Source organism: Aurantimonas marianensis, assembly GCF_024195285.1.
Taxonomy (GTDB): domain Bacteria; phylum Pseudomonadota; class Alphaproteobacteria; order Rhizobiales; family Rhizobiaceae; genus Aurantimonas; species Aurantimonas marianensis.
On record NZ_JALHBS010000029.1, the window covers coordinates 1 to 57,671 of the forward strand.

Genomic DNA, 57,671 nt, shown 5'->3' on the forward strand with positions numbered 1-57,671 from the left:
CCTCGCCGAGATGCTCCACGAAGCCGAGGATGGCGTTGAGTTCGCCCTCCATGGCGGCGACGTCGTCGTCGGTAACGGCGATTCGGGCCAGCCGGGCGACGCGGCGGACGGTATTGGCATCGACGGACATTGCGGCCCTATGGTTATGACAAGATTTTCGCGAGCTATAGCGGCGCAACCGGCACGAGGCAACGGCGCGCCCCGTCCCTCACCCTCTTGCCGGTTGGTGCAAGGTCTGGCGGCAAAACCGGTCAGACCGCGAAGGCTTCTCCGATCGTGGGATTGCGGATCTTGCCCGCGTCCCCTTCCATCGCTTCAGCGAATTTGTCGGGCGTCGCGTCGAGGATGGGAAAGGTGCCCCAGTGGATCGGGACGATCATGTCGAAGTTGAAATAACGTCGGCAGGCCAGCGCCGCCACCGCCGCCCCCATGGTGAAGCGGTCACCGACCGGCACCATTGCGATCTTCGGCGCATGCAGTTCCTCAATCAGCGCCATGTCGGCGAAAATATCGGTGTCGCCCATGTGATAGACCGTTGGCCCCTCGTCGAAATGGAAGACCAGGCCGTTAGGCATGCCGAGATAAGTCACCGTCCCGTCTTCCTCGACATGGCCGGACGAATGAAAGGCTTGGGTGAAGGTCACTGTAAAATCGTCGAAAGCGATCGTGCCGCCGGTGTTTCCCCCCTCGCCGTTTCCCGCGCCCTGCTTGCCGAGCCAGTTCACCAGCTCGAAATTGCCGACGATCTTGCAGCCGAATCGCTTGGCGATCTCCACCGTATCGCCGACGTGGTCGGCATGGCCGTGGCTGAGCACGATATGCGTCACGCCTTCGGCCGCCGCTGCCACATCGCCCTTGAAATGCGGATTTCCCGTCAGGAACGGATCGATCAGGATGACCGAAGCGGCCGTCTCGATTCGAAATGCGGAATGGCCGAAATAGGTGATCTTCATGAAGCTGCTCCTTGCCGTGGAGAGAAAACCGGGCGGTTTGCCATTGCCTCGGCCCGCCGTGCTAACTGCGCGTGAAGGCGGAACGGTCAAGGATATGGAATGCCCATCCTCGCAATCGATGAGTTTGCCGCACATGTGCCGAAAGGCGCAACGATAGCCGGGATCGACCTCGGCACCAAGACGATCGGGCTTGCCGTCTCTGATCTCGGACAGAGCTTCGCTACGCCGCGCAAGGTGATCCGGCGGGTCAAGTTCACGATCGACGCCAAGGCCCTCTTAGCCGCTCTCGACGGCGAACGCGTCGCCGGGATCGTGGTCGGCCTCCCCCTCAACATGGATGGCTCCGAGGGGCCTCGTGTCCAGTCGACCCGTGCTTTCGTGCGCAACTACGCGCAGTTTGACGCGCGTCCAGTGCTTTTATGGGACGAGCGGCTGTCGACGGTGGCGGCGGAACGCGGCTTGCTGGAAGCGGACGTCTCGCGCCGCAAGCGCGCCGAGCGGATCGATTCCGCGGCCGCGGCCTTCATTCTTCAGGGCGCGCTCGACAGGCTTTCCTCGCTGCGGCCATAAGTACCGTAGGCCGGCGCCGCGACTGCATCCTGCTCGCATGCGCGGCGGCTCTCCCACCAAGCGGCGATCCTGCGACGCCTGCGAAACGCGATGATCGCGAACAGGATCAGGCTGTCGACGGCGAGTGCCTCGGCGATCATGCCGGGTATGGCGGTCGGCTCGATACCGAGCAGCGTGCCGTACATGTTGAAGACGTGATCATGCAGCGCACGGGAGAAGAAGACCCCGCCCATATCATTGAGCGACAGAAAATACCATCCCCAAAAAAAGACCAACGGTCCGAGCCAGAGGGCGAGAAGGGTACGCATCAACGAGTCTCGCCTTCTTCGAAATTCGACTGCTGGTTTTCCAGCAGCGCCCGGCGCTCCGCAGCCTTGATGGCGGCGAGAACCGCTTTGAAGGTCGCCTCATCGGCGGGGTCCTCGTCAGCCTCCATCAGATGATCGAACAGCAGCGCTCCGAACGTGAACGCGACCGAGACAAGGAAGCCTGGCCCCTCTCCGAAGACGCCGGCGAGCTGCGAACCGGTCAGAGCCGATGACGCGTAAAGCGCGACAAGCGCGACAAGCGCGAAAAGCACGGCGCCGGCGACCGGCTCGGCCTTGCGCGCGACGGCGGTCGACGACGCGTTCAGTCCGGCGATCCCCATGCCGAAGCCGATCGCAAGCGCGGCAAACGTTGCCGCGAAGGCAAGCGCCTGGTTCGGCAGCAGGCCGAGCTCAAGCGGAACCGGCATTAAAGTCAGCAGACCATTCCACCCGCCGTCCAAGAGGCGGTCGAGCATGCCCGCCTCTTGAGCGAGACGCAGACCCGAGAGAGCGGTGAACCCCATCCAGGCACTGAGTGCCAGCGTCGTCGCCATACGGCGCATAGGCGCCTCCCTACGTCATGGTTACCGGTCTATTAACGCCCAGTCTCGCGATCCGCTCCCTTCGCCGCAACCGATACCGGAGGTTAACCTTAATAGCTGCGGACCACCTCGCCGGATTTCGCTCCCCGTGTAGAAAAACGGGAAACGCCGCCATAGGGTTTCCGACAACTCGACACATTCCTTCGTCAGCGGATCGGCGGATAAAGCTCTTCGACGATGGCACGGGAGTCGTGACGCAGGTCGAGCATGCCGTAAGTGTGACGGAATACGCCGCCCAGTCGTGTATCGGCAAAGGCATCGGCGGCGCGCGCGGCGTTCAGACGGCGCAAAGCGGCGGCCGCGCCGGCGAGCGCCAGTTGCTCGGCAAGCAGCCTGCACGCGCCTTCGTCGGAAAGGGCCATCGACAGCGCCGCGCGCAGAACGCCGGGCGTACCGCCCGCCGTCGCGGCCATATCCGATTCGATCACTCCGATCACCGTCTCGAAGGCGTCCGGATCCTGCCGCAACACCCGCGCGAGGTCGAGCGCCATGACATTGCCCGAGCCTTCCCAGATGGCGTTCACCGGCGCCTCGCGATAGGCTCTGGCGAGCCTGCCGTCCTCGACATAGCCATTGCCGCCGAGACACTCCATCGCTTCGTAAGTCAGCGACGGCGCGAGCTTGCAGACCCAATATTTCGTCACCGGTGTCATGACCCGCGCCCAGGCCGCCTCGGCGGCGCCGTCGCCATCCTCCGAGCGGCGGTCGAAGGCTTCGGCCAGGCGAAACGACAGTGCGGTCGCACCGGCGACGTCCAGGGCCATGTCGGCGAGCACCCGGATCATCTGTGGTTGATCCACCAGGCCTTTCCCGAACACCTGCCGTTCCCGGCAATGATGCACCGCTTCAGCGAGCGCGCCCCGCATCAGGCCGGCGGAAGCAAGCGCACAATCGAGCCGGGTCAGCGTGACCATCTCGATGATCGTGCGGACGCCCCTGCCCAAATCGCCGATCCGGACCGCCTCGGCATCGACAATCTCGACCTCGGCGGAAGCGTTGGAGCGGTTGCCGAGCTTGTCCTTGAGCCGCTGGATGAAAAGTCCATTGAGCGCACCGTCACCCCGTCGCCGCGGCATCAGGAAACAGGTCAGGCCGTCGCTTGTCTGCGCGAGGACAAGAAACGCGTCCGACATCGGCGCGGACATGAACCATTTGTGGCCCGTGATGCGGTAGCGGCCGTCACCGACATCGACTGCCCGCGACGTATTGGCGCGAACGTCCGTCCCGCCCTGTTTCTCGGTCATGCCCATGCCGAGCGTGACGCCAGCCTTCGTCAACGGCGGCTTGACGCCAGGGTCGTACTGCCGGGGCGCAATCGCCGGCAGCCAGGCATCCCGTACGTCCGGCGCAGCGGCGAGCGGTGCGACGGCCGCGCTGGTCATCGTTATCGGGCACAAATGGCCACATTCGACACCGGCCGTCATGTAGAAGCGCGCCGCTCGCGCACGGTGGCGAACGCCCTCCTCCTCGGCCGGACCGCTCCACAGCGACGCATGCAAGCCATCCGCGATCGAGCGACGCATCAGCGCATGATAGGCAGGATGATAATCGACGAGTTCCAGCCGGCGGCCCTTCTCGTCGAAACGACGCAACTTCGGCGGTTCGGTATTGGCGAGGCGGGCAAGGTCGTGCGCCTCGGGCGACCCGCAAAACCGCCCGTGCTGCTCAAGCGACAGGAGCGCCGCATTGCCGAGATCAGCCGCGAGAAGCCGCAGCAGCGGGTCGCTTCGAAAGGCATTGAATCCGGCGTAATCGGAAGACTGGTTGACCACCTCATGGGTCTGAAATGTCGTCTCGGCCATATCGGTCTCCTCGTTCGGTTCGCTCGCCATGACGATCCTTGCCGCAAAACCCGCGATTGCCTATAGGCGTGGATTTTATGAGCGCGCTCTCTTCCTTCCCCGCATTCGCCCAGCGACATCTGCTCGGCATTGCCCACCTGCAGCCGCACGAGATCGAGCAGCTGATCGATCTCGCCGAAGCGGAGGTCGCGGTCAGCCGGCGTCGTGACAAGAAGAAGTCGACCCTCAAGGGGCGGACCCAGATCAATCTCTTCTTCGAAGCTTCGACCCGCACCCAGTCATCCTTCGAACTAGCCGGAAAGCGGCTGGGCGCCGACGTCATGAACATGTCCGTCGCGAACTCCTCCGTCAAAAAAGGCGAGACGCTGATCGACACGGCGATGACGCTGAACGCGATGCGGCCGGATATTCTCGTCGTGCGGCACCATTCCGCGGGCGCCGTCGCGCTGCTTGCCCAGAAGGTCGCCTGCTCGGTCGTCAATGCCGGCGACGGTGCCCATGAACACCCGACGCAAGCACTGCTCGACGCACTGACCGTCCGGCGGCGCAAGGGGCGGATCGCGGGGCTCATCGTGGCGATCTGCGGCGACGTCCTGCACAGCCGCGTCGCCCGCTCGAACATTCTGCTGCTGAACGCGCTTGGCGCTCAGGTCCGCGTCGTCGCGCCCTCGACCCTTTTGCCACGCGGCATCGAGCAGATGGGCGTCGAGGTCCATCGGCGGATGGCGGACGGCCTGAAGAATGCCGATGTGGTGATGATGCTGCGACTCCAGCGCGAGCGCATGGCCGGCTCTTTCGTGCCGTCGGTGCGGGAGTATTTCCGCTATTTCGGCCTCGATTCCGACAAGCTGAAGATCGCCAAGCCGGATGCGCTGGTCATGCATCCGGGGCCGATGAACCGGGGAGTCGAGATCGCCTCGGAGATCGCCGACGGACCGCAAAGCGTTATCGAGGAACAGGTCGAGATGGGCGTCGCCGTCCGGATGGCCGTCATGCAGGCCCTCATCGGCGGATCGGAGGTCACGGCATGAGCGACCAGCATCGCCCCCTCATCATCGAACAGGTTCGAATCCTCGACCCGGCGCGATCGCTCGACGTCGTCGGATCGGTCGTCGTGGCGGACGGCGTGATCATCGCCTCTGGCTCCGATGGGCTGAACCAGGGACGGCCGGACGGAGCCAGGGTGATCGACGGGCGTGGACTGGCACTTGTGCCGGGCCTCGTCGACGCCCGGGTGTTCATCGGCGAACCCGGCGGCGAGCACCGCGAGACGATCGCCTCGGCCTCCGCGGCCGCAGCGGCAGGCGGCGTCACGTCAATCCTGACCATGCCCGACACCAATCCGGTGGTCGACGACGTCGCCATCGCCGAATTCGTCATGCGGACCGCGCGCGATACCGCCTCGATCAATGTCTTTCCGGCAGCGGCGCTCACCCGAGGTCTGCGAGGCGAGGAAATGACCGAAATCGGACTCCTGTCGGACGCGGGCGTTCGCGCCTTTACCGACGGCCGTCGGACCATCGCTAACCCGGCGCTGCTGCGGCGGATCATGACCTACGCGCGCGATTTTGACGCGCTGGTCATGCACGAAACCCAGGACGCCGAGCTCGGCGGCGACGGCGTCATGAACGAAGGGCTCCTGGCGTCCTGGCTGGGGCTGGCGGGCGCGCCGGCCGAGGCCGAAATCATTCCGCTGGAGCGCGATCTTCGGCTCGCTGCCCTCACGACCTGCCGCTATCATGCCGCCAAGATTTCGCTGGGCGAATCGGCGAAGGTCGTGCGGCGCGCCAAACAGCGCGGCGTCAGGGCGAGTGCAGGCGTTTCGATCAACCATTTGTCGCTGAACGAGAACGATATCGGCGAGTACCGGACCTTTTTTCGCCTGGCGCCGCCGTTGCGGAGCGAGGATGACCGCTGTGCCATGGTCGCCGCGCTCGCGGACGGAACGATCGACATCATCGTCTCCTCCCACGATCCGCAGGACGCCGACGGCAAGCGCCGTCCCTTCGCCGAAGCCGAGAGCGGCGCCATTGGTTTGGAAACGCTCCTGCCCGCGGCCTTGCGGTTGCACCACTCCGGCGATGTCGCGCTGCTTCGGATCGTCGAGTCGATGACGTCGGCCCCAGCCGGGTTGCTCGGTCTCGACCGGGGCACGCTTGTTCCCGGCCGGCCCGCGGATATGGTCCTTGTCGACCTGGATGCACCCTTCCTCTTCAGCGAGGATGCGATCCATTCGCGCTCGAAGAACACGGCGTTCGAAAACGCCCGCTTCCAGGGCCGGGTCTTGCGCACCTTCGTCGCCGGCCGCACAGTCTATTCGACGACCGTAACCAGCGGGGGTTGAGTCTATTGGGCAGCGAAGAGGGGATGGGCCTGATCATCGCGACGGCGCTTGCCGGTGGTTACCTCTGCGGCACGATTCCGTTCGGCCTGATCTTTGCGCGGCTGTTCGGCCTCGGCGACATCCGCAAGATCGGCTCGGGCAACATCGGCGCGACCAACGCGCTGCGCACCGGTAACAAGCCGATGGCGGCACTTACGCTCGCTGGCGATATCCTCAAGGGGACCGTCCCTGTTCTCATTGCCGGAGCCTTATGGGGAAACCTCCCGGCGGCTGTTGCCGGCCTTGGCGCATTCCTTGGCCATCTTTTTCCGGTCTGGCTGGGCTTCAAGGGCGGCAAGGGCGTCGCCACCTATCTCGGCATCGTACTGGGCATCGCTCCGATCGGAGTATTGATCTTCGCGGCCGTCTGGCTGTCGGTCGCTTATCTCTCCCGCTATTCCTCACTTGCCGCCCTCGCCGCGACACTTGTTCTGCCGCCTGCCTATTTCGTGCTCGGTCTGGAGATGGCGGGGATGTTGACCACCGTGCTGACCCTGTTGGTCTACATAAAGCATCATGCGAACATTCGCCGGCTGCTCTCGGGTGAGGAAGGCAAGATCGGAGCCAAGGGGTGAGTCCCGCGGACGTTCAAAAGTCCGGCGTCCAACTCCCTCTAACCACGCGTCTCGCATGGCTGCGTCTGATCCGCAGCGAGAATGTCGGCCCCGCCACGTTTCGCGCGCTCATCAATCGCTATGGCGGCGCCGAGGCGGCGCTGGAGGCACTGCCGGATCTGGCCGCGCGCGGCGGTCGCAAGATCCGGGTGGCCAGCCAGGCGGCCGTCGAGGACGAAATGTTAAGGGCCGAGCGGCTCGGCGCGCGCTTCGTCTGCGTTGGCGAATCCGACTATCCCGTCCTGCTTCGCCGCACCGAGCAGGCACCGCCAGTTCTAGCAGTAATGGGCGGCTCCGAGGTCCTGGGCCGTCCGGCGGTCGCCATCGTGGGCGCCCGCAACGCCTCACTCTCCGGTATCAAGTTGACCGGACGGTTCGCCGCCGGAATCGGGAGGGCCGGCTACGTTGTCGTTTCCGGTTTGGCGCGCGGTATAGACGCCGCGGCGCATGAGGCATCGCTTCCGACGGGCACTGTGGGCGTCTTCGCCGGTGGTCTTGACCGGCCCTATCCGAGCGAAAACCGACCACTGATGCGACAGATTATCGATGCCGACGGTTGCCTCGTCTCCGAAATGCCGTTCGGCTGGGAGCCGCGTGCGAGGGACTTTCCCCGTCGCAACCGCCTCGTCGCCGGGCTCGGACTGGGCCTCCTGGTGGTGGAAGCCGCGATACGGTCCGGCTCTCTCATCAGTGCCCGCCTCGCGGCAGAAATGGGCCGGCTCGTCTTCGCCGTTCCCGGATCGCCGCTCGATCCTCGCGCGGCGGGCGCCAACGGCCTTCTCAAGGAGGGGGCCATCCTAGTGACCGATGCCGACGATGTGATAGCGGCGTTGCGTCCGCTCGACGCGCGAATGACCTCGCCGGGCAACGACATCGCGTTGGAAGAGCCCGCCGGTGGCGGACCCGCCGATGAACCGGCCGAAGGGGAGCGCGAGCGCATCGTCGAAACGCTCGGAGCCACCCCCATCGATATCGACGACATCATCGCTCACACCGGATCGACGCCCGGCGCGGTGCAATTGGTCTTGCTCGAACTCGATCTTGCCGGTCGACTCGAACGGCACGCGAATGGCCAGGTGTCACTGCTTCTTTGATGTCTCGGCGGAGGAACCGATCTGTTGCTCTGCCTCGAGTCGGGCCAGGTCCATCAGATATCCGAGGATCGACCCCTCCTTGGCGCCGGATACAACCTTTAATTGCTCTAGCATATCCCGGACATATTGAAGATTTTCCCGTCGACTGGTTGGATTGGCTGACATGGAAGGAGAAACTCCCGGGCTAGAAGTGACTCGACTGGCCAGGCGCTGGCGTCACCTAGCTTCATCGAGGTATGCAACCATAGAGAATTACCCCCTATGGTTGCAAGCCTGCCTTCCGTGCTCCCGGTTGGGGTTGACCGTCCGCGCCGGACTGTCCATGTGACGGGACGGTCGACAGGCGGAATGTCGCCATCGTCGAGCGTGCATTCCTTAGCCGTCACGCGTTTTCTCCTGCCAGGACAGAATATCCATGGATGTCGTCATCGTTGAATCGCCTGCCAAAGCGAAGACGATCAACAAATATCTCGGCGGAAACTACAAGGTTATCGCCTCATACGGTCATGTCCGCGACCTTCCGCCGAAAGACGGTTCCGTGCGACCGGATGAAGATTTCGAAATGAGCTGGGAAGTCGCCAAGCCGTCCCAGAAGCGGCTGACCGAGATCGCCCAGGCGGTTCGCGCCGCCGACGGCCTCGTCCTCGCCACCGATCCCGATCGCGAAGGCGAGGCGATTTCCTGGCATGTTCTGGAAGTGCTGCGCCAGAAGAAGGCGATCGGTAAGAAACCGGTCAGCCGCGTCGTCTTCAATGCCATCACCAAAAAAGCCGTCCTCGACGCGATGGCCAATCCGCGGGAAATCGACGAGCCGCTGGTCGATGCCTATCTCGCCCGCCGGGCACTCGACTATCTGGTCGGCTTCACCCTGTCTCCGGTACTCTGGCGCAAGCTGCCGGGCGCCCGCTCCGCCGGCCGGGTGCAGTCGGTGGCGCTGCGGCTCATCTGCGACCGTGAAGCCGAGATCGAGCGTTTCAAGACGGACGAGTATTGGCAGATCGCCGCCCAACTCGCGACACCGCGTGGCGATGACTTCAAGGCCCGCCTAACGGTTTTCGATGGGGAGAAGCTGCAGAAGCTGTCGATCGGCAACGAGGAACGCGCCAATGTCGTTCGTTCGATGCTCGAAAGCGCGACCTACCGCGTCGACGGCGTCGAGGCCAAGCCGACGAAGCGCAATCCGGGCCCGCCCTTCACTACCTCGACCTTGCAGCAGGCTGCCTCCGCCAAGCTTGGCTTTTCGGCTTCGCGGACTATGCAGGTCGCCCAGAAGCTTTACGAGGGCGTCGATGTCGGCGGCGAGACGGTCGGCCTGATCACCTACATGCGGACCGACGGCGTGCAGATGGCGCCGGAAGCGATCGCGGACGCCCGCAAATCCATCGGCGCCAGCTTCGGCGAGCGCTATGTGCCCGACAAGCCGCGATACTATGCCTCCAAGGCCAAGAACGCCCAGGAAGCACACGAGGCCATTCGCCCGACCGAATTCGGCCGCGCGCCGAAGGATGTCGAACGCTATCTCGATCGCGATCAGGCACGGCTCTACGACCTGATCTGGAAACGCTGCATCGCCAGCCAGATGGCCTCGGCCGAAATCGAACGCACCACCGTCGATATCCTTGCAAGCGGTGGCGGCAAGACCGCGACGCTACGCGCCACCGGTCAGGTGATCAAGTTCGACGGTTTCATCGGCGCCTATGTCGACCATCGCGACGACAGTCGCGCCGCGGATGCCGGCGATGATGACGACGATTCGGCGCGGCTGCCGGAGATCCTAGCGAACGAGGAGCTCGTCAAGCGCGCCATCGACGCCTCGCAGCATTTCACCGAGCCGCCGCCGCGTTACTCGGAAGCGTCGCTGATCAAGCGGATGGAAGAGCTCGGCATCGGCCGGCCGTCGACCTATGCCTCGACGCTACAGACGCTGCAGGACCGCGACTACGTTGTCCATGAAAAACGCAAGCTTCTGCCGGAGGCCAAGGGCCGGCTGGTCACGGCCTTTCTGCACAATTTCTTCGAGCGCTATGTCGAGTATGATTTTACCGCCGAACTCGAAGAAAAGCTCGATCTCATCTCCGCCGGCAAGCTGGCCTGGAAGGACGTCCTGCGCGAATTCTGGCAGAACTTCTCGAACCATGTCGACGGCACCAAGGAATTGCGGGTCTCCGATGTCCTCGACGCGCTGAACGAGGAACTCGGTCCGCTGGTGTTCCCGCCCAAGGAGGACGGCACCGAGCCGCGCGCCTGCCCGCGTTGCGGCGATGGCAAGCTATCGCTCAAGCTCGGCAAGTTCGGCGCCTTCGTCGGCTGCTCGAACTATCCCGAATGCGGCTTTACCCGGCAGCTGGGCACCAGCCTTTCGGGGAACGGGAATGGCGACGAGGCCGAGGGTCCCAAGGATCTGGGCGCCGATCCGGAAACCGGCGACCCGGTGACGCTGCGCAGCGGCCGCTTCGGACCCTATGTCCAGCGCGGCGAAGGCAAGGAGGCCAAGCGCTCGTCCCTGCCGAAGGGTTGGCTGCCGGCCGAGATCGATTTGGAAAAGGCGCTGCGGCTCTTGTCGCTGCCGCGCGAAGTGGGGCGCCACCCCGAGAGCGGCAAGCCAATCCTCGCGGGGCTCGGCCGCTATGGTCCGTTTTTGCAGCATGACGGCATGTACGCAAATCTCGAGACCATCGAGGACGTGTTCGAGGTCGGGCTCAACCGGGCCGTGACCGTCATTGCCGAAAAGAAGGAGAACGGCGGTCGCGGTCGCGGCAAGCCCGCGGCACTGGCGACGCTCGGCGAACACCCGCAGCTCGGCGGGGAGATCACCGTGCGCGACGGCCGTTTCGGCCCCTATGTCAACACCGGCAAGATCAACGCCACGCTGCCGAAGGGCAAGGACCCGTCGAGCGTGACGCTGGAAGAGGCGATCCAGTTGCTCAACGATCGGGCGGAAAAGACAGGTAAGAAGGGCCCGGCGAAGAAGGCTGCGGCCAAGAGCAGGGCCAAGACCACCCCCAAGCCAAAGGGGAAAACCGCTGCCGTCAAGTCGGCGGCTAACGGCAAGGCGCCGACCAAGAAGTCCGCGGCGAAGTCGCCGGCCAAGCGCAAGGCGGTCAAGAACCCGCCCGCCGAATCCTCCGCGAATGGTGACGATTCGCTGCCCTGGGACGCGGACTGATCCGATGGCGCGGGGACGGCCTCGGGGCGAAACGCGCCCGGAATTGAGCCGGGAGGCGGTGCTCCGCTTCATCGCGGACAACCCTGGCCGCTCGTCCAAGCGCGACATCGCCAAGGCCTTTCAGGTCAAGGGCGACGAGCGCATCGCCCTGAAGGACCTCCTCGCCGACCTGCAGGCCGAAGGCGTCCTCGCCGGCGGCCGGAAACGGTTTTCCGCGCCAGGTGCATTGCCGGACGTGGCGGTTCTCGAAATCCGCAGCCGTGACGATGATGGCGGGCTGATCGCCGAACCCGCGGACTGGGACGAGGAAAGAGATGGCGAGCGCCCTCGCCTGCCCGTTCGCCAGGATCGTGACAAGGGCCCGGCCGCCGGCCTTGGCGAGCGTATCCTGGCGCGGATCGACGAGGATGAGAGCGGCGCGAAAATCGCCCGCGTGATCCGCGTACTGGAACGGCAGAAGACTCTGGCGCTCGGGGTGTTCCGCGCGCAACCGGGCGGTGGCGGCCGCGTCGAACCGGTCGAACGCAAGCAACTCGAATATACCGTGCGGGCGGGCGACACGAACCACGCCAAGGACGGCGATCTGGTGGAGATCGCGCCGGGGCCGCGCCATCGTACCGGCTCGCCGGTTGCCACGGTCATCGACGTCGTCGGCTCGATGGACTCCGAGCGCGCGATTTCGACCATCGCGCTGCATGCCCATTCCATCCCGCATGTGTTTCCAAAAGCCGTGATCGACGAAGCCGAGGCTGCCGGCCCGGCAACGATGAAGGACCGCGAGGATTGGCGGAGACTGCCTCTCGTCACCATCGATCCGGCCGACGCCAAGGACCACGACGATGCCGTCCACGCGGCGGAAGACGACGATCTCGCCAATCCCGGCGGCATGGTCGTCACGGTCGCCATCGCGGATGTCGCGCTCTATGTCCGCCCGGGCTCCAAGCTCGACGCCGAAGCCCGGCTTCGCGGCAATTCGGTTTATTTCCCGGACCGCGTCGTGCCGATGCTGCCGGAGCGCATTTCCAATGAACTCTGCTCGCTGCGCGAGGGAGTGGACCGGCCCGCCCTCGCCGTCCGGATGATTCTCGGGGCTCATGGTGAAAAGCGGCGTCACAGCTTCCACCGCATCATGATGAAAAGTCACGCCAAGCTGTCCTACGAGGCGGCCCAGGCAGCGATCGACGGTGCGCCGGGTGACGTGCATCCGACGGTCGTCGACGACATGCTGAAGCCGCTCTGGAAAGCCTATGGCCTCGCCAAGGCGGAGCGCGCGCGCCGGCAACCGCTGGATCTCGACCTGCCGGAGAAGAAGATCGTCCTGGGGCCGGATGGGCATGTCGACAAGGTGGTCGTGCCGCCGCGCCTCGACGCCCACCGGCTGATCGAGGAGTTCATGATCCTGGCGAATGTGGCCGCGGCCGAGACGCTCGAGGCGAAGCGTCAGGCACTGATCTACCGCGCTCACGACGCACCCTCGCTCGCCAAGCTCGAGTCATTGCGCGACTTCCTGCGGACGCTGGAGATTTCGCTGGCAAAGAGTGGCTCGCTGCGGCCATCGCATTTCAACGGCATCCTCACTCAGGTCAAGGCCAGCGAGCACGAGAGCCTCGTCAACGAGGTAGTATTGCGATCGCAGTCTCAGGCCGTCTATTCGCCCGAGAACATCGGGCATTTCGGCCTCAATCTCGTCCGCTACGCGCACTTCACCTCACCGATCCGCCGCTACGCCGACCTCATCGTTCACCGGGCGCTGATCACCGCGCTCGGGCTTGGCGACGGCGGCCTGAGTCGCGAGGACGAGGAAACCCTGGAACAGACCGCCGAGGCCATCTCACGTGCCGAACGTCGGGCCATGGCGGCGGAACGCGACACGGTCGACCGGCTGATCGCCCACCACCTTGCCGATCGCGTCGGCGAGGACTTCGAGGGGCGGATCACGGGCGTGACCAAGGCCGGGCTGTTCGTGGTGCTGCCGAACTTCGGGGCGGATGGTTTCGTGCCCATCTCGACGCTCGGAAACGAGTTCTTCCATTATGACGAGGTGGGTCGTTCGCTCGTCGGCGATCGGAGCGGCCATGGCTATCGCCTTGGCGATTCGGTAGAGGTGCGCCTCAAGGAGGCGCTGCCGCTTGCCGGTTCGATGCAATTCGAGATGTTGAGCGAGCCCCGCAAATTGCCGCGTACGACCGGTTCCTTCCAAAAGGCAGGCGGACGGCGACGCTCCACGGGACGCGAAAAAAACGTCGCCGGGAAGGCCAGGAGACGGCGATGAGCCAGCAGATGATCGACAGCGATTACGCGGGTCGGGCTAACAGCCCCGACAGCGACCGGCCGGTGGGGCCGGCGCTACTCAAGGGCCTTCGTTGCCGGTGCCCTAATTGCGGCGAGGGAAAGCTCTTCGCCGGCTACCTCAAGAGCGTCGACGCCTGCTCGGTCTGTGACCAGGAAATTCACCATCACCGCGCCGACGACCTGCCGCCCTATCTGACGGTGTTTATCGTCGGCCATATCGTTGTCGGCCTGTTCGTGTTTGTCGAGCGTGCGTCCACCCTTTCCCTGTGGACGCATCTGGTGATCTGGGTTCCCATCACGCTTCTTTTGTCGCTTGCGCTGCTTCAGCCATTGAAAGGCGCGACCATCGCCTTGCAGTGGGCGTTGCGGCTTGGGGGATTTGGTGGCGACACCGACGAGAGCCAAAGCTGTTGAACGAGAGCGGAGCCCTGGCGGCGCTCGACGCCGGACGCATGCCGCCCGACCTACGGCGGGCTGCCGGACAACAGCGTCGCCCGCGGGACGCGGGAACATTGATCATCGTCGACGAGGCTGGCCCGGTCCCGCGCCTGTTGATGGGACGGCGGGCTGCCGGGCATGTGTTCATGCCGGGCCGCTATGTCTTTCCCGGCGGCAGGGTCGATGCCGCAGATCTGGCCCTTGCTTCCGCCTTCACCCTATCCGAACCGGCCCTCGCGCGGCTTTGCGCGGGGCCGCCGGCGAGGGTCGATTCACGCAGGGCCACCGCGACCGCCCTCGCCGCGATTCGCGAAACTTTCGAGGAAGCCGGCGCCATGGTGGGGGTGCCCGGCACGTTCGAAGGCCGGGCAGCTGGCTTCTGGGGCAAGTTCGCCGAACGCGGAATTCGCCCGGATCCCCAACGGCTCGTACCGCTGGCACGGGCGATCACCCCGCCGGGACCGCCCCGGCGTTACGACACCCGTTTCTTCTGTGTCTCCGCGACCGGGATGTCCCACGCTCCATCGCTCGGGGATCTCCCCACCGACGAACTGGAAGCGGTCGAATGGTTCACCTTCGATCAGGTCAAGCAACTGTCTCTCGCCGCCATCACCTTGCGGGTTCTTGCTGATCTGGAGGCGCGGATCGCGGACGACTCGTGGCGCGACGCGACACGTCCCATGCCCTTTTATCGGGTGGTGCGCGGCCGGTTCGTCCGCGACTTTCTCTGACGGGATGGGCGGACCGGTCGGATGGACAAATGGACACCCGATGACATCGTCGCGGAAGCCGAACACGAGATCGACCAGATCGACTGGGTCTCGGCCGGCGCCGCCATCGCTTCGATCAGCGCGGTCGGCATCGCTCTTGGCCTCGGACTCCCCTTGCTGAGCGTCATTCTCGAACGAAGGGGTATCTCGGCGAGCCTGATCGGCGCCAACACCGCGGTCGCCGGAATCGCCTCGCTTCTCGCTGCGCCCTTGATTACGCCGATCGCGCGCCATCTCGGCGTTCGCCTGTCGATGCTGATTGCCATCGCGCTCTCGGGGGTCTCGGCTCTCGGCTTCTATTTTCTGACCCCGTTCTGGACGTGGTTTCCGCTGCGGTTGGTCTTCCACTTCGCGATCACCGCGCTGTTCGTCCTGTCCGAATTCTGGATCAACGCCGCAGCGCCGCCCGGCAAGCGCGGCTTCGTTTTGGGCATCTACGCCACCGTCCTGTCGCTCGGCTTCGCCGCCGGACCATTCATCTTCTCGCAAGTCGGCTCGACGGGAATCCTGCCCTTCGCTATCGGCGCCGGCGTCATCTTCGCCTCGGCCATTCCGTTGTTCTTCGCCTGGAACCGTCAGCCCGCCCTGGGTGAACGCCAGCGCGGCTCCTTCTGGCGTTTTATCTTCGCAGTCCCGACCGCCACGGGCGCCGTGCTGATCTTCGGCGCCGTGGAAGCCGGCGGCTTCGCGCTGTTTCCGATCTATGGGGAACGGCTTGGCTTTTCGGAGTCATCCGCCGCCCAATTGCTGACCGCAATCGGTCTCGGCAATGTGCTGATGCAGATTCCGATCGGCCTTTTGTCCGACCGTGTCCGGGATCGTCGCATCCTGTTGTCGCTCTTCGCCTTGATCGGCCTCGTCGGAACCTTATCCCTGCCCGTGGTCGCCCAGGATTGGCTGCTGATGGCCAGCCTCCTGTTCCTGTGGGGCGGCGTCGTGGCCGGTCTTTACACGGTGGGATTGGCGCATCTGGGCTCGAAGCTCGCCGGCTCCGAACTCGCGTCGGCGAATGCCGCCTTCATCTTCTGTTATTCGGCCGGCATGCTCGTCGGCCCGCAGGCCATCGGCTCCTCCATGGATCTGTTCGGAGCCAACGGATTTGCCTGGGCTCTCGCCGTCTTCTTCGGCCTCTACCTTGTCCTTACACTGGGTCGGATGGTCTGGGCGAGACGGGCTTGACTTGCCGACAAGCTTGGCTATGGTCCGCGTCGAATTCGCCGCCGCACCGCGACGGCGCATTGGTGCGTGGTGCATCGGCAGCTGTGCCGGTAACCCCACAAGCCGAAACAGTTTCAGCCGCAGTCGTGGCGAATGGGATCGGCCCGCGCCCGGTTCACTCGAAAATGACGACGCGCATCAGCGAACGGATAAGGCCATGGCGAAGGCAACAACGATCAAGATCAAGCTCCTCTCGACGGCCGACACCGGCTTCTTTTACGTCGCGCGCAAGAACAGCCGCACGATGACCGAGAAGATGGTGAAGACCAAGTACGACCCGGTCGCGCGCAAGCACGTCGAGTTCCGCGAGGCGAAGATCAAATAATTTTCGGCACGATCGGCCGATGATGGCGCCGCTCCGGCAACGGGGCGGCGCTTTTGGTTTTGGGGTGCCGCCGCCCTATCCACCGCGGGCGCTCGGCCGAACTGCGCCACGGTCCCCAGGCCGCTGTGATACAGGCGGCGGCCAATATGTCGTGGAACGGCATCGGTCGAAAGATGCTGGCAATCAGCGGTGATTGAGTTCGGCGATCATCGGCATCGGCCGCCACGAAAAAGTGGCCGGCCGGCAGCGTACAACGGTACGAGGAAACCGCATGCGCACGCTACCGACCGACCTCCCCACGGGACCCAGGAGATGCGGCGGACCTGAGCATTCCATGGGGGTAACTTCGAAGGTCTTCCGTTTGCCTCTTGACCTTCGATTTCTGTCTGCAGATTCGCCCAGAACCGATTCAATTGCAACGACATTGCGCGCCATTGGCTCTAGACTTTTAAGAAATGGTTAAGGCCATTCTGTTTCGACTTCGTTCGAAACGTCATCAAGCGGCTGCGGATTTCGCCTCCTGGAGGCGCGCCGACGCCCGCACCACGAGGCCGATGCTTCCGAAGTCGAGGAGCTTAGCCACGGTGTCTTGCGGCGGCAACGGACCGGCTCACGCCATTGCAACGTCGACGCGTATTCAAGCTGCCGCGGCGGTGCCGACCCGGTTGCGGCCACCACGCTTGGCCGCATAAAGCGCCTGGTCCGCCCGTCTCACCAAAGTCAGCGCATCGTCGCGCGCCGCATCGAAGACGGCAAAACCTTCGCTGACGGTCACGTCGATCGATTCGCCGCCAATGTCGAAGGGGGTTTCGCAGACGCTGCGACGGATTCGATCGGCGATCGACATGGCGGTATCGAAATCAGCATCCATCATGAGGATCGCGAACTCCTCCCCGCCGAATCGACAGGCCAGATCGCTGGAACGCAGGCAATCGCTCAGCCGCGCGGAAAACTGCTTGAGCACGCGATCGCCGGCCTCGTGCCCCCAGCCGTCATTGACGCGCTTGAAGTGGTCGATGTCGGCGATCAGCACCGAGAAGCTCGCGCCGGTGGTGCGGGCGCGCTGCACGGCCGTGGCAAGATGCGTCTCGAAGAAGCGGCGATTATGCAGTCCCGTCAGGGAATCGGACAGGGCAAGCTCGATAGTCTGTTCGACAGACTGGCGAAGGCGCTCGTCGTTGCGCTTGCGCCGCATTTGGGTCCGGATGCGGGCGATCAGCTCGTGGCGGTCGAGCGGACGCTGGATATAGTCGTTGGCACCCAGTTCCAGCGCACGGGCAGCGGTTTCGTCGTCGTCCGCCGCCGCGATCGCGAGAACCGGCAGGAGCCGCGACGCCTCGTTCGACCGCAACTGCGAGACGAGCCGCAACGGATCGACCGCTTTCGCCGCCATGTCGACCAACACGGCGTCAGCGGCTCCGTTGACGGCGGCAGCGATCAAGCCGGCCGCGTCCGCGACGGTCTCGACCTGCACAATTCCCTTCAGATGCTTCTGGATTCGCCGCGTCTCGTCGGCATCCTCCCCGTAGAAGGCAAGCCTGGCGAGCGGCTCGCGTCCGTCGCCGCCGGTGTCCTCCGCCCCGACGAGGTTGATCGCTGTTTCGGCACGCCGCCGCAATTCATCCGTCACCAGCTTGAGGCGCGTCAGACTGCGAACCCGGGAGAACAGCGGCAGATCGCGGACGGGCTTGGTCAGAAAGTCGTCGGCGCCCGCTTCGAGCCCGGCAAGCCGGTCTGAGGGCTGATCGAGGGCGGTGATCAGAACGATCGGAAGATACATCGTGCGCGGATCGGCCTTGAGCCGTCGGCAGACCTCGAATCCATCCATCTCCGGCATCATCACGTCGAGGAGCACGAGATCGATGGGCTGGCTGCGGCAGATGTCCAGCGCGTCGGCGCCACTCATCGCGGTGACGACATCGTAGTATTCCGCCGACAGCCTTGCCTCGAGAACGCGAAGGTTCATCTCGATATCGTCGACAAGCAGGATTCGAGCGGTCATGGCGCGGCTCTCAGGCTTCGCCCAGGAAAGAGCGGATGGTGTCGATGAACTTGGTGACCGAGATCGGCTTCGAAATATAGGCTTCGCAGCCGCCTTGACGGATTCGCTCCTCGTCGCCCTTCATCGCGAAGGCGGTAACAGCGATCACCGGTATCCTGCTCAGATCGGGATCGGCCTTGAGGTCCCGGGTCACGTCGAGGCCGGAGATTTCCGGAAGCTGGATATCCATCAGGATCAGGTCAGGACGATGTTCGCGGGCAAGGTCCATCGCGGTCAGCCCGCTGCGAGTCTGCACGGTCGCGTAACCATGCGCCTCGATCAGGTCGCGAAAGAGCTTCATGTTGAGTTCGTTGTCTTCGACGATCATCACGGTCTTCGCCATGGGCGACACTCCTTGCCTCGACCGACTTGCGATCTTGCGCTATCGAGGTCCCTTCTACTCTGATTTGATTTAAGAAGTGGGAATGGACGGGTTGCCATCTCTTAACGATAACAAAAGGTTGCATGAAGGCTGTCGCGGCGCCGGGATGAATCGGCAGGATGCGGAAGCGTTGGCGGTCGCGGCGCTCGCCTTTATCGCCGCCGATCCGACAATGTTCGACCGCTTCCTGGCGCTGACCGGGCTGGAAGTGTACGCGCTGCGGCAAGCTGCCGCGACGCCGGGATTTTTGCCCGGTGTTCTCGATTTCATCCTCGCACACGAACCGACGCTGCTTGCCTTCGCGGCCGACGCGGGTGCTGACCCTTCCCGCGTCGCCGCGGCCCGGCGGGCGTTGGGCGACAGTCCTTTTCCGGATCAGCCGTGAGCCGCGGCAGCGTCACCGCCGGTCCGCCGATCGCCTCGCTGACGAAAACCCATGATGCGCTGCTGGTGCTGGACGTCGACGAGGTCGTCCTCGAATTCATCGATCCGTTCGGCCGACTGCTCGAGGAACACGGCGCGCGCCTCCACCCGGAAAGCTTCAGACTGACCGGCAATGTACGCTCAATTTCCACGGGTGCGGCCTTGGCGGGTTCGGAGCTGGATCGCGTGACCCAGCTTCTCTACGAGACCCAGGAAAAGCGACAGCCGCTAGTGGCCGGCGTCGACGCGGCGCTGGATCGGCTTTCGAAGAAAGCGGACATCCTCTTCCTGACGGCAATGACGCCCTCCTACTATCCGCACCGACGGGCGCTGCTCGACAGCAAGGGTCTGCCTTATCCAATGATCGCCACCGAGCGCTCGAAAGGCGCGATCGTCGCCGAACTTGCCGGACGTTGGCGCGGCCCTCTCATTTTTGCCGACGATCTGCCACCCAATCTTGCCGGGGTCCGCAAGAGCGTTCCCGATGTGCATCTTGTGCATTTGATGGCGAACACCGTGTTCCGGCCGCATCTTCCGGCGCTTCCCGCGGGCACCCACGCGGCGGCCCACTGGAACGAGGCCGAGGCGATCATCGAGATCATACTGGGTGCCGTCCGGTTGAACAGAACGCCATGACCAGACCGCTGAAAATTCCCTTTTCGTCCGCACTTGGCTAATCTTGCCGCCGGGAATCGGCCGAGGTCGTGATGTCCATCTCACCTTTTTTGCGGTTTTGCCGGGATTGCCTGGTCCGGGACGACAGGGCGGGCGCGCGTTGTCGGACGTGCGGCAGCCCGCGGGTGGTCGGACATGACGAACTCGCCGAACTCGCCATTGCCCATATCGATTGCGATGCCTTCTACGCCGCCGTCGAAAAGCGCGACCGGCCCGAGCTTCGCCACCAGCCCGTGATCATCGGTGGTGGCCACCGCGGCGTGGTAGCCACCGCCTGCTACATCGCCCGCATCCGCGGCGTGCGTTCGGCCATGCCAATGTTCAAGGCGTTGGAGCTCTGCCCCGGCGCCGTCGTCCTTCGTCCGGACATGGCGAAATACGCTGAGGTCGGACGCGCGGTTCGCGACATGATGCTGGCCATCACCCCGCTGGTCGAGCCGCTGTCGATCGATGAGGCGTTCCTGGACCTGAGCGGCACGGAAAGACTCCACGGGCAACCGTCGGCGATGACCCTCGCCCGTTTTGCGCGGGATGTGGAAGCCGAACTCGGCATCAGCGTTTCGATCGGCCTGTCACACAACAAGTTTCTCGCCAAGATCGCCAGCGATCTGGAAAAGCCGCGTGGGTTCTCGGTGATCGGCCACGCCGAAACCCTCGCATTTCTGCGCGACAGGCCGATTTCGATGATCTGGGGGGTCGGCGAAGCGATGGACCGGTCATTGCGGCAAGACGGGCTCACGACCGTCGGCCAGCTTCAGGCGATTGCCGAAGCCGACCTGATGAAGCGATACGGCCGCATGGGCCAGCGATTATTCGGTCTCTCGCGCGGTATCGACATCCGCACGGTTGATCCGCGCGGCGACATGAAGAGCATTTCGGCGGAAACCACGTTTAATCACGACCTGTCGAAACGCGAGCAACTGGTGCCGGTCCTGCGGAGCTTGAGCGAAAAGGTTGCCCGCCGGCTGAAAGCGACCGAGCTGTCCGCTTCGACGATTACGCTCAAGATGAAAACCGCGGATTTCAGGATACGCACCCGTAGCCGAAAACTCCACGATCCGACGCGTTTGGCCGATCGGATATTCGAAACGGGTCTCGCCCTCATCGAAAAGGAGATCGACGGAACCCGGTTCCGGCTCGTCGGCGTCGGTTGCGCGGATTTCAGTCCTGCCGCCCTCGCCGATCCAAACGATCTCGTTGATCCAGGCGCTGCCAAGCGGGCCAAGGCGGAGGCGGCTCTAGACCGCTTGCGCGATCGCTTCGGACAAGGCTCGATAGAGACCGGCTATACGTTCCGGCAGGCCGCCGATTTCGGAGTGTCCCGCCCGGCACGACCACACGAAAACAACCCGGCTTCCCGAGAGTACCAGACCGGTTCACGAGAACACCCCCGCCCTTCCGACGCGGGCAGCGGTCCCCTCAAACGCCTATGAAAGCTCGACGTCGAGCACCCCCGGGGCTGCCTTGACGGCACTCGCCATCTGCGGCGACACACGGTAGCGGCCGGGAAGCATGATCTCGATCTCCCGCTCGCCGCCGTCGCGGACCAAAACGAGCGAGACCTCGCTGTCGCCATCGCCCTGGAGCTGCCCGCGAAAGCTTTGCAGTGGCGCGGCGTCGCGCATGAAGACACGCAGCGATTTCTGCATGCGAACGGCTTCGTCTTCCAGCGACTGAACGGACTGAACGCGGAACGAGATTCCCTCCGGTCGTTCCTCCGCCGACACCGTCACGATGACCGACGTGCCGGGCTCGAGCATGTCGCGAAAGGCGTAGAGAGCTTCCGAGAACAGCACTACCTCGTACTGGCCGCTGGGGTCCGACAACTGGACGATACCAAGCTTGCCGCCGCTCCGCGTCTTGCGTTCCTGCCGAGACGTCACGGTGCCGGCGAGCTTGCCGGCGCTGGCGCCGCGTTTCACCCCAGCGACGACTTCCGCGTGCGTCTGCACCCGCAGCCGCTTCAGCGTCGCCCTGTATTCGTCAAGCGGGTGGGCCGAGAGGTAGAAGCCGATCGCCTGAAACTCCCGCAACAACTTCTCCGACGATATCCACAATGGCGCCGGGTTCAGCCGTAACGGCTCCGGCGCATCCCCGATCGAGCCGAACATGTCGTGCTGCCCCGATTTTCGGCCCTCATGAACCCGCAGCGCATAAGAGGACATCAGCTCGATATTGCCGCTCAACAGCGATCGGTCGTGGCCGAAACAATCGAGCGCGCCCGCCGCGATGAGGAACTCGAGCGTGCGTTTGTTGACGATCTTCGGATCGATCCGGGCGCAGAAATCCTCCAGTGAGGCAAACCCCACGTCGCCGCGTCGCTCCACGATGTGCTCGACCGCATGTTCCCCGACGCCCTTGATCGCTGCGAGCGCATAGAAGATTCGGTTATCCCCCACCTCGAAAGTTTTGTGAGAAGTCTGGACGGATGGCGGCACGACCGTGATCCCGAGCCGCATGGCATCCATGCGGAAATCATTAAGCTTTTCGGTGTTGCCCGCGTCGAGGGTCATCGAGGCGGCCAGGAATTCTACGGGATGGTTCGCCTTCAGATACGCCGTCTGATACGCCACCAATGCATAGGCGGCCGCATGGCTTTTGTTGAAGCCGTAATCTGCGAATTTGGCCAGCAGGTCGAAGATCATGTTCGCCTGGGCCTTCTGCAGGCCGTTCCCGACCGCACCCTCGACGAAGCGGACCCGTTGTTTGTCCATTTCGGCGCGAATTTTCTTGCCCATCGCGCGGCGCAGAAGATCAGCTTCGCCGAGCGAGTATCCCGCCAGCACCTGCGCGATCTGCATCACCTGTTCCTGATAGATGATGACGCCTTGCGTCTCCTTCAGAATCGGCGCGATCATTGGGTGGATGAAGTCCGGCTCCTCCTCCCCATGCTTGCGGGCGTTGTAGGTCGGGATGTTCTCCATCGGGCCCGGCCGATAGAGCGCGACAAGGGCGATGATGTCCTCGAACCGGTCCGGCCGCATACCGATCAGCGCCTTGCGCATCCCGACCGATTCCACCTGGAACACACCCACGGTCTCGCCGCGGGTCATCATTTCGTAGCTTTTGGCATCATCGAGCGGGATGGCCGAAAGATCGATCTTGATGCCCTTCCGCGCGATGAGTTCCACTGCCGTCTGCAGTACCGTCAGGGTCTTCAGGCCCAGAAAGTCGAACTTGACCAAGCCCGCCGGCTCGACCCATTTCATATTGTACTGGGTGACCGGCATGTCGGAGCGCGGATCGCGGTACATCGGCACGAGCTGCGACAGCGGACGATCGCCGATGACGATCCCGGCGGCGTGGGTCGAGGCGTGCCGGTAGAGCCCTTCCAGCTTCAGCGCGATCGAGATCAGTCGGTCTACGATCTCTTCCTTCTCCCGCGCTTCCTGCAGCCGCGGCTCCTCGACCAGCGCCTGGGCGAGTGTCACCGGATTGGCGGGATTCTGCGGCACCAGCTTGCAGAGCTTGTCCACCTGGCCATACGACATTTCCAACACGCGGCCGACGTCGCGCAGCACCGCGCGCGCCTGCAGTGTTCCGAAGGTGATGATCTGACCGACCTGCTCGCGCCCGTACTTCTCCTGGACGTAGCGGATCACCTCTTCGCGCCGCTCCTGGCAGAAATCGATATCGAAATCCGGCATCGATACGCGCTCGGGGTTGAGGAAGCGCTCGAAGAGCAGCGAGAAACGCAATGGGTCGAGATCGGTGATGGTCAGGGAATAGGCGACGAGCGAGCCGGCGCCCGAGCCGCGACCGGGTCCGACCGGAATTCCCTGCCCCTTGGCCCATTTGATAAAGTCGGAGACGATCAGGAAATAGCCCGGAAATTTCATGCGCTCGATGATCGACAGCTCGAAATCCAGGCGCTCGCGGTAGCTCGCCTCGGTCTCGCCAGGCGCCAGGCCATGCGCCGCAAGCCGCTTCTCCAAGCCTTCGATGGCCTGCCGGCGAAGTTCGGCGATTTCCGCAGCCTCGGCCTCGACCGTGTCAGCGTCCGCGCCGGCGAAACGTGGCAGGATCGGCGCCCGCGTCGTTGGGCGGTAAGAACAACGCCGCGCGATCTCGACCGTATTTTTAAGTGCTTCCGGCAAATCGGCAAACAGCACCGCCATTTCGCCCTGCGATTTCAGGCTGTGGTCCCGCGACAGCCGGCGCCGATCCTCGTGACTGACCAGCCGGTTGCTCGCCACCGCGATCAGCGCGTCATGCGCCTCGAAATCGTCGCGACCTAAAAAGAAAGGCTCGTTGGTCGCCACCAGCGGAAGCGCGAAATCATAGGCCAGTCGAACCGTCCCGGCCTCCACCTTGCGGCTTCGCCCTTCCTGGCGCTGCAACTCGACATAGAGACGGTCGCCGAAGATCGATGCCAGACTCTCCAGCCGGCTCCGGGCGATTGCCTCACGGTCGGCGGCAAGCGCCGCTCCGATCGGACCCAGCGGCCCGCCCGTCAATGCGATCACTCCCTCGGCCCGTTCCGCCAGCCAGTCGATCGAGACGTGCGGCTTGGGATTGTCGGGGTGCCCGAGATAAGCCAGCGAAACGATTTCGACGAGATTGGCGAAGCCGGCCTCGCTCGCGGCGATCAACACCAGCGGCGCGATCGACGCCAAATTCCGGTCCTTGCGGCCGCCGCGCTCCTCGGACTCAGAGTCGCCGAAGTCAACGTCAAGCTGACATCCGATGATCGGCTGTATGCCGACCTTCGCGGCCTTTTCGGAGAACTCCAGTGCCCCGAACAGGTTGTTCGTGTCACTGATCCCGATCGCTGGCGCACCATCCTTCTTGGCGAACTGGATGATCTGATCCAACCGCAAAGCGCCTTCCAGCAGCGAAAACGCGCTGTGAACCCGAAGGTGAATGAATTTCGGATCGCATGTCGTCGGTTCCGTCATGGCCGATCACCCCCGTTTGTTCTTGGCCTCGGCACCGCGGCTCGACACAGATCGGAAGAACCGTCCGGTTTCTTCGCCAACCGCGTCCGTTAACAGCCGTCCACGCGTTTCGCGCCGGAGGTAACCCAAGCCGTTCCGCCAGATAAGGCCCGAACCGTTAGATCCCCAGAAAAAGTACCCTAAACGGCATGGATCAACAGGCTAATGCTAAGGACGAAACCCGAAACGGCAACGAGAGAAAGCAGATCCTTGGCGACAGCGGTCATGAGATGATCCTTTCGTTTGATGTTCATGTTTTGTTCTATTTGGCGCTCTATGTCAAGGCGAAGGTGGAACCACCGGGCTGGATAAGATGCGGGCCGTGTGCGACCCACTTCGTCTCAGGCCCTTTCGCAGGCGAGCCACCCGCGCGGCGCTTGTGTTGTGCACACGATCGGATAGCGTAGCCGCTACGGACTTCTTGTCGCAAAGGATCTGTGCAATGCGCGTGAGGATGGGGACGATCGTGCTGGGTCTAGCCTGGCTATGGACCGGCGCCGCCAATGCCGGATCGGTTAGTCAGGAAACCAGCTATTTCGCCGTCCGCGGCTCGACGCTCGCCGAATTGGACGCGGACCTCAATCGACAGGGTCCCTATGTCGCCGAAACCGGCCTTCGTCACCCCGGTGCGACCGAGGTGAAATTCGATGGCAAGGTGACCTACAAGAAAGTTGCCGAAGGTTGCGCCGTTGCCCGTGTGGATCTGGGCCTCACGCTGCACCTCACATTGCCGAAATGGACGCCACCCAAGCGGGTTTCCCCGCAAACGATATTGGTCTGGCGGACTCTCGAGGCCGACATCAAACGTCACGAGAACCAGCATGCCTCCATTGCCAAGACATGGCTGAAACGGATGGAAATGGCGGTCCGAAATCTGCGGACAGAACGAACCTGCGCCGAGATGGAAACGCACGTGAACACGGTCACGCGACGTTATCTTGCCGGCCACGAGCGGGCTCAGATCGAGTTCGACACGATCGAAGGTCGTGAAGTCAATTTCCGGCTCCGACGCGCCCTCAATCGCAACCTGCGGGGCGAAGCCGGCGGGTAGCGCTCGCCGGTCGCGCGATGCCGATGATGGGTTGCCCCACCCTCACCTATCTCGCTCCGCCGACGCCCAGCTTCTTTTGCAGGTCGGTCGATGATGTCGTGTACTGAAACACCACCCGGTCGTCCGGGTGAACGATGCGTTTGGCCGCCTGCGTCATCAGTGCCGCTTCGTGAAAGCCGGAGAGGATCAGCTTCAACTTGCCGGCGTACCAGTTGATGTCGCCGATGGCGAAAATTCCCGGCTCGGACGTCTCGAATCGGGCCGTGTCGACGGGAATGAGATTTTCGTGGAGGTTCAAACCCCAGTTCGCGATCGGTCCCAGCTTCATAGTCAGGCCGAAGAATGGCAGCATCCGGTCGGCGGTTACCTCGACGGCGCCGTCGGGACCCTTGACGATGGCACCTTGCATGACGCCGTCGCGACCGATGATGCTGGTCACCTGCCCCATCTGGAATGTGATCTTACCCGCATCACGCAACGCCGTCATTTTCGCGACGCTATCGGGCGCCGCGCGAAACTGGTCGCGCCGGTGAACCAGGGTCAGGCTTCTCACGATCGGCTGCAGGTTCAGCGTCCAATCCAGCGCGGAGTCGCCACCGCCAACGATGAGGACGTCGCGGTCACGGAACTCTTCCATGCGGCGCACCGAGTAGAAAACGCTGGTTCCTTCATAGGCTTCAATACCGGGCACGGGCGGACGCTTCGGCTGAAACGAGCCGCCTCCGGCCGCGATGACGACGACCTTGCACTCGAATTCCTCGCCTTCGTCGGTCGTTACTAGGTAACCGCCCCCGTCGAGCCGCTCCAAGCTCGTCACCATGCGGTTGAAGTGGAACGTCGGGTGAAACGGCTCGATCTGCTGCAGCAGTTTCTCGGTGAGGTCGTGGCCGGAAATCACCGGCCATGCGGGAATGTCGTAGATCGGCTTTTCGGGATAGAGCTCGGCACATTGGCCGCCGGGTCGGTCGAGAATGTCGATCAAATGACATTTGAGATCGTAGAGCCCGAGCTCGAATACGGCGAACAGCCCGACCGGGCCGGCCCCGACGATCACCACATCGGTCTTCACGCGCTGCATCGAAACATGTCTCCGTTGGGCCTATTCCCGCGAAGGCGGACGCGGCGCATCGTTCAGGCCTGGCGTTCCGGCACGGTCAGAACGAGGCCGTCCAGTTCGACGCTGATCCTGATCTGGCAGGACAGCCGCGAGTTCGGACGCACATCGTAAGCGAAGTCGAGCATGTCCTCTTCCATCGCCTCCGGCTCGCCGGTCTTTTCCGTCCATGCCTCGTCCACATAGACGTGGCAGGTCGCGCACGCGCAGGCGCCACCGCATTCCGCTTCGATCCCCGGAACATCGTTCTTGATCGCGTTCTCCATTGCCGTCGAGCCATTTGGCGCATCGACATCGTAACGGGTTCCATCGGGGGCCACGAAGGTGATCTTTGTCATGCCTGCAACGCTCTGCTCTCGGTTTCGGGAGGATAGGATCGGCCCCGCCAACACGGGGGTCGAAAAAACACTCGCGCACGGTCGGTTGACGCCATGAAGATCGCATCAGCCACCGAACTGAACGGGCTCCACCACGATCATGGGTTTGGTTAAAGTTCGGCGCCTGCGAAAGTCAACAGGAGGGCGACAAGACGGAAGCGCGCGCGCATCATCAGCCCAGCAACGAGCGAACGAACCGGGCCGTCTCCTTCATTTCCGATCGCAAGGCCGCCACGGCATCGCTGTCGAGAACCGAGCACTCGAAGCGTTGGGCCGCGTCGGCAAGTGGAAAGGCGCCGATATTCCGGGCCGCCCCCTTGAGCGCATGCGCAATGTATCGGGATTCGTCCCTGGTAGCGATTTCCAGGCGCTCATCGAACATTTCAAGATGCCGCATCAAAAGTCCGAGCACTTCGGCCTCGAGCTTCCGGTCGCCCGACGTCTGGCGGGCGAGATGCACCAGGTCGATTGGCCGCCGCCCCGAGGGTGATCGAGCCGCATCTACCGCCGGCTCGATGGCCGGACCCTCTTTCATTTGCCGTGTGACTGCTGCCATACTCGTGCTCCGAAAACGAGAGACCGCGACTCGACCACGTGGCGCTGGTCTAATTATTTTATCGCGGCCTCCACCATCGGAAAACAAGGTGGATACAACCTTAAAACCGTCGAAGGAATCGAGGCTCGCGGCGGTCGCGAGCAGTCTGTTCGGCTGCGGCGCAAGCCCTACGCTCTCGGCCTCCGTCAAAAATCCTGTGCATTTCTCGCCAGATCGTTAACCTTATGTTTAAACTTGTACGTATCGGGCGGTTTTACGGTTTCTTTCAGCGGCTTCGCTAACTAGCATGAAGCATGCGAAACTGCCTGTCGGCCGCCTCCGGTCGACCGGCTATAGGAGCATGCCGTATCGGTCGGGCGCTACTGTCTTGCGCCAACGCGGCGACCGTCGTCGTGACGGATCCGAAGTAACGAGTATTGAGGCGCGACAGCGATGTCCAAGACCAAATCTTTTGATCCGCTCACCGACGATGCGGTCAACGAAATCGAAGAGGCGCTTCGGCTCGATTTCGAGGAACCGGGCATTTCGGACGATCTGACGGAGGCGTCAGGTCATCTTGAGGAAAATACATTCGCCGACGCGACAAAGGTCGAATTCTCGCTCGATGATTTCGAGCGGCAGATCAATGAAACAGCGGGCCGTCTGCGGACGGAAGAGAACGCCGACAACCCTGGCGGAGCAAGGCGTGCGTCGGTTTCCGACCTGGTGGGCGGTGCCCGGGCGAAGGCTACGGCGAGCGCGACGCCCGCCAAGACTGCTGCAGCACCGTCGAAGGCCACCTCCGACTCGAGCGCGAAACCCTCGCGTCAGAGCGGCGTTTCCGCTGGCCCTTCGCGGGCGGGCGAGCCTGGGAACGCCGAACCGACCGCGCCTCGGAGCGCGGAAACACCGCGTGCCTATGCTCAGTCCCCCGCCAATGACGAGCAGCGGCGAACCACCGTCATGGCTCAGGCGCTGCTCGACCGGCGCGCCTCGAGGGCTCCGATTTGGGCCGCTCTTGCCGTTTCGATCGGGTGGATCGGGTTTGTCGGCTTCATGGCTTCGGGCCTCTATGGCATCGATTTCGGCACGCTTTCCAGTGGCCTTGCAAGCCCGGCGCGACAGCGTGACCTGCTCCTGCTGACGGCCGTCGCCGTCGTCCCCGTTTTGTTGATATTCGCCTTCGCGGTGATGATCCGCCGAGCCGCCGACTTGCGCCTTACTAGTCGTTCGCTGGCCGAAGTGGCGCTGCGCCTCGCCGAGCCGGAAACTATCGCGACGGAACGGGTGATGAGCGTCGGTCAGGCGGTCCGTCGCGAGGTTGCCGCTCTCGGCGAGGGCGTTGAACGTGCCCTCTCCCGCACGTCCGATCTGGAAAATGTCATCAGCACTGAGGTCGGCGCTCTCGAGCGGGCCTATGCCGACAACGAAGGTAAGATTCGCACGCTCGTCCAGGATCTTGGAGCCGAGCGTGAGGCGATGCTGTCGCACGCCGAACATCTCCGCTCCTCCGTCGTGGGTTCGCATCAGCGGCTCGTCGAGGACGTCGATCAAACGTCGGAGCACATCCTGCAGCGGATCGAAGAGGCATCCCAGCGTTTCACGAGGCTGCTCGACGAGCGGGGCGAGGCATTTGCCCGTGAATATGTCGAGCGCAGCGAGAATTTCATCGCCATGTTCGACGAGCGCCGCCGTCTGGCCAGCGATAGCATCGCAGCCGATAGCGAGAGCTTGATCGCCCGGTTGACACAGGCCGGTGACGAGGCGAGCGAAAGGCTGAACGCCACCGGCGAAGAGGTCGGACGTCTGCTGGAGGGTCGGACAGCCGAATTCAAGCAACGGTCGTTGGAACTGCTCGAACAGCTTGCTTCAGTCGGCAACGATATCGAGAGCCGCCTCGTCGCATCGGGCGACGCGGCCACCGGCCTGTTGAAATCACGTGGCGCAGCGCTCGCCGCCGACAGTGAGAAATTCCTGGCCAACCTCACCAGCCTTCTGGACGACCGGGCGATCGGCATGGCGATGGATGGGGAAACCTTCCTGGCCAGCCTCGATGGCGCGTTCGAGGAGCGGATGCGCGAAATCGGCGAGAAAAACGAACTGTTCCTTACAAATCTCACTGAAAGCGTCGAAATGCGCAGCCGGAAACTGGACGAGGAATCCGGGCGCTTCCTGGAAGTCCTCGATGTCACTCTCGGCGAGCGGACAGAGCGGGCCAGCCAGATTCTCGCCGACGCCAACAGCCGGACCATCGGCGATCTCGACGATCGGATCGCCTCGATCGATCGCACCTTGGCTGATCGAGGGGGTTCGCTGGTCACCGACATCGAACAGCGGGCCAACGCGATCGAGCGTTCGACCGATCGCATCACGGCGGCTTTGGAAACGCGCACCAAGGATTTCGCGGGCGCGCTTTCCGAACGGACGCGCGAGATTGTCGAGGCCTTCCAGTCCGGTCATTCCGATCTTTCAATGAAAGCCAGCGATGCGGTTGCACTGACGCAGGCGGCCCTGGAGGCACGGACGAGCGAACTGCGTACTCTCTTCGATGAGCGCCTCGCGGGCTTCGACGGCCTGATGGAAGAACGGACGGGCAAGCTCGCCGGCACGATCGACGATCGTCTGTTGGCCTTTGATCTGGCCAGCGACAGCCGCGTCGACAATATCGCGCAGCGGGCGGACGAGATGGACGCGGCCCTGGAGCGGACGGCCGGGCGCCTCGAGACCTTGCTCGAACAACGCCGCAGCGAGATCGAGGCCTCGATCGAACGCGGGGCGGAAGGCGTCCGTGCGGCGCTCGACGGCCGGGCAAGCGCGCTCGAAGAGACCATCGCCTCTCACGGCGAGAATCTCGAAGCGTCCTTCGCTTTCGCGCAGCAAAGCCTGCTCGGCAACCTCGAAGAGCGAGGGTCCAGCCTGACCTCCACCATCGAGCAAACCGTGGCTCGCATGGAAGACCTCATCGGGGCGAGTGAGGGTGCGCTAGCCAAGGGTATCGACGAGCAGACGAGCGCGTTGGCTGGACTTCTCGACGAGCGTCAAGAAGCCATGCGCACGGTGATCGACGAGCGGACGAGCGTGCTGCGGTCGCAGTCGCAAGAAAGCCATAGCGCCCTCCTTGCCGCGATCGATGAACGAATTTCCGGAGTGTCCGGCGGCTTCGACGACGCCGTGCGCCATGTTGTCGACGAACTCGCCGAGCGCGTCCAGTCGCTCAGAACCGTCATTGACGATTCGCGTCTTGCGATCGTCGGCGAGGTCGACAGGAACGCCGAGCGTCTGCGCAGCGAGATGGATGAGCGGACCGAGGACTTCGGCAACAGCATTGCCATCAATGCGGGGTCCCAACTGGCGGCGATCGAGAGCGCATTGGCCAGCGTTGTCGAGGGGCTCGACGAACGGACCGAACGGCTGCGAAGCACTGCGGACGGCGTCGCTGCCTCCTTGCGCGACGAACTCGGCGATCGCTTCGAGACCATCCGCTTCGTCATGGAGACGGGTCGCGAGACGTTGATCGGTGATCTGGACGGGCGTACCCGCATTATCACCGACGAAATCGGCGATCGCGTGATGCGCGTCGGCGAAGGGCTGGATGCCCGGACGGCGGCGCTGCGAGGCATCGTCGAGGAGGCGCGGAACCTTCTCATCGATGGTCTCGACGAACGAATGGCAGCGATTCATGCCATCGTCGATGGCTCGCAGGGATCGCTTCTGTCCGGCCTCGATGAGCGCACCGCTCAGATCGGCGCGGAGTTCGACGCTGGCCGCGAGTCGATCGCCGCGGCAATAGAGGATCGCGTCAAAGGTATCAGCGACGCACTCTTTGACGCCGATCTGCGCCTCGCTTCGGTCCTTGAAGAGCGTCGCGACAGCCTCGCCGCGATCGTCGAGGAAGCGGCGCGCTCCGCCGCCGCAACCCTCGGCGACCGTGCCGACGATGTCCGTCGCGCCATCGAGCAAAGTGTCGGCGACGTGTCGTCGTCCCTGGAGCTCCGGCGGAACGATCTTGTCTCGGCTTTGGAGACCGGTTCGACCACCCTCACCGGGGCGCTGGACGAACGAACCGACGCGATCTCCGCGGCGCTCGAGCGGGGCCTCGGCAATGTCGAGCGTACGCTGAACAATCGCGCGGCCATGATCGCGGAATCGTTGCGCCAGACCGTGGCGGCGGCGACCACCGCCTTGAGCGAGGAGACGAGTCGCGCCCGCGAAAGCCTCGAAGCCGAAGGCAACAAGATTTCCGAGAGAGTCGCCGGCATCGATCGCCTGTTCATGGCGTCTGGAGAAGAGGCCCGGGTCAAAATCGCCGGCGAAGCCGATCGTCTCGCCGAGCGCCTCGGCGCTTTGGCCGATGATCTGGCGAGCCGCTCGGCCGAGGCCAGTGCAACACTCGTTGGTGAAGGCGGCCGGATTGCCGAGGACATCGGCGGCGCGGCGGAAGTGATCCGTTCGCTGTCCGAACAATCGCGCACGCGGTTCGCCACGGAAGCGGATGAACTTGCCAGGACCATGGCAGAGCTGTCGGGTCGCCTGCGCGAAGAGGGACAGGGCGTGCGCGAGGAACTCGCCGGACAGCGTCTGGCCCTCGTCGACAGCCTCGCCGGGATCGCCACGTCCGTCGAGAGCCAGTTGACCCGCAACGCCGAGAGCTTCGCGGCCCAGATCGGCGAGGCCAGCGAGCGGATTCGCTCGGCGGGCGACGAAAGCCGCGACCGGTTTGTCACCGACGCCGGTGAAATCGCGAGCCAGGTCGAAAACGCCGCGGCAACGATGCGTGAAATGACCAACGCAGCGACAGTCGCGCTGCGAGAAAACACGGAAGGCTTTGCGCGCCGGCTGTCCGGCACCTCCTACCAGCTGCGCACGGAGACGGATCGCGTGGCAGGAAGCCTCGAAGAGCGCTCGCAGCGCTTTGCCGAGGAGCTTGCCGGCGTTTCGGAGCGCTTGTCCGAAATGCTGAGATCGAACACGCTCAGCAGCGAGCTCTCCGGCGCAACCGAGCTGATCCGCAGCGAGCTCGCCAACGCATCGCAGTCGATGCGCGACGGCGTCATGGAGGTTGCCTCGCAACTGCGCGGCGAGGTCACGGACGCCTCGCAGAGCCTCCTTCGCGATGCCGACGGCGCGCGAGAGGAAATCATGGTTCGGGGCCGCGAACTGGCCGATCACCTCGCCTCGATTTCGAGCGCGATCCGGGTCGAGACCGAGCGCGCCCGCGAGCAACTTCTGGAAAGTGCCGGAACGGTTGGCGAAGACCTTTCGAACAGGATGTCGCAATCCGAGCAGGCCATCGCGACCCGCGCCCGGATGATGGGCGAGGAACTCGATGCCAAGACCCGCGATCTGACCGCGCTGTTGAGCGCGCGCACCGCCGATATCTCGCGCATTCTCGACGAAGAGGCTCGGCCGATGTTCGATCGCCTCGGCGAGAACGGATCCGAGTTCGCCCAATTGCTCGAACACAGCACCCGTGATGCCTCCGAGCGCCTTCGGGCCGAGAACGCCGCCCTCGTCGCTGCGCTTGGCCGCCGGGCCAGCGAAACGATCGACAGTCTCAACCAGTCCTCCAACGAGATTCTCGGCGCGCTCGACGAGAAGGCGGCGACCGCGGTCGGCGTCGTCGCGGACATGCGTGATCAGTTGCAGCGCGAGGTCGGCTCTCTGATCAGCCGCCTGTCGCAGACGAGCGGTTCGCTGCGCGGGCTCGTCGAGGAAACCGCGAGCAATCTGGGCGCCATCGACGCGACCCTGCAGGAGACCGGGACGCGCTTCACCCAGGGGGCCGAGCAGGCTTCCAATTCGATCTCGCTGTCCTCACGCCTTCTGGAAAGCAATGTCGAGCGTCTCGACAAGCTGTCGATGACGGCCTTTTCCAAGGTCGCCAGCATCGCCGACCGGTTCCAGGAGCACGGAGCCGTGCTTGCCGAGGCCGTGCAACTGATCGACTCGAGCGAGGCGACGCTGCGCTCCACTCTGGAGGGGGGGCATGGCGGCATCGAGGAGCTCTCAGCGGGGCTGGTAAAGCGCTCCGAGGAAATCGGCGCCCTGATGCGTTCCTTCGAAGAGGTCATGGACGGGCTATTCGATCGGACTGAACAGCGCTCTCGTCTGATTTCGACCCGACTTTCTTCCGACGTGGGCGAGACGCTCGGTGAGGCTGATCGCAAGATGCAGGGAGCCGAGGAGCGATCGCGCGCCACGGCAGAGGCCATGCGCGATGCGGTTCAGTCGGTGATCGAGGACGCGAGCCAGCGTTTCGAAGGCGCAACCGATGAAATGCGTCGCACCGCCGCCGAGATTCGCCAGGAGCTTGAAGCGGCCCGAAGCGAGATCAGTCGCGGTGTCGTCGAATTGCCGGAGGAAACACGAGCGAGCACCGAAGCAATGCGGCGGGCGGTCTCGGAGCAAATCCGGGCGCTGCGCGATCTTTCCGAAGTCGTCTCGCAATCCGGCCGCGCCTTCGACGTGTCGACCCGGGGCACTGCGTCGACGCGGTCCGCCGCGGCGGCTCCGCAGCCAGCCAGCGCAAAGCGAAGGGCAGAACCGAAGGCGACGCAGTCGTCCTCGGATGCCGAACTGACGGAAGAGCAGGAGCGCGACGTCGAGGAACAGATCGCGGCATCCTTTATGACCGATGGCAATCTGGCGCGGGACCTGCGCGGTTCGAACTTCGACACGCCTAGCCGCTCGGCAACCGCGCCAGCGAAGTCGGTCGAGATGCGCTCGGTCGACCCTCGCCCGAGCGGCGCCGTGTCACCCGTGCGTCCGACAGAACAGCCAGGCGAGGCAGCAGAGACTCCGGCGGCTGGCGGCCGTTCGGGCGGTTGGGTGTCAGACCTTTTGCGCCGCGCCTCGCGCGACGAGGAACAGGACGATAATTCCGCGTTGGGCGCGGACGAGCAGCAACCGGCGGCGCGCACGACGCAGGCGGCCCGCTCGCCGGACTCGGTCATGGACTCCTTGAACTCGCTGTCCGTAGACATCGCGCGGGCCATCGACCACAAGGCTTCGGTCGAACTGTGGGACCGTTATCGCGGCGGCGAACGCAATGTCTTCACACGCCGCCTCTATACGATGAAGGGTCAGCAGACCTTCGACGAGATCCGTCGCAAATATCAGCGCGATAGCGAGTTCAAAAAGGCCGTAGACCGCTACCTTTCGGACTTCGAGACCCTGCTCGGCGATATCGCGAGGAAGGATCCGGATAACAACCTCACAAGGACCTATCTCACGTCAGACACTGGCAAGGTCTACACCATGCTTGCCCACGCTTCGGGTCGGTTCGACAGCTGATCCCGGCACGTGGTGGTATCTGCGATGGCCGCTCGACCGGACCATGCCGATTGAACAGATCGGCATGGTCCGTCTGTTGAAGATGGCCGCCGACGATCGACAATCTGTGAAAGCGATCGAGATCGCCCTGGCGTGACGAGGACGAATGCGGGATCGCCGACCTGCGTCTGTCCCGGTCTGCCGCCGCCAAGAAAAAGGACTCTCCCGTGACAGATATCTCGCCGCTCAAGCGCCTCTCCGGCCGCCTCGTCTTCCGTGCGACCGAGCGAACCGGTGCGGCGATCGATCGGGTCGAAGCCCTGCGCGACGAAACCGCCGGACGGATTTTCACCCGCTTCGATGCGGTAAGGGTGATGCGCGCGGCGGAGGCGCTTGATTGCGACCCCGTCCGGCGGCAAGGCCCCCTCGCCGGTCTGACCATCTCAATCAAGGACCTCTTCGATGAGGCCGGCGAGGTTACCACGGCGGCATCGGTCTATCTGGCCGACAGAGCGCCAGCCGAAGCGGACGCCGTTGTGGTGACGCGCCTGAAATCGGCGGGCGCCATCCCCTTTGGCCGAACCACCATGTCGGAATTCGCCTATTCCGGCGTTGGGCTCAATCCGCATTTCGGCATCCCCGGCAATAGCCACGACCCGTCGCGGATACCCGGCGGATCGACGTCGGGCGGCGCGCTCAGCGTGGCGCTCGGTCTCGCCGATGTCGCGCTCGGATCGGACACCGGCGGCTCCGTTCGCATTCCCGCCGCGTTCAACGGGCTGGCAGGCTTCAAGCCGACCCAGGCGAAGGTGCCGCTCGACGGCGCCTTCCCTCTGTCGCAGTCCTACGACAGCGTCGGCCCCCTCGCGAGAGACATTCGAATCTGTGCTGGCGTTCATGCCGTTCTCTGCGGCGAGACGCCACCGGACTTCGCAAGGCGCGAACCCAAGGGCTTGCGGATCGGCGTCGTCCATACCGTGCTCGCCGAGGGACTCGACGCGCAGGTAGCCGCCGACTTCGCCTCCGCTGTCCAGGCCCTGAGTGAAAACGGCGTCGAGCTGGTCGACGTCGACATGCCCGCGCTCGCAGGGGCGGGAGCGATCAATCGGGTGATCGTCGGCTCGGAAGCGCACCGCGTCCACGTCGATCATCTCGATGCATTGAAGGAGGTCGGCGATCCGCGGGTGCTCAGGCGGATCATGGCCGCGACCGATTTCTCGCCCGGCGAGGAAGAGCAGGCGCGGGGTGAACGCGCCGCCGCACAAGCCACCTTCGCCGCTCTCGCCTCGGATTTCGACGCCTTCATTGCCCCGACGATTCCGGTCGTTCCGCCACTGATCGCGGAAGTTGAGGCCGATTACGATCGGCTCAACGCACTGGTTCTGCGCAATCCGTCGACTGTCAATTTTCTTGATGGTTGCGCCGCAACGATCCCGATGCATGCCGCCGGATCGCTGCCGACTGGTCTGATGGTCTTCGGCCCCGGCGGAGCGGATTGGGATATCCTCGCGATCGCCCAATGTTTCGAGCCTTTCGTCCGACGAAAGGTTAGTTGACGAACTGCGGCAACAACAGGCGTGGCAGCCACAGGCTGATGGAAGGGAAGACCACGACCAGCACCAGAATGGCCAGCATTGGCAGCAGGATGAATGCCACATCCCGCATCGCCGCCTTCACGGGAATTTCGCCGATCGAACAGGAAATCAGCAGGCAAAGCCCGTAGGGTGGCGTCACGAGGCCAAAAGCCAGGCTGATGATACCGATCATGGCAAAGTGAATCGGATGCATGCCGACTTCCTGGGTCACCGGATAAAGAACCGTGCCGAGGATGATGATCGCCGGAATGGCATCGATGAAGCAGCCAATGATCAGGAAGGCGATCGCGACCGCGAAACCCATCTCCACGATTCCCAGGTTCATGACCTGCACATAGCTGACCAGGGCGGCCGGGATCTTGAAATAGGCCAGGGTCCAGCCGAAGGCGCTCGCCGTGCCGATGCAGAACAAGGCGATCGCCGCGAACCGACCCGTGTCGTAGAAGACATGGGCGACTTCGCGCGGACCGACCGCGCGGTACACGATCAGGCCTAGAACGAGTGCGTAGAGCGCGGCGACGACCGACGCTTCGGTCGGCGTGAACAGACCACCGACGATGCCGCCGACGATAATGACCGGTGTCAGCAGCGCCAGAAGCGCCCCCGCCAGGGCGCTGGCGAATTCTTTGAGCGTCGTGCGGCCGTGCGGTTGCATGCCGTGCCGGCGGGCATAGACATAGACCGCGACCATCATCGCCAGCCCGATCAGGATGCCAGGCAGGATTCCGGCAACGAAGAGACCGCCGATCGACACCGACATCAGGCCGCCCCAGACGACCATCAGGATCGACGGGGGGATGATGACGCCCATCACCGACGAGCAGGCCGTGACCGCCACGGAGAAGGACGGGGAGAAACCTTCCTTCTTCATTTGCGGAATCAGCAGCGACCCGATTCCCGCCGCATCCGCCGTCGAACTCCCGGAAATACCGGCAAAAAACATCGAGACGACCACGTTGACGTGACCGATTCCGCCCGGCAAATGGCCGACCATGGCGCGGGACAGCCGGATCAGTCTGTCGGTTATCCCGGCTGCGTTCATCAGATTTGCGGCGAGCAGAAAGAACGGCACGGCCAGAAGGACGAAGGAATTGTAGGACCGGAACATCTCCTGCAGCACCAGAACTGGTGTCAGGCGAGGCTCGAGGAAGAATACAGGGATGCAGGCCAGCGCCAAGGCGAACGCAACGGGCACACGCAGGATGATGAGAAGAAAAAGGAGGCCGAACAAAATGCTCGCGACGGTGCCCGGCGTCATGCTCCGGCACCTTTGACGAGGGCGATTTCCTTGGCGATCTTTTCAGCCACGAAAAGCGCCGTTACCACTCCGCTCAAAGGCCACGCGACAAAGATCCAGTTCATTGGCAGAGCAGAAATTTCCGACTTCTGGTACCAGCCGAACAGCATGAAGTCCCAGCCATACCAGATGAAGATCACTGCGACCACGAGGATCATGATCTGGACGAAGATGCGTTTGGCCGCCTCGACCTTGGCATTGGCGGATACGGGAAGCACTTCCAGGTCGAAATGAGTGCCGTCCCGCACGGCGCACATGGCCCCGACCATGATCATCCAGACGAAGCAGAAGCGCGCGATCTCCTCGGTCCAGATGTAGCGCGGCACGATGCCGGTAAAGCGGGAAAGAATCTGCGCCGTCACCGGTATGAGCAGACCGGCGATGAGCAGTCCCAGCGCCAGCCTGAGAACGAGGTGGACGGCGTCGAGGACACGGGTCATGACTGTCCTGTGGGCTGAAGCGAAGGCGGGAGTAGCGCGAGGGCGCGCCGACGCCGCGTCTGGCGCCGGCATAGTGCATCAGCGTGCGATCACCGCGTGTCCTGAATGGCCTTCAGGACGTCGCCTGCCCCGAGTTCCTTGGCGTATTCCTCAAGCACAGGTTTGGCCGCCTCAAGCATCTTGTCGCGCTCGGTAAATTCATGGGTCCTGATCCACCCCTTGTCGACCATCGCCTGCAGCTTCTTGGAATCTTCGCTGCTTTCGATATCGCGCCCGAATTTACCCGCCTCCGCACCGGCCGAGTCGATGCATCCCTGGAGTTTCTCCGGTAGCCGCTGATAGGTCTTGTTGGAGATGAACAACGGGCGGATGGTGATCGCGTGCTTGGTCAATGCGAGATCAGGCCCGACCTCGTAGAACTTCATCTGCTCGACGCCGGCCGCTTCGTTTTCGGCCGCGTCGATCACGCCGGTCTGGATGGCGTTGTAGACCTCGTTGTAAGCGATGACCGTGGGCGCGGCGCCCAACGCGTCAAAGACGCTGGTCCAGATCGGGGCGCCCTGCATGCGGATCGGCAGATCCTTGAGCTCCGCCATGTTGGATACGGGCTTGTTGGCGAAGACGTTGCGGGTACCACCGCCGGCGTAGCCCAGGAGACGAATGTCGGCCTTTTCGAGGATATCGTCGGCGACCGGCTTCAGCAGGTCCTGTTCGAGCACTTTGTTCCAGTGTTCCTCGTCACGAAAAAGGAATGGCATGTCCATCAACGGCGCCATGTTCGAGAATGTCGAGATATGCGCGGGCGAGGCTACGGCATAATCCACCGACAAGCCCTGGTTCATATAGGCGACGTAGTCCTTTTCCAGGCCCAGTTCGGAGTTCAGGTGCATCTCGAACTCGACCGGTTCCTCGGTATAGCAAGCCTTCACCAACTCCTCGAACTTGCGCATGGTCTTGGTGAAGGCGTGGTTCTCGTCGAACTGGCTGGCCCCGACCAGCTTGATCTGGGCGACGGCCGGGGCTGTGGCACCGAGCGTCGCAACGCCGACGATGACGACAAGCGCGACGGCTGTTCCCCCCAATAGTTTGAAGCTGTTCATCCCTGTCCCTCCCGTTTGACGACACAGGACCAGAAGTCCATTCACCGCCGTTGCTGTTGCGGTGCAATATTTCGCGACACCGTCATTTCCCGCAGTCACTATATCCGAGGCTTTCATAGGGTCAACGCGGATTGTGTCCGCTTTCCGTCCCTCGCCCGCCCCCGCCGAATCCATGTCGCGACCGCTGCCCCGGCTTATCGTATCGACCCGCTCCCCCTCCGTCCGGCGGACTTTTGACACAAATCAAGGCACCCGCAGGTCGATCGGCGCTATACTACACAGATTGGAACGAATGGAGGCTGGCGAAATCGAAATCGCGCGGCCCCGCCATCCGGCCCGACGGGGCTTGGCAACGCTCGGCCACGCCGGATAGGTCGATGAGACTGACACCATGAGCAATGCGGGATATGACGATGCGAGCCTGCGGGTCGAGGACTTCGATGCGGCGATCTTCGATCTCGATGGCGTCGTGACGCGGACGGCTCGCGTCCACGCGGCGGCCTGGAAACGCCTGTTCGACGAATATCTGGAGCAGCGGGCCGAGCGAGCGGGAGAACCGTTCCGCCCCTTTCTCGATGACGACTACCGGCGTTATGTCGACGGCAAGCCGCGCTATGATGGGGTGAGGAGCTTTCTACAGTCGCGCGGTATCACGCTTGCCTTTGGTAAGCCCACGGATCCACCCGATCGCGAAACCATCTCCGGACTAGGGAACCGAAAGAACCAATTTCTGCAGGAGAGTCTTGAAAGGGGTGGTGTCGAGGTGTTCGACAGCACCGTGATCCTGATCCGGACATTGCGTGGTTACGGTGTCAAAACAGCGCTCGTCTCATCGAGCCGGAACGCTCGCGCCATACTCGCTTCCGCCGATCTCACCACGCTCTTCGATGTCTGCGTCGATGGCACGGATGCTGCGCGCCTCGAATTGAAAGGCAAGCCGGCGCCCGACATCTTCCTCGCCGCCGCCGAGGCGCTCGGCGTTCAACGCACGCGGGCGGTCGTTTTCGAGGACGCGATCAGCGGCGTGGAGGCCGGTCGCGCCGGCGGCTTCGGCCTGGTTGTCGGGGTCGACCGGGCGGACCAGGCCCCGGCCCTGCGCACGGCCGGCGCCGATTTAGTCGTAGCCGACCTCGCCGCGTTGCATCTGCTGGCCCCCGCGCCACCGGCGGAGCCCGCATCAATGGAGCGGCGCGATGGCCAATAGCCGCTGGACCCTCGTCTATGAAGGCTTCGAGCCGGCACAGGAGGGCCTGCGCGAGGCGCTCTGTACGCTCGGCAACGGCTATTTCGCCACGCGCGGCGCGGCGGAGGAGAGCGCCGCTGACGACGTCCACTATCCCGGCACCTATCTGGCCGGCGGCTACAACCGCTTGTCCACAGACATTGCTGGCCGGGTGGTCGAGAACGAAGACCTCGTCAATCTGCCGAACTGGCTGCCATTGCGTTTTCGCCCTGAAGACGGCGACTGGATCAATTTGCGGCGCGTCGACATCCTCGCCTATCGGCAAGAGCTCGATCTTGGCGGCGGCATCCTCGAACGGAAGGTGCGTATCCGTGACGACCATGGCCGCGAAACGTCCCTTCTCAGCCGCAGGCTGGTCCACATGGGACGACCGCATCTGGCGGCGATCGCGATCACGCTGCGCCCGGAGAACTGGTCGGGCCAGCTTGTCGTACGGACCGCCCTCGACGGGCGTATCATCAATGGCGGCGTCGAGCGTTATCGCCCGCTCGCCAGCAAACCCCTCGTGCCGCTTGAGACGCACATGCTGGGAGATGACGGCATGCTGCTCTTCACCGAGACGAGCCAGTCGCGCCTGCGCATCGCGGAAGCGGCGCGCACGCGGATTTACGAGGGGGACGACGTGCTTTCGGTCGCCTGCGAGAACCACGAGAAGGAGGGCTATGTCGGACAGGAACTGAGATTCGCGGTCGCGGAAGGAAGGCCTGTCACGATCGAGAAGACAGTGGCGATCTTCACCTCGCGGGACCGCGCGATCTCCGAGCCGCGCCAGGCAGCGATCGAGGCGCTTGAACAGGCCGAGCGCTTTGACGTGCTTCTGGACTCGCACAGGCATGCATGGCGCGCTTTGTGGAATCGCTGCGACATTGCCATCGAGCAGGGGTCTCGAACGCAGATGATCCTGCGGCTGCATATCTTTCATCTTCTGCAGACCGCCTCTCCCAACACCATCGATCTCGACACCGGTGTGCCGGCGCGCGGTCTGCACGGCGAAGCCTATCGGGGACACATCTTCTGGGACGAGTTGTTCATCCTGCCGTATCTGAACTTTCATCTGCCGGAAATCAGCCGGGCACTCTTGCTCTATCGATATCGTCGGCTGCCAGAGGCACGCCGGCTCGCGCGCGAGGCGGGTTACCAAGGCGCCATGTATCCCTGGCAGAGCGGGTCGAGCGGACGCGAGGAAAGCCAGACCCTGCATCTGAACCCTCGTTCCGGGCGATGGACACCCGACAACACCCATCTGCAGCGCCATGTCAGCGCCGCCGTGGCCAGCAACGTCTGGCGCTACTGGCAGACGACCGGGGATCTTGGCTTCCTGTCCTGGTACGGCGCCGAGATGCTGATCGAAATCGCCCGCTTCTGGGCAAGCATCGCGACCTACGACGAAGCCTTCGGCCGCTACCAGATTGGCGGGGTTATGGGACCGGACGAATTCCACGACCGCTATCCGTGGCGAGACACGCCCGGGCTCGACAACAACGCCTACACCAATGTGATGGCGGTGTGGGTTCTACGCCGCGCCGCTGAGGTTCTCGATCACGTCGGCATCGAACGCCGTCGCGAACTCGAAAACCTGCTCGGGCTCACGAGCGACGAAACCAAACGCTGGGACGACATCGCCCGCAAGATGCGGCTGGTGTTCCTTGAGGACGGGATTATCGCCCAGTTCGAAGGCTACGAGCGACTGGAGGAACTCGATTGGCAGGCCTATCGCGAGAAATATTCCGACATCCACAGGCTCGATCGAATCCTGGAAGCGGAGGGAGACACGGTCAACCGCTACAAGGCCTCGAAGCAGCCGGATGTCCTGATGCTATTCTACGTATTCTCCTACGACGAACTGCGCGAACTGATCGTCCCGCTCGGCTATGCGTTCGAGCCGGACGCGATCCAGAAGAACATCGACTACTACCTCCGGCGCACGTCGGACGGCTCGACGCTGAGCCGGGTCGTTCAATCCTGGGTTCTCGCACGCGGCGACCGGAGTCGATCATGGGATCTCTTCGTGACGGCCCTCGAAAGCGATATCTCCGATATCCAGGGCGGCACGACCGCCGAGGGTATCCATCTCGGTGCGATGGCCGGTACGGTCGACCTTGTCGAGCGCGGGCAGACGGCGCTGGAGTTTCGCGACGACACGCTGTGGATCAGTCCATGCCTGCCGACGAAGCTGCGACGCTTGCGTCTGAATCTGCTCTATCAGGGCGATTGGCTTCATCTCGATGTCGGCTGCGACAGACTGACCGTGTCCGCGCCACATGGATGGAAAGGTCCGGCGAAAATCGGGGTCCGCAACCAAGTCTATCCCTTCGCGGCAGGTACAGTCCTGGAGTTCGACTGCGAAGTCGTCCACGGCGGCTGGCGGCCGGTCTGGCAATCGCCTGACAAGAGCGCGCCGGACGATCGTCCGGACAGTGGCGTGACCGAGCCCGAGGGTTCTGAAGAAGGCCTTGATGCGAAGCCGGCGTCCCAGCGCGGCACGCGCCGTTCATCGTCGGCTGACGCCAACGGCTGATCGAAACTGGCCATTGCATTCAATGAGGAAGGCTGGTGCGGTCGAGAAGACTCGAACTTCCACGGGTTGCCCCACAGCGACCTCAACGCTGCGCGTCTACCAATTCCGCCACGACCGCACGCCGTGTCCACCAAGGGCGCGAGGCCGTCGGTGGCGGGCATGTAACAAGACTTCCCCGGTCGCACAAGGGCTATTCGGACGATCCCGGTCGGCATTCACGTCACGGGCGCGCGGTCATCGCTTTTCGACGGCGTCCGGACCGGCTAGATACCCTCCATGACAGCGACGATCGAGACAGCGACGAGCGGCTCCCGGCTTGCGACCGTGGCCGAACGCTTCCTGGCACGGCCCGGTTCGGCGCCGGTGGCGTGGCATGTCATCGACGGCCCGACCCCCTACCCCGAGGCGCTGGCGATGATGGAAGCCCGTGTCGCCGAGATCGCATCCGGAACGGCGCCTGAAACGGTGATTCTTCTGGAGCATCCGCCGCTCTATACAGCCGGCACCGGCGCCCGAGCCGAAGACCTCGTCGATTCAACGCGATTCCCGGTGTTCGCTGCGGGGCGCGGCGGCGAATACACCTATCACGGCCCCGGCCAACGGGTGGCCTATGTGCTCCTGGACCTGAAACGCCGGCGCGAGGATGTGCGCGCCTATGTGGCGGCCCTTGAGGCCTGGATCATTGCGACGCTCGGCGAATTCCAGATCAAGGGCGAAAGGCGCGAAGACCGCGTCGGGGTCTGGGTACGGCGACGGGAGCGCCCGACTCTGACCGACGGCAGCATCGCCGAGGACAAGATCGCGGCGATCGGCATCCGAGTACGCCGCTGGGTGACCTTTCACGGCATCTCGCTCAACGTCGACCCGGATCTGGAGCATTTCTCCGGCATCGTGCCCTGCGGCGTTCGCGGTCACGGCGTGACGAGCCTCGCCGATCTCGGCGTTTTCGCATCGATGCCAGAGGTCGATGGCCTGTTACGCAGGCAGTTCGAGGCCGTATTCGGCCGGACCGAGGACGCGGCCCGCTAAACCGTGGGCCTGACGTGGAAATCGCCACGCGGGCGTTCCTCGGTTGGCGTCCCTTCGACCGCCGACACCGAAGCGCCGGCCGGCCCGCTCCAAAGCGCTGCCAGCATCTCGTTGACGATGTCCGAGGGTCCGGCCAGGACCGTCTCGACATCGCCGGATTGGCGGTTGCGCACCCATCCGGAAAGCCCCCGCGTCACCGCTTCGCCCTGGCACCATGCGCGGTAGCCGACGCCCTGCACCTGGCCCCGCACCAGACAATGGATCGCGGTGGTCATTGGAACTCCATGATCACCGCGTCGACCGCAAGGCTGTCGCCGGCCGCCGCCTTGAGGCTCGCCACGGTCAGATCGCGCTCGGCCCGCAGGATGTTCTCCATCTTCATCGCCTCCACGATCGCCAGCGTCTCGCCGGCCTTGACCTCCTGCCCCTCCTCCACCGCGATCGACACGACGAGGCCCGGCATCGGGCACAGCAGCATCTTCGAGGTATCCGGCGGCAGTTTCACAGGCATCAGCTTATCGAGTTCGGCGACCGCTGGAGACATCACCCTTGCCTCGAGCCATATCCCGTCGAGAAACAAGGTCATGCCGTTCGGCCGCGAACGAAGCTGCGCGGTCCGCTGTTCTCCGTCGATCGAACCCGACCAAGGGGAGATGCCGGGCCGGTGATCTGTCGAAACGGTAAAGGTTCGGCCATCAACGGTCATGCGGTAGAGGACGTCGCCGCCTTCCCCGGTCATCGTCCGCGCCACGTCGACCACCAGATAATCCCCATCGACCTTCACCACCCAGGCGGGCCGCAGCGCACCTGAATGCTCGCGCAGCCGGTCGATATGATGATCGAGCCGCTGCTTGCGGGCGATCTCTATCGTCGTGGCGACCAGCGCCGCCATGTGCCTGGTTTCGTCCGACGCCGCCGGCCGCTCGAAGCCGTCCGGGTATTCCTGATCGATGAAGGCGGTCGAAATCCGCCCCTCGCGCCAGCGCGGGTGGGCCATCAGGGCGGCGAGGAACGGGATGTTGTGCTCGATCCCCTCGATCTCGAACCGGCCGAGCGCATCGCGCATCGCATCGATCGCGGCCTCGCGCGTGTCGGCATGGGTGCAGAGCTTGGCGATCATCGGGTCGTAGAACATCGAAATCTCGGCCCCCTCGGTCACGCCGGTGTCGTTGCGCACGATGGCCTCGCCGAGCGGGCCTTCGGCCGGCGGACGATAGCGCGTGAGCCGGCCGATCGACGGCAGGAAGCCCCGAAAGGGGTCCTCCGCATAGATGCGGCTCTCGACGGCCCAGCCATCTAGCTTGATGTCATCCTGCCGAAACCTGAGCGGCTCGCCAGTGGCCACACGGATCATTTCCTCGACGAGGTCGACGCCGGTGACGAGTTCGGTCACCGGGTGTTCGACCTGAAGCCGGGTGTTCATCTCCAGGAAGTAGAAATTCCGGTCCTTGTCGACGATGAATTCGACGGTGCCGGCGCTCTGGTAGTCGACGGCCTTGGCCAGCGCCACCGCCTGGTCGCCCATCGCCGCGCGGGTTTTCGCATCGAGGAAGGGCGACGGCGCCTCCTCGACGACCTTCTGGTTGCGCCGCTGGATGGAACATTCCCGCTCGCCGAGATGAACCGCGTTACCGTGGGCGTCGGCCAGCACCTGGATTTCGATATGGCGGGGCTCGACGACGAACTTTTCGACGAACACCCGATCGTCGCCGAAGGACGAGCGTGCCTCCGAGCGGGCGCGGTCGAAGCCGTCGCGGCATTCCTTCTCGTCGAAGGCAATGCGCATGCCCTTGCCGCCGCCGCCGGCCGAGGCCTTGATCATCACCGGATAACCGATCCCGGCGGCGATCCTTGTCGCCGCGTCAGCATCCTCGATGATACCGAGGCCGCCCGGCACGATGTTCACCCCGGCTTTTTGCGCGAACAGCTTCGATTCGATTTTGTCGCCCATGGCGCGGATCGCCTTCGGCTTCGGCCCGATGAAGACGATGCCGTTGTCTTCCAGCAATTCGCAGAAAGAGGCGCGTTCGGACAAGAAGCCGTAACCCGGATGCACCGCCTCCGCGCCCGTTGTCTGGCAGGCCTTGAGGATCTTCTCACCGAGGAGATAGCTTTCGGCGGCGGGCGGCGGCCCCAAACGCACGGCCTCATCGGCCATCGCCACATGCACAGCGTCGCGGTCGGCATCCGAAAAGACCGCCACCGTCTTGATGCCCATGGCCTTCGCCGACTTGATGACCCGGCAGGCGATTTCCCCGCGATTTGCGATCAGGATTTTCTTGAACATGGCGTGCCGGCACTCCGAGACAGGGCGGTATCTTATTGGCCTCTCCGTTTTGACCTTTGGGCGGAAATCCTGCAAGCCGACACTCGTCTAACAACCGAGCGTCGCGACCCGATTGCGCCTGGGGCGGCCAGTGACGGTGGCGGCGGGCGCGAATTTGGATTCGACCGGGGTGAAGAGGAGACAGATTTGACCAAACCGATGACACAGCAGGATGATGACACGATCGGCGGACGGATTGGCCGCAGCCGCGAGGCACTCGGGATCGACATCGCAGAACTGGCGACCAAGCTCGGCGTCAAACCGGAGACGATGCGCGGCTGGGAGCGCGACCGCGCCGAACCGCGGGCGAACAAGCTGATCATGCTTGCCGGCATTCTCGGCGTGAGCCCCGCCTGGCTGATCGGCGGCTACGGCGAGGGTGCCGAGGACGTGGATCTGGACGACGCCGGCCGCGCCGCCAAGCTCGACCTGTTGCGCTCGCGCCGCGATGTGCTCGACGGCGAAATCGCCAGGCTCGAAGCGCTGGCCGCGAAGTCCGCCTGATCCATTCGCCGGATTAGGGTCAGCGCACGATCGGCGGTTTCTGCGGATGACGCGCCATGCGCTGCTCGCGGGAATAGATGAAGAGCCCGGACCCCACGATGATCGCCATGCCGAGCCATTTCGGACCGTCGGGCATGTCCGCGAAAATCAGATATCCGAGCAAGACGGCGGAGACGATCTCCACATAGCCGAAGGGCGCGAGCACCGAGGCCGGCGCAAGCTTGTAGGACTGGATGAACATGAGATGGCCGGCCGTGCCGATGACGCCGGCCGCGGCCAAAAGCGCCCAGACGACCGCTTCGTCGGGCCAGCGGAAACGCAGGTCGGCGATTCCCAGCGGATGGCCGATGATCATGGCGAGCGACAGGACGAGAACCCCTCCGGCGCCGGCGTGAAACAGCATCGCGAGCGGGGTCGATCCCCGCGACGCGTGGCGGGTCAAAATGAGGTAGAGGGCGACGAAGAATGCCGCCGCGACCGGCAGCAGCGAGACGATACCGAACACCGAATAGCTCGGCCGGATGATGATCAGCGCACCGAAGAAGCCGATGACGACGGCAACGATCCGCCGCCAACCGATGGTCTCCTTCAGAAGAAGCGCCGCCAGCAGCGTAAGGATCATCGGCTCGATCAGGAACACTGCCGTTGCATCGGCCAGCGGCATGAAACGCAGCGCGGCGAAGAAGGTGAGTCCGGCTACGCCCAGGCACGCCCCGCGCAGCAAATTGAGCCCGAGATGACGCGTCCTCAAAGCACCGGGACCGTCGATATACAAAAGCACCGGCAGGATCATCGCTGCCTGCGAGAAGAGCCGGACCAAGGCCACCTCGCCCGCTGATATCGCATGGGCGGTAACCAGAATTTTCCCGAAGGCGTCGAGCAACGGAATGATCGCCGACGCGGTGACGAGAATGACGATGCCGCGCACGATCTCGGCGGGCGTATTCTCGAAGGTTTCGGCGAATGAGGTCATGTTCGTCCATGGCACAATCGCGCTATGGCTGCCATGAGAAATGGAGCGTCTTATGCCCCGGCCGGGAGAGAGATTCGAATGACCATAGTCCTGATCGATGCCGATGCCTGCCCGGTCAAGGACGAGGCGATCGAAATCGCCGTCCGGCATGGTGCGGGCGCGGTGCTGGTCTCCAATGGCGGTATGCGCCCGTCGCGCTATCCGGACGCCCGGATTGTGGTCGTGCCGGAAGGCGCGGACGCCGCCGACGACTGGATCGCCGAGGCCGCCAATCCGGGAGATGTCGTCATCACCGCCGACATCCCGCTGGCGGCGCGGGCTCTCGAAAAGGGCGCCGCCGCTCTCGGCCCGACCGGGCGCGAGTTCACGGGCGAATCGATCGGTACGGCCTTGTCGATGCGGGCGTTCAAACAGCATCTGCGCGAGACCGGCGAGAGCAAAGGCTACAACGCCGCCTTCACGACCACCGACCGCTCACGGTTTCGTCAGGCGCTCGATCTCGTGCTGCGGCGAGCCGCCACAGGAGCCTGAGCCATTCACGGTCTCGCGCGCTTGCGACCCCGCGTATGCTTCTTGAGCGCGCGCTGTTCCGCCTGGATGCGGATCGCCAACGCGCCCGCGTTGAGCAGCGAGAACAGGATCGCAATCGCGTAGAGCCCGAAAATTGCCGGTAGCAGGAAGACTTCCAGCACCACGACGGCATAGTTCGGATGGGCGATGAAGCGGTACGGCCCCTTCGTGACCAGCGCCTCCCCGGGCTTGACGATGATGCGCGTCGTCCAGCGCCGGCCGATCGCCGCGAGCGTCCAGAACCGCAAGAGCTGCACCAGAGCGAACAGCCCCAGAAGCACGAGGTTGATCGGCTCGCCAAAGGCGGTCAGCCAGATCAGGCCCAGCCAAGCCGCATGCAATGCGACCAGCAGCGAATATTGCGGCGCCGCCACCTCGACGGCGCCATCGCGCAGCAGCCGTTTGGTATTGCGGCGAGCGATCCCGAGCTCGATGGCCCGTTGTAGGGTGACATAGGCGAGGATCGCCGCCGTCGCCCAGACGTTCGGGTAGATCTCGACCGCTTCAAGCATCGAGCCGCGCGAAACTGCCGGTGAAGCCGGGGCCGAGCGCCGAGACGAGATGCTGCCTGGCAAGCCCCGACTCCAGCTTGCGCTTCAGGACGAACAGAGCGGTCGGCGCCGATATGTTGCCGAAGTCGCGCAATGTCTCGCGCTCGATGTTGAGCGCGCCCTGCGGCAGATCAAACAAATCTTCGAGCGCCTGGGCCACCTTGGTTCCTCCAGGATGAAAGACGAAGCCATCGAGATCATCGATCACTTCGCCCTGCCGCGCCAGAAAATTCTCGACCGCGGGCCGCATCTTCTCGGTAACGAGGTCTGGGATCGAAGCGGAAAAGATCGCCCCGAAGCCGATCGGGTCGACCTGCCAGCCCATGATGTCGAGCGTGTCCGGCCACAGATGCTCGCCGGCGGCGACGATCCGTGGCCCGGCCGTCTCGTCGCAGGTCAGCACCACGCCCGCCGCGCCGTCGCCGAACAGCGCGGTGGCGACGATGTTGCTTTTCGTCAGTTCGTCGGAGCGAAAGGCCAGCGTGCAGATCTCGACCGCGACGACCAGAACCTTGGAGCCGGGATCGGCCCGCGCGAGTCGCGCGCCGAGCGACAAACCCGACACACCGCCGGCGCAGCCGAGCCCGAACACCGGCACCCGGCGGATGTCGGGCCGGAAGCCAAGCACGCCGTGGGCGCGGGCTTCCAGCGACGGCGTGGCGATACCGGTCGACGACACGGTGACGACGGTATCGATATCGCACGCCTTGAGGCCGGCGGCGGCGATCGTCTTTTCGGCGGTTCCGATGAACAGCGCCGTCGCGCCCTCGAGATACGCCTCGGTCCTTTGCCGCCAATCCTGTCGGGCGTGGAACCAGTCGAACGGCCGCACCGAATAGCGCATGGTAATGCCGGTGCTCTCGAACACCGGGCGCAGCCGCTCGAAATCGCGAAACCGGCTGCCGAAGGTCTCGGCGGCGTGGGCGACGACCTCGCTCTGCGGCAGCGGATAGGGCGGCACGGCGGTTGCAAGACCGGCAATGCGCGGCGAATGTTCGACGGGTTGGGCCAATCGGAATCCGATCCGGATCGAGTGTATTTCCCGCAAACGGCGAGCGGCGGTGTTCGTTGCGCAGGCCGCTGACACGAAAACGTCACCGCACGCGACCCGTTGTGATCGCAAGCGTCTTGACCCTCAGGTTCCCCGACCCTCAAGACTGTTGCCCAAGGCGACCATCTGGAGGGAAGCCAAGCACCGCGCATATCCAAGGGAGGCTTTGAACTGGCCGTATCATCGCGCTTCAAGCGACCATTGATCTACCGGCAGCGGCTATGGACCCGGGTCACCCACTGGGCCTGGACGCTCTGCCTGTTCTTCCTGCTGTTGTCGGGCCTGCAGATATTCATGGCCCGACCCGACCTTTATATCGGGCAGGAATCCGGTTTCGCCTACGACAACACCATATTGTCGATCGGCGCCTTCATGGACGGCGCCGCGATGAAGGGCCGGACGATCCTGTTCGGCCACGCTTTCGATACCACCGGCTGGCTCGGCGCCGTCTGGGAGGGTGGCCGTCTGCAGCCGAAGAGCTTTCCGTCCTGGCTGACCATCCCCGGCTACAGGGACCTGGCGACCGGCCGGGTCGTGCATCTGTTCTTCGCCTGGGGCCTTGCCATCACGCTACTCGTCTGGCTCCTCGCCAGTCTGATCAACCGCCACATCAAGGAGCTGCTTCCGACCGGCGACGACATCCGCCATCTGCCGCGCGAAGCCGCCGACCACGCGCGGCTGCGCTTTTCCCGCGAAGCCGGCTACAACGCCCTGCAGAAGCTCTCCTACGCGAGCGTGCTGTTCGTCGCCCTGCCGCTGATCATCGCGACCGGCCTCACCATGTCGCCGGGTGTGAATGCATGGGCACCGTGGATGCTCGATGTCTTCGGCGGCCGCCAGACCGCGCGCACGATCCATTTCATCGTGATGCTGTATCTGGTTCTCTTCTTCGTCGTCCACATCGTCATGGTGGTCCTTGCCGGCCCCATCAACGAGCTGCGCTCGATGATCACCGGCTGGTACCGAACCGATCCGGAGTCCGAATGATGACCCGCTCTGAGCTCACCCGCCGGCGCTTTCTGACCGGTGCGACCGTCGCCTCGACCGTTCCCCTCGCCGGCTGCTTCGACTTTCTCGGTGTCCGCGACAATGAGATCCGCGACGTCCTCGAAACCGCGAACTCCCTCACCTACCGGGTGCAGCGCTTCCTGCTCGGCTCAAACACCCTCGCCCGCGAGTTTTCCGAAAGCGAAATCCGCCAGCCGATGCGGCCGAACGGCTCGACCAACCCGCGCAACCCGGCCTATCGCGCCCTCGCGGAAGCGGAGTTTGCCAGCTATCGCCTGCCCGTGGACGGCCTCGTCGAGAAGCCGCTCAGCCTCTCGCTCGACGAACTCCGCGCCATGCCGGCCCGCACCCAGATCACCCGGCACGACTGCGTCGAGGGCTGGAGCTGCATCGCCAAATGGACCGGCACGCCGCTGGCCGCGGTGCTCGATCAGGCCGGCGTCCAGCCGCAGGCGCGCTTCGTCGTCTTCGAATGCTTCGATTCGATGGGCAGCGGCTTCCTGCGCCCGATCGAATATTACGAATCGATCGACATGCTGGACGCCAGGCATCCGCAGACGATCCTCGCCTATGGCATGAACGACAAGACCCTGCCGATCGCCAACGGCGCGCCGCTGCGGGTGCGCGTCGAGCGGCAGCTCGGCTACAAGATGGCGAAATACATCCGCGCCATCCGCGTCACAGATACGCTCGACGGCTTCGGCCGGGGCGGCGGTGGCTATTGGGAGGACAATGGCTACGAGTGGTTCGCCGGGATTTGAGAGCACTCCGGTCGACGGCCTTTCCTCACAACGGAATGTTGTCGTGCTTCTTCCAGGGGTTGTCGAGGTCCTTGTTGCGCAGCATGGCCAGCGCACGGGAGACCCGGCGGCGGGTCGAATGCGGCATGATCACCTCGTCGACATAGCCGCGCTCGGCCGCGACGAAGGGCGACAGGAACCGCTTTTCATAGGCGGCGGCGTGGGCGGCGATTTTGTCCGGATCGGCCGCATCCTTGCGATGGATGATCTCGGCCGCGCCCTTGGCCCCCATCACCGCGATCTGCGCCGTCGGCCAGGCATAGTTGATGTCGCCGCGAAGGTGCTTCGACGCCATCACGTCATAGGCGCCGCCGAACGCCTTGCGGGTGATGACCGTGACCTTCGGCACCGTCGCCTCGGCATAGGCGAACAGAAGCTTGGCGCCGTGCTTGATCAGGCCACCATATTCCTGCGCGGTGCCCGGCAGGAAGCCCGGCACGTCGACGAAGGTGACGACGGGAATCGAGAAGCAGTCGCAAAAGCGCACGAAGCGCGCGGCCTTGCGGCTGGCGTCCGCGTCGAGAACGCCGGCCAGCACCATCGGCTGGTTGGCGACGATGCCGACCGTGCGGCCCTCGATCCGCCCGAAGCCGGTGACGATGTTGCGTGCAAAGGCCTCCTGGATCTCGAAGAAATCGCCCTCGTCGACGGTCTTCCGGATCAACTCCTTCATGTCGTAGGGCTTGTTGGCGTTGTCGGGGATCAGCGTGTCGAGCGAGCGATCCTGCTCCAACACCGACTGCGTATAATCGAGTTCGGGCACCGGCGAGGTGTTCGACGCCGGCAGGAAGTCGATCAGTCGGCGCATCTGCAACAGGGCGTCGACATCGTTGTCATAGGCGCCGTCGGCGATCGAGGATTTGACGGTGTGGACCGAGGCGCCGCCGAGTTCCTCGGCGGTCACGGTCTCGTTGGTCACGGTTTTCACCACGTCCGGCCCGGTGACGAACATGTAGGACGTGTCGCGCACCATGAAGATGAAGTCGGTCATTGCCGGCGAATAGACGTCGCCGCCGGCGCAGGGCCCCATGATGACGGAAATCTGCGGGATGACGCCCGAGGCCATGACGTTGCGCTGGAATATCTCGGCATAGCCACCGAGCGCCGCGACGCCTTCCTGGATGCGCGCGCCGCCGGCGTCGTAGAAGCCGATGATCGGCGCGCGGTTGCGCAGCGCCAGATCCTGGACCTTCTGGACCTTTTCCGCGTGCGCCTCCGACAGTGAGCCGCCGAAGACGGTAAAATCCTTGGCGAAGACGAAGACGGTGCGGCCGTTGACGGTGCCCCAGCCGGTGACGACGCCGTCGCCGGGGATCGTCTGCTCGGCCATGCCGAAATCCGTCGCCCGGTGCTGGACGAACATGTCGAATTCCTCGAACGAACCCTCGTCGAGAAACACCGTGAGACGCTCACGGGCGGTCAGCTTGCCCTTTTCGTGCTGGGCATCGATGCGCCGTTGGCCGCCGCCTTGCCTCGCCCGTTCGCGCCGGACTTCCAGTTCGGCCAGCATCTCGTGCATCGTTTCGTCCCCCCCTGCGCGCTCGGCCTGCGTATCGGCCGACGCGCCTGCTTCATGGCATCGTCATACCGGGATAAATGCATCGAACGGCATCGGCAATCGGCGGTAAGTCGAATAGGCCAGGCTTTGCGCGAGCGACACGCCCTTTTGCGCTATGGGCGCCCGAGGAAAACCGCCGCCACGCGCATCTCCTCCCAGCGCTGGCCGCGCCGGGCCGCGGCGTCTTCGTCGGCGCCCCATTGTTCGATGTTCCAGTCCTCGTCGAGATGCCCCAGCGACCAGGCTTCCTCGGCCGAAAGCCGCCCTTCGGCAACGGCGAGCGCAAGCAGCGCCGAGCCGGTGAGCGTCGTCGCCTGATGCATCGCGGCGATGCGGAATGGATCGTTGATCTTGGCCAACCGCGAACGAAACCCCTCCAGCGAGGCCGGCGGCTGGGCGACATGCATGACGCCCTCGGCGAGCACGAAGCGTCCGCCGAAGCTGTCCTTCGCCCAATCGAGAATCGGGTCCCAGCGCTCGCGCTGGCGCTGTGCGAGCCGTTCCGGCGAGCCGGCCCGGTAGAACAGGAGATCGGTCTCCACATAGCGGCCGATATCGTCGCGCACCGGAACCGGATCGTCGGCGATCGCCTCGATGACCGTGTTGACCAGCCGCGTCATCGGCATCCTCGCCGGATCGATCCGCTCGCGCTGGGCCTCCCATTCGGCAGCGAGTGTCTCGGCGGCTTCGCGCAGCGGCACGGCCAGCGGACGCCGTCCCGGCGTCTTTACCGGCCGGCCGTCCAAAAGAATGGAGAATCCACCGGCGGCCTCGGCCAGCGTGACAGTCTGGTAGAATCGTTTGGGCAGTTCGGATCGATTCGTTCCGGCGGTCATCGGGTGTCTCCTGTCGTCATGGCGAGAGCCGAACGCGGCATCAGTCAGCCGCCACCCATTGGCCGCGTTGCGATGGGACCGGGTCGCCAGGCAGCCAGGCGTCGATGAGTGCCTCGAGTTCTTCGACCGTCTCGGCCACTGCGTAAGCGCCGGAGGCGAGCAGCGGGGCAGCTTCGTGGGTGCCCCAGGCAACGCCCAGCGCCGACGCCCCGGCCGTCTTCGCCATCTCGATGTCGAAGACGGAATCGCCGACGACGAGTGCCTGGCTAGGATCCAGCCCGAATTCTAAACAGCACTCCTCGACCATGGCCGGATGCGGTTTCGAGGGACAATCGTCGGCGGTCCGTACGGCATGGAACGTCGTTTCCATGCCATGCGCCTCGCAGATCGCGGCGACACCGCGGCGCGATTTGCCGGTGACCATGGCCAGCAGTACGTCGTCGCGCGCTGCGAGCCGGTCGACCAGCGCCTTCATGCCCGGAAACAGTGTCTCGCGAAACGCCGCATCCGCCCGCGATTCGCGAAACGTCCGACGGTAGCCCTCGACCATCGCGGCAAGCAATGGCGGCTCGGCGGCGGGATGCAAACGGCCGATCGCGACGTCCAGCGACAGGCCGATGATGCCGCGCGTTTCCGCGTCCGCCGGCTCGGGCAAGCCGTGTTCGGCAAAGACCCGCCGCATGATGTCGCAGATCAGGCCGCAGCTATCGGCGATGGTGCCGTCGCAATCGAACAGAACCGCCCGCATCAGTCGTCCAACGCGCCTTCGTCGAAGCCGAAGAGATTGAAGGTCTGCACCATATGCGGCGGCAGCGGCGCGATCTGATCGACGAAGCCACCGTCCGGATGCGGAATGACGATGCGGCGCGCATGCAGATGCAGCCGCTTCTGCACGCCGCCGGGAAACTCCCAATTGGTGTCGTGCTCGAAATACTTCGGATCGCCGAGGATCGGATGCCCGATATGGAGAGCGTGGACGCGCAGCTGATGGGTCCGCCCCGTATAGGGCTCGAATTCGACCCAGGCGAAGTTCTGGGCGAGGTTCTCCAGCACACGGTAATGAGTCAGCGCGTGATCGGCCCCCTCCTCGCCGTGCTTGGCGACGCGCATGCGATCGCCGTCCTCGGTCTGCTCCTTGACGAGAAACGTCGAGATGCGCCCGTCCCGTGGCGTGGGGACACCTTTGACGACCGCCCAATAGGTCTTCTTGGTATCGCGCTCGCGAAAAGCCTTGGTCAGCGCCGTCGCGGCGCCGCGCGTGCGGGCGACGACCAGGACGCCGGACGTGTCGCGGTCGAGCCGGTGGACGAGCCGCGGCTTCTCCCCCTTGCGACTGCGCCAGGCCTCCAGCATCTTGTCGACATGCCGCGACACGCCCGATCCGCCCTGGACGGCAAGGCCGGCCGGCTTGTTGAAGACATAGACCTTGGCGTCCTCGTAGATCAGCATCTGCGCCAGCACGTCTCCGTCGTGCTGGTCGCGGATGGTGTTGCGGGTCAGCGGCCCGACCTTGCCGCGCGCCGCATCGGTCTCCATCGGCGGCACGCGGACCATCTGACCGGCGAGGACCCGCGTGTCCGACTTGGCGCGGCCCCCATCGATCCGCACCTGGCCCGAGCGCAATAACTTCTGCAGATGGACGAAACCGAGGCCCGGATAATGCAGCTTGAACCAACGGTCGAGGCGCAAGCCGGCCTCGTCCTCCTCGATCCGTCGCTGTTCGACAGACGCCATCGTCTTTTCCTTTGCTTGGCTTGCCTCAGTCGCCATCAGACCAGCCCCCGTGCCGCCGCGAGGCCGGCAAACAGCGCCGCGATTCCAGCGACGACGGAGCCGATCACATAAAACGCCGCCAATCCGAGCGCCCCGCGCTCATAGAGCGCCACGGCATCGAGCGAGAAGGACGAGAAGGTGGTGAACCCGCCCAGCAGCCCGACGGCGAGGAACAGCCGCAATTCGTTCGACGCACCGAAGCGGCGCGCGACGATCTCCATCACGATACCCATCAGGAATGATCCGGAGACGTTCACGAAGGCCGTACCGAACGGAAAGTTCGAACCGAGAAGACGAAGCGCGGCAAGATTCGACAAGTGTCGAAGGCTCGCACCGATCGCGCCGCCCGCGGCAACGAGGATGAGGTGATACATGCCGCCTCTATAGCCGCCCCGTCGAAGGGAGGCTAGCCGCGCGGCGGCGGCGCCGAGCCTAGATTGCCGGCGCCGCCGCGAACTGTAAGGGAACCGCTACTCCGCGGCCTCTGCCTCGGTCTTCGCCTGTTCGAGGAACGGCTGACGCCGTTCAGCATGGAGTCCGCGCATGGTTGACCAGCACAGCGCCAGGAGCAGGAACGCGAACGGAAAGCCCGTCGCGATCGCCGCGCCCTGAAGCGCCGCGAGCCCGCCGCCCACCAGCAGCGCGATCGCCACCAGGCCTTCGAACGTCGCCCAGAAGACGCGCTGCGGCATCGGCGCATCGATCTTGCCGCCAGCCGTGATCGTATCGATGACCAGCGAGCCGGAGTCGGACGAGGTGACGAAGAACACGATCACCAGAACGATACCGATGAAGGAGGTGATCGCCGTCAGCGGCAGCTGGCCGAGCATGACGAAGAGCTTCACTTCGAGAGCCGCGTCGACGATGCCGGCGAAGCCGTCGATCGTTTCGGTGAGGGCCGTTCCGCCGAACACGGTCATCCAGATGATCGAAACGACGGTCGGGATGATCAGGACGCAAGTGAGAAATTCACGCACGGTCCGGCCACGCGAGACCCGCGCGATGAACATGCCGACGAAGGGCGACCAGCTCATCCACCAGGCCCAGTAGAAGCTCGTCCAGCCCTGCCTGAAGTTGTCGTCGGCGCGGCCGAACGGATTGGAGAGCGGGACGACCTCGCGCAGATAGGCAAACGAATTGCCGAAGAAGCCACGGAC

Annotated in this window: 49 protein-coding genes and 1 tRNA gene (1 of these 50 running past the window's edge); 24 read left to right on the plus strand and 26 right to left on the minus strand. The window is 64.1% G+C overall.

The genetic code is table 11. The features are described 5' to 3' along the window. Together MJ956_RS05025 and MJ956_RS05030 are read right to left on the minus strand one after the other, a co-directional pair. Window positions 1-130, minus strand: a 130-nt coding sequence (locus MJ956_RS05025; protein ID WP_253963428.1) for an Asp-tRNA(Asn)/Glu-tRNA(Gln) amidotransferase subunit GatC, incomplete at its 3' end; no start/stop codon positions are given. 121 nt (window positions 131-251) lie between these two features. Next, a complete protein-coding gene (locus MJ956_RS05030; RefSeq protein ID WP_253963383.1) occupies window positions 252-953 on the minus strand; it encodes a metal-dependent hydrolase in 702 nt (233 codons plus the stop codon). Between the two features lie 99 nt (window positions 954-1,052). On the opposite strand from MJ956_RS05030, the gene ruvX reads away from it, so the two are divergent. Further along, window positions 1,053-1,523 (plus strand): Holliday junction resolvase RuvX, encoded by a 471-nt coding sequence (ruvX, locus tag MJ956_RS05035; protein ID WP_253963384.1) that lies wholly within the window; start codon window positions 1,053-1,055, stop codon window positions 1,521-1,523. Here the strand turns inward: ruvX and MJ956_RS05040 are convergent. The 3 genes from MJ956_RS05040 to MJ956_RS05050 all read right to left on the minus strand — a co-directional run bounded on the left by MJ956_RS05040 (window position 1,484) and on the right by MJ956_RS05050 (window position 4,235). Beyond that, a complete protein-coding gene (locus MJ956_RS05040) occupies window positions 1,484-1,831 on the minus strand; it encodes a DUF6105 family protein (protein WP_253963385.1) in 348 nt (115 codons plus the stop codon). The genes ruvX and MJ956_RS05040 overlap by 40 nt on opposite strands. Then, window positions 1,831-2,394, minus strand: coding sequence for a hypothetical protein (locus MJ956_RS05045; RefSeq protein WP_253963386.1), 564 nt, complete (start codon window positions 2,392-2,394; stop codon window positions 1,831-1,833). Before MJ956_RS05045 ends, MJ956_RS05040 begins: the two co-directional genes overlap by 1 nt. 185 nt (window positions 2,395-2,579) lie before the next feature. Next, window positions 2,580-4,235, minus strand: coding sequence for an acyl-CoA dehydrogenase family protein (locus tag MJ956_RS05050; RefSeq protein WP_253963429.1), 1,656 nt, complete (start codon window positions 4,233-4,235; stop codon window positions 2,580-2,582). A gap of 77 nt (window positions 4,236-4,312) precedes the next feature. On the opposite strand from MJ956_RS05050, the gene MJ956_RS05055 reads away from it, so the two are divergent. The 10 genes from MJ956_RS05055 (at window position 4,313) to rpmG (ending at window position 16,535) form a co-directional block, all read left to right on the plus strand. Then, window positions 4,313-5,266 carry an aspartate carbamoyltransferase catalytic subunit gene (locus MJ956_RS05055; protein ID WP_253963387.1) on the plus strand — a complete coding sequence of 318 codons (954 nt, stop codon included), beginning with the start codon at window positions 4,313-4,315 and terminating at the stop codon, window positions 5,264-5,266. Next, a complete protein-coding gene (locus tag MJ956_RS05060; protein WP_253963388.1) occupies window positions 5,263-6,579 on the plus strand; it encodes a dihydroorotase in 1,317 nt (438 codons plus the stop codon). Before MJ956_RS05055 ends, MJ956_RS05060 begins: the two co-directional genes overlap by 4 nt. A 23-nt stretch (window positions 6,580-6,602) precedes the next feature. Then, a complete protein-coding gene (gene plsY, locus MJ956_RS05065) occupies window positions 6,603-7,193 on the plus strand; it encodes a glycerol-3-phosphate 1-O-acyltransferase PlsY (protein ID WP_253963389.1) in 591 nt (196 codons plus the stop codon). Next, window positions 7,190-8,326 (plus strand): DNA-processing protein DprA, encoded by a 1,137-nt coding sequence (gene dprA / locus MJ956_RS05070; RefSeq protein ID WP_253963390.1) that lies wholly within the window; start codon window positions 7,190-7,192, stop codon window positions 8,324-8,326. Before plsY ends, dprA begins: the two co-directional genes overlap by 4 nt. A gap of 415 nt (window positions 8,327-8,741) precedes the next feature. Further along, entirely contained in the window at window positions 8,742-11,492 is a 2,751-nt protein-coding gene (topA, locus tag MJ956_RS05075) for a type I DNA topoisomerase (RefSeq protein WP_253963391.1), read from the plus strand. After that, window positions 11,458-13,764 (plus strand): ribonuclease R, encoded by a 2,307-nt coding sequence (gene rnr, locus MJ956_RS05080; protein ID WP_423724800.1) that lies wholly within the window; start codon window positions 11,458-11,460, stop codon window positions 13,762-13,764. The genes topA and rnr overlap by 35 nt, the downstream gene beginning before the upstream one ends. Next, complete coding sequence (locus MJ956_RS05085) at window positions 13,761-14,198, plus strand: DUF983 domain-containing protein (protein WP_253963393.1); 438 nt, start codon at window positions 13,761-13,763, stop codon at window positions 14,196-14,198. Before rnr ends, MJ956_RS05085 begins: the two co-directional genes overlap by 4 nt. Further along, the gene (locus tag MJ956_RS05090; RefSeq protein ID WP_253963394.1) at window positions 14,195-14,953 is read left to right on the plus strand and encodes an NUDIX hydrolase; all 759 of its coding nucleotides are present in this window, start codon (window positions 14,195-14,197) and stop codon (window positions 14,951-14,953) included. The genes MJ956_RS05085 and MJ956_RS05090 overlap by 4 nt, the downstream gene beginning before the upstream one ends. A 21-nt stretch (window positions 14,954-14,974) precedes the next feature. After that, the gene (locus tag MJ956_RS05095) at window positions 14,975-16,171 is read left to right on the plus strand and encodes an MFS transporter (RefSeq protein ID WP_253963395.1); all 1,197 of its coding nucleotides are present in this window, start codon (window positions 14,975-14,977) and stop codon (window positions 16,169-16,171) included. Window positions 16,172-16,367: 196 nt separating this feature from the next. Next, window positions 16,368-16,535 (plus strand): 50S ribosomal protein L33, encoded by a 168-nt coding sequence (rpmG, locus tag MJ956_RS05100; RefSeq protein WP_024351709.1) that lies wholly within the window; start codon window positions 16,368-16,370, stop codon window positions 16,533-16,535. A gap of 637 nt (window positions 16,536-17,172) precedes the next feature. Here rpmG and MJ956_RS05105 read toward each other — a convergent pair. Together MJ956_RS05105 and MJ956_RS05110 are read right to left on the minus strand one after the other, a co-directional pair. Beyond that, window positions 17,173-18,537, minus strand: a complete 1,365-nt coding sequence (locus tag MJ956_RS05105; RefSeq protein ID WP_253963396.1) for a PleD family two-component system response regulator — start codon at window positions 18,535-18,537, stop codon at window positions 17,173-17,175. 10 nt (window positions 18,538-18,547) lie between these two features. After that, complete coding sequence (locus tag MJ956_RS05110; RefSeq protein WP_206454052.1) at window positions 18,548-18,919, minus strand: response regulator; 372 nt, start codon at window positions 18,917-18,919, stop codon at window positions 18,548-18,550. Window positions 18,920-19,064: 145 nt separating this feature from the next. Here MJ956_RS05110 and MJ956_RS05115 point away from each other — a divergent pair, with 145 nt between their 5' ends. The 3 genes from MJ956_RS05115 (at window position 19,065) to MJ956_RS05125 (ending at window position 21,489) form a co-directional block, all read left to right on the plus strand. Then, window positions 19,065-19,343: a DUF3572 family protein gene (locus MJ956_RS05115; RefSeq protein ID WP_253963397.1), complete on the plus strand. Its 279-nt coding sequence runs from the start codon at window positions 19,065-19,067 to the stop codon at window positions 19,341-19,343. Next, a complete protein-coding gene (locus MJ956_RS05120; RefSeq protein ID WP_253963398.1) occupies window positions 19,340-20,017 on the plus strand; it encodes a DUF2608 domain-containing protein in 678 nt (225 codons plus the stop codon). Before MJ956_RS05115 ends, MJ956_RS05120 begins: the two co-directional genes overlap by 4 nt. 71 nt (window positions 20,018-20,088) lie before the next feature. Further along, the gene (locus MJ956_RS05125; RefSeq protein WP_253963399.1) at window positions 20,089-21,489 is read left to right on the plus strand and encodes a DNA polymerase IV; all 1,401 of its coding nucleotides are present in this window, start codon (window positions 20,089-20,091) and stop codon (window positions 21,487-21,489) included. On the opposite strand, the gene dnaE is transcribed toward MJ956_RS05125, so the two are convergent. Continuing rightward, a complete protein-coding gene (dnaE, locus tag MJ956_RS05130) occupies window positions 21,484-24,954 on the minus strand; it encodes a DNA polymerase III subunit alpha (protein WP_253963400.1) in 3,471 nt (1,156 codons plus the stop codon). The genes MJ956_RS05125 and dnaE overlap by 6 nt on opposite strands. A 481-nt stretch (window positions 24,955-25,435) precedes the next feature. Here dnaE and MJ956_RS05135 point away from each other — a divergent pair, with 481 nt between their 5' ends. Continuing rightward, window positions 25,436-26,044 (plus strand): DUF922 domain-containing Zn-dependent protease, encoded by a 609-nt coding sequence (locus MJ956_RS05135; RefSeq protein WP_253963401.1) that lies wholly within the window; start codon window positions 25,436-25,438, stop codon window positions 26,042-26,044. Window positions 26,045-26,090: 46 nt separating this feature from the next. On the opposite strand, the gene MJ956_RS05140 is transcribed toward MJ956_RS05135, so the two are convergent. The 3 genes from MJ956_RS05140 to MJ956_RS05150 form a co-directional block, all read right to left on the minus strand. Then, window positions 26,091-27,122, minus strand: a complete 1,032-nt coding sequence (locus tag MJ956_RS05140) for an NAD(P)/FAD-dependent oxidoreductase (protein WP_253963402.1) — start codon at window positions 27,120-27,122, stop codon at window positions 26,091-26,093. A gap of 53 nt (window positions 27,123-27,175) precedes the next feature. Continuing rightward, window positions 27,176-27,496, minus strand: a complete 321-nt coding sequence (locus tag MJ956_RS05145) for a 2Fe-2S iron-sulfur cluster-binding protein (RefSeq protein ID WP_253963403.1) — start codon at window positions 27,494-27,496, stop codon at window positions 27,176-27,178. Window positions 27,497-27,707: 211 nt separating this feature from the next. Then, a complete protein-coding gene (locus MJ956_RS05150; protein WP_253963404.1) occupies window positions 27,708-28,091 on the minus strand; it encodes an Hpt domain-containing protein in 384 nt (127 codons plus the stop codon). Window positions 28,092-28,523: 432 nt separating this feature from the next. Here MJ956_RS05150 and MJ956_RS05155 point away from each other — a divergent pair, with 432 nt between their 5' ends. Beyond that, complete coding sequence (locus MJ956_RS05155) at window positions 28,524-35,363, plus strand: apolipoprotein A-IV repeat region-like domain-containing protein (protein ID WP_253963405.1); 6,840 nt, start codon at window positions 28,524-28,526, stop codon at window positions 35,361-35,363. Between the two features lie 206 nt (window positions 35,364-35,569). Continuing rightward, entirely contained in the window at window positions 35,570-36,898 is a 1,329-nt protein-coding gene (locus MJ956_RS05160; protein ID WP_253963406.1) for an amidase family protein, read from the plus strand. Here the strand turns inward: MJ956_RS05160 and MJ956_RS05165 are convergent. The 3 genes from MJ956_RS05165 to MJ956_RS05175 form a co-directional block, all read right to left on the minus strand. Next, window positions 36,891-38,195: a TRAP transporter large permease gene (locus MJ956_RS05165; protein ID WP_253963407.1), complete on the minus strand. Its 1,305-nt coding sequence runs from the start codon at window positions 38,193-38,195 to the stop codon at window positions 36,891-36,893. The two genes, MJ956_RS05160 and MJ956_RS05165, sit on opposite strands and share 8 nt — an antisense overlap. Next, window positions 38,192-38,674 carry a TRAP transporter small permease gene (locus MJ956_RS05170; RefSeq protein ID WP_253963408.1) on the minus strand — a complete coding sequence of 161 codons (483 nt, stop codon included), beginning with the start codon at window positions 38,672-38,674 and terminating at the stop codon, window positions 38,192-38,194. Before MJ956_RS05170 ends, MJ956_RS05165 begins: the two co-directional genes overlap by 4 nt. Window positions 38,675-38,763: 89 nt before the next feature. After that, window positions 38,764-39,774, minus strand: coding sequence for a TRAP transporter substrate-binding protein (locus tag MJ956_RS05175; protein WP_253963409.1), 1,011 nt, complete (start codon window positions 39,772-39,774; stop codon window positions 38,764-38,766). A 391-nt stretch (window positions 39,775-40,165) separates the two neighbouring features. Here MJ956_RS05175 and MJ956_RS05180 point away from each other — a divergent pair, with 391 nt between their 5' ends. Both MJ956_RS05180 and MJ956_RS05185 read left to right on the plus strand, forming a co-directional pair. Further along, a complete protein-coding gene (locus MJ956_RS05180; RefSeq protein WP_253963410.1) occupies window positions 40,166-40,978 on the plus strand; it encodes a beta-phosphoglucomutase family hydrolase in 813 nt (270 codons plus the stop codon). Continuing rightward, the gene (locus MJ956_RS05185; protein ID WP_253963411.1) at window positions 40,968-43,535 is read left to right on the plus strand and encodes a glycoside hydrolase family 65 protein; all 2,568 of its coding nucleotides are present in this window, start codon (window positions 40,968-40,970) and stop codon (window positions 43,533-43,535) included. The genes MJ956_RS05180 and MJ956_RS05185 overlap by 11 nt, the downstream gene beginning before the upstream one ends. Before the next feature lie 33 nt (window positions 43,536-43,568). Here the strand turns inward: MJ956_RS05185 and MJ956_RS05190 are convergent. Then, window positions 43,569-43,653, minus strand: a tRNA-Leu gene (locus tag MJ956_RS05190). A 158-nt stretch (window positions 43,654-43,811) separates the two neighbouring features. Here MJ956_RS05190 and lipB point away from each other — a divergent pair. Further along, the gene (gene lipB / locus MJ956_RS05195) at window positions 43,812-44,564 is read left to right on the plus strand and encodes a lipoyl(octanoyl) transferase LipB (RefSeq protein WP_253963412.1); all 753 of its coding nucleotides are present in this window, start codon (window positions 43,812-43,814) and stop codon (window positions 44,562-44,564) included. Here the strand turns inward: lipB and MJ956_RS05200 are convergent. Beyond that, window positions 44,561-44,839, minus strand: a complete 279-nt coding sequence (locus MJ956_RS05200) for an acylphosphatase (protein WP_253963413.1) — start codon at window positions 44,837-44,839, stop codon at window positions 44,561-44,563. The genes lipB and MJ956_RS05200 overlap by 4 nt on opposite strands. After that, on the minus strand, window positions 44,836-46,851 hold the full coding sequence (locus tag MJ956_RS05205; RefSeq protein ID WP_253963414.1) for an acetyl-CoA carboxylase biotin carboxylase subunit: 2,016 nt from the start codon (window positions 46,849-46,851) through the stop codon (window positions 44,836-44,838). Before MJ956_RS05205 ends, MJ956_RS05200 begins: the two co-directional genes overlap by 4 nt. A 186-nt stretch (window positions 46,852-47,037) precedes the next feature. Here MJ956_RS05205 and MJ956_RS05210 point away from each other — a divergent pair, with 186 nt between their 5' ends. Further along, a complete protein-coding gene (locus tag MJ956_RS05210; protein WP_423724801.1) occupies window positions 47,038-47,394 on the plus strand; it encodes a helix-turn-helix domain-containing protein in 357 nt (118 codons plus the stop codon). Between the two features lie 19 nt (window positions 47,395-47,413). On the opposite strand, the gene MJ956_RS05215 is transcribed toward MJ956_RS05210, so the two are convergent. Further along, a complete protein-coding gene (locus MJ956_RS05215) occupies window positions 47,414-48,367 on the minus strand; it encodes a DMT family transporter (protein WP_253963415.1) in 954 nt (317 codons plus the stop codon). Window positions 48,368-48,445: 78 nt separating this feature from the next. Here MJ956_RS05215 and MJ956_RS05220 point away from each other — a divergent pair, with 78 nt between their 5' ends. Next, window positions 48,446-48,898: a YaiI/YqxD family protein gene (locus MJ956_RS05220; RefSeq protein WP_253963416.1), complete on the plus strand. Its 453-nt coding sequence runs from the start codon at window positions 48,446-48,448 to the stop codon at window positions 48,896-48,898. Window positions 48,899-48,903: 5 nt separating this feature from the next. On the opposite strand, the gene MJ956_RS05225 is transcribed toward MJ956_RS05220, so the two are convergent. Together MJ956_RS05225 and MJ956_RS05230 are read right to left on the minus strand one after the other, a co-directional pair. Next, a complete protein-coding gene (locus MJ956_RS05225) occupies window positions 48,904-49,449 on the minus strand; it encodes an isoprenylcysteine carboxyl methyltransferase family protein (RefSeq protein WP_253963417.1) in 546 nt (181 codons plus the stop codon). Continuing rightward, complete coding sequence (locus MJ956_RS05230; protein ID WP_253963418.1) at window positions 49,442-50,500, minus strand: type III polyketide synthase; 1,059 nt, start codon at window positions 50,498-50,500, stop codon at window positions 49,442-49,444. Before MJ956_RS05230 ends, MJ956_RS05225 begins: the two co-directional genes overlap by 8 nt. 240 nt (window positions 50,501-50,740) lie before the next feature. Between MJ956_RS05230 and MJ956_RS05235 the strand changes: the two genes are divergently transcribed. Then, the gene (locus MJ956_RS05235) at window positions 50,741-51,526 is read left to right on the plus strand and encodes a cytochrome b/b6 domain-containing protein (RefSeq protein ID WP_253963419.1); all 786 of its coding nucleotides are present in this window, start codon (window positions 50,741-50,743) and stop codon (window positions 51,524-51,526) included. Beyond that, window positions 51,526-52,308, plus strand: coding sequence for a molybdopterin-binding protein (locus MJ956_RS05240; RefSeq protein WP_253963420.1), 783 nt, complete (start codon window positions 51,526-51,528; stop codon window positions 52,306-52,308). Before MJ956_RS05235 ends, MJ956_RS05240 begins: the two co-directional genes overlap by 1 nt. A 25-nt stretch (window positions 52,309-52,333) precedes the next feature. On the opposite strand, the gene MJ956_RS05245 is transcribed toward MJ956_RS05240, so the two are convergent. From MJ956_RS05245 to MJ956_RS05270, 6 genes are all read right to left on the minus strand, one after another. Further along, entirely contained in the window at window positions 52,334-53,866 is a 1,533-nt protein-coding gene (locus MJ956_RS05245) for an acyl-CoA carboxylase subunit beta (RefSeq protein ID WP_253963421.1), read from the minus strand. A 152-nt stretch (window positions 53,867-54,018) separates the two neighbouring features. Next, window positions 54,019-54,741 carry an ATP12 family chaperone protein gene (locus MJ956_RS05250; protein ID WP_253963422.1) on the minus strand — a complete coding sequence of 241 codons (723 nt, stop codon included), beginning with the start codon at window positions 54,739-54,741 and terminating at the stop codon, window positions 54,019-54,021. A gap of 40 nt (window positions 54,742-54,781) precedes the next feature. After that, window positions 54,782-55,489: an HAD-IA family hydrolase gene (locus MJ956_RS05255; RefSeq protein WP_253963423.1), complete on the minus strand. Its 708-nt coding sequence runs from the start codon at window positions 55,487-55,489 to the stop codon at window positions 54,782-54,784. Continuing rightward, on the minus strand, window positions 55,489-56,475 hold the full coding sequence (locus tag MJ956_RS05260; protein WP_253963424.1) for an RluA family pseudouridine synthase: 987 nt from the start codon (window positions 56,473-56,475) through the stop codon (window positions 55,489-55,491). Before MJ956_RS05260 ends, MJ956_RS05255 begins: the two co-directional genes overlap by 1 nt. 35 nt (window positions 56,476-56,510) lie before the next feature. Next, window positions 56,511-56,888, minus strand: coding sequence for a fluoride efflux transporter CrcB (crcB, locus tag MJ956_RS05265; protein WP_253963425.1), 378 nt, complete (start codon window positions 56,886-56,888; stop codon window positions 56,511-56,513). Between the two features lie 96 nt (window positions 56,889-56,984). After that, window positions 56,985-57,671 carry the 3' end of a BCCT family transporter gene (locus MJ956_RS05270; RefSeq protein ID WP_253963426.1) on the minus strand. Its footprint extends 891 nt past the window's final position, so only the last 687 of its 1,578 coding nucleotides appear in the window; its start codon lies beyond the right edge, outside the window; its stop codon occupies window positions 56,985-56,987.

What these genes read in the sequence shown, in the direction of transcription:
- MJ956_RS05030 (WP_253963383.1), bottom strand. Translation starts at nt 953, where the DNA reads ATGAAGATCACCTATTTCGGCCATTCCGCATTTCGAATCGAGACGGCC.
- ruvX (WP_253963384.1), top strand. Translation starts at nt 1,053, where the DNA reads ATGCCCATCCTCGCAATCGATGAGTTTGCCGCACATGTGCCGAAAGGC.
- MJ956_RS05040 (WP_253963385.1), bottom strand. Translation starts at nt 1,831, where the DNA reads ATGCGTACCCTTCTCGCCCTCTGGCTCGGACCGTTGGTCTTTTTTTGG.
- MJ956_RS05045 (WP_253963386.1), bottom strand. Translation starts at nt 2,394, where the DNA reads ATGCGCCGTATGGCGACGACGCTGGCACTCAGTGCCTGGATGGGGTTC.
- MJ956_RS05050 (WP_253963429.1), bottom strand. Translation starts at nt 4,235, where the DNA reads ATGGCCGAGACGACATTTCAGACCCATGAGGTGGTCAACCAGTCTTCC.
- MJ956_RS05055 (WP_253963387.1), top strand. Translation starts at nt 4,313, where the DNA reads ATGAGCGCGCTCTCTTCCTTCCCCGCATTCGCCCAGCGACATCTGCTC.
- MJ956_RS05060 (WP_253963388.1), top strand. Translation starts at nt 5,263, where the DNA reads ATGAGCGACCAGCATCGCCCCCTCATCATCGAACAGGTTCGAATCCTC.
- plsY (WP_253963389.1), top strand. Translation starts at nt 6,603, where the DNA reads ATGGGCCTGATCATCGCGACGGCGCTTGCCGGTGGTTACCTCTGCGGC.
- topA (WP_253963391.1), top strand. Translation starts at nt 8,742, where the DNA reads ATGGATGTCGTCATCGTTGAATCGCCTGCCAAAGCGAAGACGATCAAC.
- rnr (WP_423724800.1), top strand. Translation starts at nt 11,458, where the DNA reads ATGGTGACGATTCGCTGCCCTGGGACGCGGACTGATCCGATGGCGCGG.
- MJ956_RS05085 (WP_253963393.1), top strand. Translation starts at nt 13,761, where the DNA reads ATGAGCCAGCAGATGATCGACAGCGATTACGCGGGTCGGGCTAACAGC.
- MJ956_RS05095 (WP_253963395.1), top strand. Translation starts at nt 14,975, where the DNA reads ATGGACAAATGGACACCCGATGACATCGTCGCGGAAGCCGAACACGAG.
- rpmG (WP_024351709.1), top strand. Translation starts at nt 16,368, where the DNA reads ATGGCGAAGGCAACAACGATCAAGATCAAGCTCCTCTCGACGGCCGAC.
- MJ956_RS05105 (WP_253963396.1), bottom strand. Translation starts at nt 18,537, where the DNA reads ATGACCGCTCGAATCCTGCTTGTCGACGATATCGAGATGAACCTTCGC.
- MJ956_RS05110 (WP_206454052.1), bottom strand. Translation starts at nt 18,919, where the DNA reads ATGGCGAAGACCGTGATGATCGTCGAAGACAACGAACTCAACATGAAG.
- MJ956_RS05115 (WP_253963397.1), top strand. Translation starts at nt 19,065, where the DNA reads ATGAATCGGCAGGATGCGGAAGCGTTGGCGGTCGCGGCGCTCGCCTTT.
- MJ956_RS05125 (WP_253963399.1), top strand. Translation starts at nt 20,089, where the DNA reads ATGTCCATCTCACCTTTTTTGCGGTTTTGCCGGGATTGCCTGGTCCGG.
- dnaE (WP_253963400.1), bottom strand. Translation starts at nt 24,954, where the DNA reads ATGACGGAACCGACGACATGCGATCCGAAATTCATTCACCTTCGGGTT.
- MJ956_RS05135 (WP_253963401.1), top strand. Translation starts at nt 25,436, where the DNA reads ATGCGCGTGAGGATGGGGACGATCGTGCTGGGTCTAGCCTGGCTATGG.
- MJ956_RS05140 (WP_253963402.1), bottom strand. Translation starts at nt 27,122, where the DNA reads ATGCAGCGCGTGAAGACCGATGTGGTGATCGTCGGGGCCGGCCCGGTC.
- MJ956_RS05145 (WP_253963403.1), bottom strand. Translation starts at nt 27,496, where the DNA reads ATGACAAAGATCACCTTCGTGGCCCCCGATGGAACCCGTTACGATGTC.
- MJ956_RS05150 (WP_253963404.1), bottom strand. Translation starts at nt 28,091, where the DNA reads ATGGCAGCAGTCACACGGCAAATGAAAGAGGGTCCGGCCATCGAGCCG.
- MJ956_RS05155 (WP_253963405.1), top strand. Translation starts at nt 28,524, where the DNA reads ATGTCCAAGACCAAATCTTTTGATCCGCTCACCGACGATGCGGTCAAC.
- MJ956_RS05165 (WP_253963407.1), bottom strand. Translation starts at nt 38,195, where the DNA reads ATGACGCCGGGCACCGTCGCGAGCATTTTGTTCGGCCTCCTTTTTCTT.
- MJ956_RS05170 (WP_253963408.1), bottom strand. Translation starts at nt 38,674, where the DNA reads ATGACCCGTGTCCTCGACGCCGTCCACCTCGTTCTCAGGCTGGCGCTG.
- MJ956_RS05175 (WP_253963409.1), bottom strand. Translation starts at nt 39,774, where the DNA reads ATGAACAGCTTCAAACTATTGGGGGGAACAGCCGTCGCGCTTGTCGTC.
- MJ956_RS05180 (WP_253963410.1), top strand. Translation starts at nt 40,166, where the DNA reads ATGAGCAATGCGGGATATGACGATGCGAGCCTGCGGGTCGAGGACTTC.
- MJ956_RS05185 (WP_253963411.1), top strand. Translation starts at nt 40,968, where the DNA reads ATGGCCAATAGCCGCTGGACCCTCGTCTATGAAGGCTTCGAGCCGGCA.
- lipB (WP_253963412.1), top strand. Translation starts at nt 43,812, where the DNA reads ATGACAGCGACGATCGAGACAGCGACGAGCGGCTCCCGGCTTGCGACC.
- MJ956_RS05200 (WP_253963413.1), bottom strand. Translation starts at nt 44,839, where the DNA reads ATGACCACCGCGATCCATTGTCTGGTGCGGGGCCAGGTGCAGGGCGTC.
- MJ956_RS05205 (WP_253963414.1), bottom strand. Translation starts at nt 46,851, where the DNA reads ATGTTCAAGAAAATCCTGATCGCAAATCGCGGGGAAATCGCCTGCCGG.
- MJ956_RS05215 (WP_253963415.1), bottom strand. Translation starts at nt 48,367, where the DNA reads ATGACCTCATTCGCCGAAACCTTCGAGAATACGCCCGCCGAGATCGTG.
- MJ956_RS05220 (WP_253963416.1), top strand. Translation starts at nt 48,446, where the DNA reads ATGACCATAGTCCTGATCGATGCCGATGCCTGCCCGGTCAAGGACGAG.
- MJ956_RS05225 (WP_253963417.1), bottom strand. Translation starts at nt 49,449, where the DNA reads ATGCTTGAAGCGGTCGAGATCTACCCGAACGTCTGGGCGACGGCGGCG.
- MJ956_RS05240 (WP_253963420.1), top strand. Translation starts at nt 51,526, where the DNA reads ATGACCCGCTCTGAGCTCACCCGCCGGCGCTTTCTGACCGGTGCGACC.
- MJ956_RS05245 (WP_253963421.1), bottom strand. Translation starts at nt 53,866, where the DNA reads ATGCACGAGATGCTGGCCGAACTGGAAGTCCGGCGCGAACGGGCGAGG.
- MJ956_RS05250 (WP_253963422.1), bottom strand. Translation starts at nt 54,741, where the DNA reads ATGACCGCCGGAACGAATCGATCCGAACTGCCCAAACGATTCTACCAG.
- MJ956_RS05255 (WP_253963423.1), bottom strand. Translation starts at nt 55,489, where the DNA reads ATGCGGGCGGTTCTGTTCGATTGCGACGGCACCATCGCCGATAGCTGC.
- MJ956_RS05260 (WP_253963424.1), bottom strand. Translation starts at nt 56,475, where the DNA reads ATGGCGTCTGTCGAACAGCGACGGATCGAGGAGGACGAGGCCGGCTTG.
- crcB (WP_253963425.1), bottom strand. Translation starts at nt 56,888, where the DNA reads ATGTATCACCTCATCCTCGTTGCCGCGGGCGGCGCGATCGGTGCGAGC.